This is a genomic window from Thalassolituus maritimus (assembly GCF_900156675.1).
Taxonomy (GTDB): Bacteria; Pseudomonadota; Gammaproteobacteria; order Pseudomonadales; family Oceanobacteraceae; genus Thalassolituus; species Thalassolituus maritimus.
Window position 1 is genome coordinate 1 of the sequence record NZ_FTOH01000012.1, and the last position, 57671, is coordinate 57671.

55 protein-coding genes, 4 tRNA genes and 2 pseudogenes (1 of these 61 running past the window's edge) are annotated in these 57671 nt (G+C 51.4%); 22 read left to right on the top strand and 39 right to left on the bottom strand.

Annotated features, from left to right (window positions below; translation table 11 throughout):
- Positions 1-490: 490 nt before the first annotated feature.
- Entirely contained in the window at positions 491-757 is a 267-nt protein-coding gene (locus BW941_RS15650) for a helix-turn-helix transcriptional regulator (RefSeq protein WP_076517661.1), read from the bottom strand.
- Between the two features lie 559 nt (positions 758-1316).
- Here BW941_RS15650 and rapA point away from each other — a divergent pair.
- Positions 1317-4046: an RNA polymerase-associated protein RapA gene (gene rapA, locus BW941_RS15660; protein WP_076517663.1), complete on the top strand. Its 2730-nt coding sequence runs from the start codon at positions 1317-1319 to the stop codon at positions 4044-4046.
- A 113-nt stretch (positions 4047-4159) separates the two neighbouring features.
- Here rapA and gorA read toward each other — a convergent pair whose 3' ends face one another.
- The 13 genes from gorA to BW941_RS15725 all read right to left on the bottom strand — a co-directional run bounded on the left by gorA (position 4160) and on the right by BW941_RS15725 (position 16358).
- Positions 4160-5518 carry a glutathione-disulfide reductase gene (gene gorA, locus BW941_RS15665; protein ID WP_076517665.1) on the bottom strand — a complete coding sequence of 453 codons (1359 nt, stop codon included), beginning with the start codon at positions 5516-5518 and terminating at the stop codon, positions 4160-4162.
- Between the two features lie 122 nt (positions 5519-5640).
- Complete coding sequence (locus BW941_RS15670) at positions 5641-6159, bottom strand: type II secretion system protein M (protein WP_076517667.1); 519 nt, start codon at positions 6157-6159, stop codon at positions 5641-5643.
- On the bottom strand, positions 6156-7340 hold the full coding sequence (gene gspL / locus BW941_RS15675; RefSeq protein WP_076517669.1) for a type II secretion system protein GspL: 1185 nt from the start codon (positions 7338-7340) through the stop codon (positions 6156-6158). Before gspL ends, BW941_RS15670 begins: the two co-directional genes overlap by 4 nt.
- A gap of 22 nt (positions 7341-7362) precedes the next feature.
- Positions 7363-8352 carry a type II secretion system minor pseudopilin GspK gene (gene gspK / locus BW941_RS15680; protein WP_076517671.1) on the bottom strand — a complete coding sequence of 330 codons (990 nt, stop codon included), beginning with the start codon at positions 8350-8352 and terminating at the stop codon, positions 7363-7365.
- Positions 8345-9049, bottom strand: a complete 705-nt coding sequence (gene gspJ / locus BW941_RS15685; protein WP_076517673.1) for a type II secretion system minor pseudopilin GspJ — start codon at positions 9047-9049, stop codon at positions 8345-8347. The genes gspK and gspJ overlap by 8 nt, the downstream gene beginning before the upstream one ends.
- A complete protein-coding gene (gene gspI / locus BW941_RS15690) occupies positions 9049-9435 on the bottom strand; it encodes a type II secretion system minor pseudopilin GspI (protein WP_076517675.1) in 387 nt (128 codons plus the stop codon). Before gspI ends, gspJ begins: the two co-directional genes overlap by 1 nt.
- The gene (gene gspH / locus BW941_RS15695) at positions 9428-9997 is read right to left on the bottom strand and encodes a type II secretion system minor pseudopilin GspH (RefSeq protein ID WP_076517677.1); all 570 of its coding nucleotides are present in this window, start codon (positions 9995-9997) and stop codon (positions 9428-9430) included. Before gspH ends, gspI begins: the two co-directional genes overlap by 8 nt.
- A 5-nt stretch (positions 9998-10002) precedes the next feature.
- A complete protein-coding gene (gene gspG / locus BW941_RS15700; RefSeq protein ID WP_068438701.1) occupies positions 10003-10446 on the bottom strand; it encodes a type II secretion system major pseudopilin GspG in 444 nt (147 codons plus the stop codon).
- Positions 10447-10456: 10 nt separating this feature from the next.
- The gene (gene gspF / locus BW941_RS15705; RefSeq protein WP_076517679.1) at positions 10457-11674 is read right to left on the bottom strand and encodes a type II secretion system inner membrane protein GspF; all 1218 of its coding nucleotides are present in this window, start codon (positions 11672-11674) and stop codon (positions 10457-10459) included.
- A 3-nt stretch (positions 11675-11677) separates the two neighbouring features.
- On the bottom strand, positions 11678-13201 hold the full coding sequence (gene gspE, locus BW941_RS15710; RefSeq protein ID WP_076517681.1) for a type II secretion system ATPase GspE: 1524 nt from the start codon (positions 13199-13201) through the stop codon (positions 11678-11680).
- A gap of 8 nt (positions 13202-13209) precedes the next feature.
- On the bottom strand, positions 13210-14490 hold the full coding sequence (locus tag BW941_RS15715; RefSeq protein ID WP_076517683.1) for a UDP-glucose dehydrogenase family protein: 1281 nt from the start codon (positions 14488-14490) through the stop codon (positions 13210-13212).
- A gap of 174 nt (positions 14491-14664) precedes the next feature.
- Positions 14665-15594: an electron transfer flavoprotein subunit alpha/FixB family protein gene (locus tag BW941_RS15720; RefSeq protein ID WP_076517685.1), complete on the bottom strand. Its 930-nt coding sequence runs from the start codon at positions 15592-15594 to the stop codon at positions 14665-14667.
- A gap of 14 nt (positions 15595-15608) precedes the next feature.
- Entirely contained in the window at positions 15609-16358 is a 750-nt protein-coding gene (locus BW941_RS15725; protein ID WP_076517687.1) for an electron transfer flavoprotein subunit beta/FixA family protein, read from the bottom strand.
- A gap of 284 nt (positions 16359-16642) precedes the next feature.
- Here BW941_RS15725 and BW941_RS15730 point away from each other — a divergent pair, with 284 nt between their 5' ends.
- Positions 16643-18283, top strand: coding sequence for an electron transfer flavoprotein-ubiquinone oxidoreductase (locus tag BW941_RS15730; protein ID WP_076517689.1), 1641 nt, complete (start codon positions 16643-16645; stop codon positions 18281-18283).
- Positions 18284-18382: 99 nt separating this feature from the next.
- On the opposite strand, the gene BW941_RS15735 is transcribed toward BW941_RS15730, so the two are convergent.
- The 10 genes from BW941_RS15735 to BW941_RS15780 all read right to left on the bottom strand — a co-directional run bounded on the left by BW941_RS15735 (position 18383) and on the right by BW941_RS15780 (position 27113).
- Positions 18383-19210 carry a DUF6160 family protein gene (locus BW941_RS15735; protein ID WP_076517690.1) on the bottom strand — a complete coding sequence of 276 codons (828 nt, stop codon included), beginning with the start codon at positions 19208-19210 and terminating at the stop codon, positions 18383-18385.
- Between the two features lie 164 nt (positions 19211-19374).
- Positions 19375-19893 carry a DUF1285 domain-containing protein gene (locus BW941_RS15740; protein WP_076517693.1) on the bottom strand — a complete coding sequence of 173 codons (519 nt, stop codon included), beginning with the start codon at positions 19891-19893 and terminating at the stop codon, positions 19375-19377.
- Positions 19894-19902: 9 nt separating this feature from the next.
- Entirely contained in the window at positions 19903-20745 is an 843-nt protein-coding gene (locus tag BW941_RS15745; protein WP_245820120.1) for a radical SAM protein, read from the bottom strand.
- A 101-nt stretch (positions 20746-20846) separates the two neighbouring features.
- A tRNA-Leu gene (locus BW941_RS15750) sits at positions 20847-20933 on the bottom strand.
- 34 nt (positions 20934-20967) lie between these two features.
- Positions 20968-21041 (bottom strand) — tRNA-Cys (locus BW941_RS15755).
- A gap of 107 nt (positions 21042-21148) precedes the next feature.
- Positions 21149-21224, bottom strand: a tRNA-Gly gene (locus BW941_RS15760).
- A gap of 91 nt (positions 21225-21315) precedes the next feature.
- Positions 21316-21858, bottom strand: a complete 543-nt coding sequence (gene pgsA / locus BW941_RS15765) for a CDP-diacylglycerol--glycerol-3-phosphate 3-phosphatidyltransferase (RefSeq protein ID WP_068439446.1) — start codon at positions 21856-21858, stop codon at positions 21316-21318.
- Positions 21859-21866: 8 nt separating this feature from the next.
- Positions 21867-23693, bottom strand: a complete 1827-nt coding sequence (uvrC, locus tag BW941_RS15770; protein ID WP_076517698.1) for an excinuclease ABC subunit UvrC — start codon at positions 23691-23693, stop codon at positions 21867-21869.
- A complete protein-coding gene (uvrY, locus tag BW941_RS15775; protein ID WP_076517700.1) occupies positions 23693-24343 on the bottom strand; it encodes a UvrY/SirA/GacA family response regulator transcription factor in 651 nt (216 codons plus the stop codon). Before uvrY ends, uvrC begins: the two co-directional genes overlap by 1 nt.
- 55 nt (positions 24344-24398) lie before the next feature.
- The gene (locus BW941_RS15780; protein WP_076517702.1) at positions 24399-27113 is read right to left on the bottom strand and encodes a bifunctional acetate--CoA ligase family protein/GNAT family N-acetyltransferase; all 2715 of its coding nucleotides are present in this window, start codon (positions 27111-27113) and stop codon (positions 24399-24401) included.
- A 73-nt stretch (positions 27114-27186) separates the two neighbouring features.
- Between BW941_RS15780 and BW941_RS15785 the strand changes: the two genes are divergently transcribed.
- On the top strand, positions 27187-28110 hold the full coding sequence (locus BW941_RS15785) for a histone deacetylase family protein (protein ID WP_076517704.1): 924 nt from the start codon (positions 27187-27189) through the stop codon (positions 28108-28110).
- A 375-nt stretch (positions 28111-28485) separates the two neighbouring features.
- Here the strand turns inward: BW941_RS15785 and BW941_RS15790 are convergent.
- Positions 28486-28576: transfer RNA gene (locus BW941_RS15790), tRNA-Ser, on the bottom strand.
- Between the two features lie 134 nt (positions 28577-28710).
- Here BW941_RS15790 and tusD point away from each other — a divergent pair.
- From tusD to BW941_RS15815, 5 genes are read left to right on the top strand one after another with little or no spacing between them, the layout of a single operon-like run.
- Entirely contained in the window at positions 28711-29097 is a 387-nt protein-coding gene (tusD, locus tag BW941_RS15795) for a sulfurtransferase complex subunit TusD (protein WP_076517706.1), read from the top strand.
- Positions 29097-29441: a DsrE family protein gene (locus BW941_RS15800; RefSeq protein ID WP_076517708.1), complete on the top strand. Its 345-nt coding sequence runs from the start codon at positions 29097-29099 to the stop codon at positions 29439-29441. The genes tusD and BW941_RS15800 overlap by 1 nt, the downstream gene beginning before the upstream one ends.
- A gap of 2 nt (positions 29442-29443) precedes the next feature.
- On the top strand, positions 29444-29710 hold the full coding sequence (locus tag BW941_RS15805; protein WP_076517709.1) for a DsrH/TusB family sulfur relay protein: 267 nt from the start codon (positions 29444-29446) through the stop codon (positions 29708-29710).
- Position 29711: 1 nt separating this feature from the next.
- A complete protein-coding gene (locus BW941_RS15810; RefSeq protein ID WP_076517711.1) occupies positions 29712-30035 on the top strand; it encodes a TusE/DsrC/DsvC family sulfur relay protein in 324 nt (107 codons plus the stop codon).
- Positions 30032-31000: a glycosyl transferase family protein gene (locus BW941_RS15815; RefSeq protein WP_076517712.1), complete on the top strand. Its 969-nt coding sequence runs from the start codon at positions 30032-30034 to the stop codon at positions 30998-31000. The genes BW941_RS15810 and BW941_RS15815 overlap by 4 nt, the downstream gene beginning before the upstream one ends.
- Here the strand turns inward: BW941_RS15815 and cysG are convergent.
- The 7 genes and pseudogenes from cysG to BW941_RS18135 all read right to left on the bottom strand — a co-directional run.
- On the bottom strand, positions 30992-32368 hold the full coding sequence (gene cysG, locus BW941_RS15820; RefSeq protein ID WP_084189076.1) for a siroheme synthase CysG: 1377 nt from the start codon (positions 32366-32368) through the stop codon (positions 30992-30994). The genes BW941_RS15815 and cysG overlap by 9 nt on opposite strands.
- Complete coding sequence (gene serS, locus BW941_RS15825; protein ID WP_076517714.1) at positions 32365-33678, bottom strand: serine--tRNA ligase; 1314 nt, start codon at positions 33676-33678, stop codon at positions 32365-32367. The genes cysG and serS overlap by 4 nt, the downstream gene beginning before the upstream one ends.
- An 8-nt stretch (positions 33679-33686) precedes the next feature.
- The gene (gene crcB / locus BW941_RS15830) at positions 33687-34061 is read right to left on the bottom strand and encodes a fluoride efflux transporter CrcB (RefSeq protein ID WP_076517717.1); all 375 of its coding nucleotides are present in this window, start codon (positions 34059-34061) and stop codon (positions 33687-33689) included.
- 2 nt (positions 34062-34063) lie between these two features.
- Positions 34064-35383, bottom strand: a complete 1320-nt coding sequence (locus tag BW941_RS15835; protein WP_076517719.1) for a replication-associated recombination protein A — start codon at positions 35381-35383, stop codon at positions 34064-34066.
- A complete protein-coding gene (lolA, locus tag BW941_RS15840) occupies positions 35373-36011 on the bottom strand; it encodes an outer membrane lipoprotein periplasmic chaperone LolA (RefSeq protein WP_076517721.1) in 639 nt (212 codons plus the stop codon). The genes BW941_RS15835 and lolA overlap by 11 nt, the downstream gene beginning before the upstream one ends.
- Positions 36012-36035: 24 nt before the next feature.
- Positions 36036-37514: pseudogene (locus BW941_RS18130) on the bottom strand (DNA translocase FtsK); the annotation flags it as partial.
- 687 nt (positions 37515-38201) lie between these two features.
- Positions 38202-38669: pseudogene (locus tag BW941_RS18135) on the bottom strand (DNA translocase FtsK 4TM domain-containing protein); the annotation flags it as partial.
- Between the two features lie 107 nt (positions 38670-38776).
- Between BW941_RS18135 and aat the strand changes: the two are divergent.
- The 3 genes from aat (at position 38777) to infA (ending at position 40462) form a co-directional block, all read left to right on the top strand.
- Positions 38777-39472, top strand: coding sequence for a leucyl/phenylalanyl-tRNA--protein transferase (aat, locus tag BW941_RS15850; protein ID WP_076517723.1), 696 nt, complete (start codon positions 38777-38779; stop codon positions 39470-39472).
- Positions 39469-40176 (top strand): arginyltransferase, encoded by a 708-nt coding sequence (locus BW941_RS15855; protein WP_076517725.1) that lies wholly within the window; start codon positions 39469-39471, stop codon positions 40174-40176. Before aat ends, BW941_RS15855 begins: the two co-directional genes overlap by 4 nt.
- 67 nt (positions 40177-40243) lie before the next feature.
- A complete protein-coding gene (gene infA, locus BW941_RS15860) occupies positions 40244-40462 on the top strand; it encodes a translation initiation factor IF-1 (RefSeq protein ID WP_028292799.1) in 219 nt (72 codons plus the stop codon).
- Positions 40463-40489: 27 nt separating this feature from the next.
- Here infA and clpA read toward each other — a convergent pair whose 3' ends face one another.
- Both clpA and clpS read right to left on the bottom strand, forming a co-directional pair.
- Positions 40490-42748, bottom strand: coding sequence for an ATP-dependent Clp protease ATP-binding subunit ClpA (clpA, locus tag BW941_RS15865; protein ID WP_076517727.1), 2259 nt, complete (start codon positions 42746-42748; stop codon positions 40490-40492).
- A gap of 14 nt (positions 42749-42762) precedes the next feature.
- A complete protein-coding gene (gene clpS / locus BW941_RS15870) occupies positions 42763-43113 on the bottom strand; it encodes an ATP-dependent Clp protease adapter ClpS (RefSeq protein WP_076517729.1) in 351 nt (116 codons plus the stop codon).
- Positions 43114-43334: 221 nt separating this feature from the next.
- Here clpS and cspD point away from each other — a divergent pair, with 221 nt between their 5' ends.
- Positions 43335-43595 carry a cold shock domain-containing protein CspD gene (cspD, locus tag BW941_RS15875; RefSeq protein WP_076517731.1) on the top strand — a complete coding sequence of 87 codons (261 nt, stop codon included), beginning with the start codon at positions 43335-43337 and terminating at the stop codon, positions 43593-43595.
- Between the two features lie 66 nt (positions 43596-43661).
- On the opposite strand, the gene BW941_RS15880 is transcribed toward cspD, so the two are convergent.
- On the bottom strand, positions 43662-45890 hold the full coding sequence (locus BW941_RS15880; protein WP_076517733.1) for an NADP-dependent isocitrate dehydrogenase: 2229 nt from the start codon (positions 45888-45890) through the stop codon (positions 43662-43664).
- Positions 45891-46105: 215 nt separating this feature from the next.
- On the opposite strand from BW941_RS15880, the gene BW941_RS15885 reads away from it, so the two are divergent.
- The 7 genes from BW941_RS15885 (at position 46106) to dusA (ending at position 52212) form a co-directional block, all read left to right on the top strand.
- Positions 46106-46735, top strand: a complete 630-nt coding sequence (locus BW941_RS15885) for a pseudouridine synthase (protein WP_076517735.1) — start codon at positions 46106-46108, stop codon at positions 46733-46735.
- Between the two features lie 93 nt (positions 46736-46828).
- Positions 46829-47281, top strand: a complete 453-nt coding sequence (locus BW941_RS15890) for an NUDIX hydrolase (protein WP_076517737.1) — start codon at positions 46829-46831, stop codon at positions 47279-47281.
- The gene (mnmA, locus tag BW941_RS15895) at positions 47282-48376 is read left to right on the top strand and encodes a tRNA 2-thiouridine(34) synthase MnmA (RefSeq protein WP_076517739.1); all 1095 of its coding nucleotides are present in this window, start codon (positions 47282-47284) and stop codon (positions 48374-48376) included.
- Positions 48376-48999 (top strand): high frequency lysogenization protein HflD, encoded by a 624-nt coding sequence (gene hflD, locus BW941_RS15900; protein WP_076517741.1) that lies wholly within the window; start codon positions 48376-48378, stop codon positions 48997-48999. Before mnmA ends, hflD begins: the two co-directional genes overlap by 1 nt.
- Before the next feature lie 183 nt (positions 49000-49182).
- Complete coding sequence (locus BW941_RS15905) at positions 49183-49953, top strand: hypothetical protein (protein WP_139325872.1); 771 nt, start codon at positions 49183-49185, stop codon at positions 49951-49953.
- Entirely contained in the window at positions 49937-50269 is a 333-nt protein-coding gene (locus BW941_RS15910; protein ID WP_076517743.1) for an STAS-like domain-containing protein, read from the top strand. Before BW941_RS15905 ends, BW941_RS15910 begins: the two co-directional genes overlap by 17 nt.
- 914 nt (positions 50270-51183) lie before the next feature.
- Entirely contained in the window at positions 51184-52212 is a 1029-nt protein-coding gene (gene dusA, locus BW941_RS15920; protein ID WP_076517747.1) for a tRNA dihydrouridine(20/20a) synthase DusA, read from the top strand.
- A 1-nt stretch (position 52213) separates the two neighbouring features.
- On the opposite strand, the gene BW941_RS15925 is transcribed toward dusA, so the two are convergent.
- The gene (locus BW941_RS15925) at positions 52214-52534 is read right to left on the bottom strand and encodes a rhodanese-like domain-containing protein (RefSeq protein ID WP_076517749.1); all 321 of its coding nucleotides are present in this window, start codon (positions 52532-52534) and stop codon (positions 52214-52216) included.
- 131 nt (positions 52535-52665) lie between these two features.
- Between BW941_RS15925 and tal the strand changes: the two genes are divergently transcribed.
- The 3 genes from tal to BW941_RS15940 are packed head-to-tail and all read left to right on the top strand — an operon-like array spanning position 52666 to position 54882.
- On the top strand, positions 52666-53613 hold the full coding sequence (gene tal, locus BW941_RS15930; protein WP_076517751.1) for a transaldolase: 948 nt from the start codon (positions 52666-52668) through the stop codon (positions 53611-53613).
- Complete coding sequence (locus BW941_RS15935) at positions 53610-54038, top strand: tellurite resistance TerB family protein (protein WP_076517752.1); 429 nt, start codon at positions 53610-53612, stop codon at positions 54036-54038. Before tal ends, BW941_RS15935 begins: the two co-directional genes overlap by 4 nt.
- A complete protein-coding gene (locus BW941_RS15940; RefSeq protein ID WP_076517754.1) occupies positions 54028-54882 on the top strand; it encodes a hypothetical protein in 855 nt (284 codons plus the stop codon). Before BW941_RS15935 ends, BW941_RS15940 begins: the two co-directional genes overlap by 11 nt.
- Before the next feature lie 196 nt (positions 54883-55078).
- Here the strand turns inward: BW941_RS15940 and sthA are convergent, their stop codons facing one another.
- The 3 genes from sthA to BW941_RS15955 all read right to left on the bottom strand — a co-directional run.
- Positions 55079-56470 carry a Si-specific NAD(P)(+) transhydrogenase gene (gene sthA, locus BW941_RS15945; RefSeq protein ID WP_076517756.1) on the bottom strand — a complete coding sequence of 464 codons (1392 nt, stop codon included), beginning with the start codon at positions 56468-56470 and terminating at the stop codon, positions 55079-55081.
- Positions 56471-56536: 66 nt separating this feature from the next.
- A complete protein-coding gene (gene nqrM / locus BW941_RS15950) occupies positions 56537-56770 on the bottom strand; it encodes a (Na+)-NQR maturation NqrM (RefSeq protein WP_076517758.1) in 234 nt (77 codons plus the stop codon).
- Between the two features lie 27 nt (positions 56771-56797).
- Positions 56798-57671: the 3' portion of an FAD:protein FMN transferase gene (locus BW941_RS15955; RefSeq protein ID WP_076517841.1), read on the bottom strand. It continues 158 nt past the right edge of the window; only the last 874 of its 1032 coding nucleotides appear in the window; its start codon lies off the right edge, out of view — the gene reads right to left on this strand; its stop codon occupies positions 56798-56800.

Below are 57671 nucleotides of genomic sequence, written 5' to 3' on the forward strand. Positions count from 1 at the left end.
CTCCGCAACAATAAGAAAATTGAGAGTAACCCCCTCTTGGAGGCCAGGAGTGGCGGGGGTTACAAAGGCATTTGTCCGTTTACGAGGGGAAATCCGCAGTACCCCTCTTAGGGGGGCATTGCGGTGCAGTTTCTTATGAGTTTAGTTGTAGAAAATGACTTAGAAGAATGCGCCAACTGATTGAAAGATAAAGGCTTAAGTCCGCAGCTTGTTCGTTTGATGCGCGTATGCTCAAAATCAGGGGACGTTTTTATTTCGGTAAGCACAAGAGACTGGATACGTCCTGAGTTGTGGGTGGAATTAAGGATTGGGGGGTTAGTTCAGGCATAGCTAAGGCCAATCGGTACGGTTTTTTGGTCGAACCGTTCGCGAAAGGCAGCTCAAATTCTCTTGTTGATTCTATTCCGATAATAACAATTATCGGAATTAATGTGGGTGTTGCTATGTTATGTTTCAATCTACTAACGGCCTGCTGTTCTATTAAGATCGACTAACCCCTGCTTTTTAAGCGGTACGAATGTGGCGTTGTTCCATGCCAGCGCTTAAATGCATTAATAAAGCTCGTCGGCTCGGCGTATCCGAGTCTCTCAGCAATCTGAGGGATGCTGAGTTGTGGCCCAGAGAGTAAGTCGTCCGCAAGTGACATCCTCACTTCATCGCGGAGCTCGGTATAGGTCACCCCTTCAACGGAGAGTCGTCTCCGCAAGGTTCGGGGAGTCATATGAAGAGCCGTGCTGACTTCATCTATCGTTGGCATGCAGCCTCCGCTGACCATTATCTGATCTCTTACGGCGGCTGAAAATCCCTCTCGCCCTCGGCGGAGTTCAAGTAGTTGCCGACATTGATCTATGGCCGCACTATGGGCAAGCTCATTGGCTTGCGGTAAGGGGTTATCGAATATAGAGCGATCAAATCGCACACAATTCTCACTGCAGCCGAACTCGGGGCTAGAGCTGATTCTTAACTTGCGCAAGAACGTTCAGGATGAGTTCAATCGCGAGATACAGGAGCGAATGAAATCTACGGTTTGGGCCCAGGGGTGTACCAGTTGGTATCAGACAGATACAGGTAAAAACACTAACAACTGGCCGGGCTCTACACTCGAGTATCGAAAGCGCACCCGTCGCCTGAATCTTGTGCACTATGCCACTTGATTGGTGCGGGCCCTGAATAATCCGGAAGGTACTGGCCTGTCAGTGCCTTTAGTCGGAGCCTTTAGGTAGGAATATAACCGTGTATCGGGTAAAATCCGCGGCCTCTCATTCGCCGCATTTTCCGGCGGCCTATCACGCGATATATCAGGTTATTTATTAGCTATGTTTGCAGTTGGTCAGCGATGGATCAGTGAAGCCGAAACAGATCTGGGGTTGGGACTTATTCAAAGTGTCGATTTCAGAATGGTCACCGTCTACTTCCCTGTCGCGGATGAGTCGAGAACTTACTCTATTCAGGGTGCGCCCCTCACCCGAATCCGGTTTGCACCGGGAGATGAAGTTCCACTTCAGGATGGTAGCTTGTTTACAGTGGCGGAAGTCACTGAAATTGACGACATTCTGTTTTATGGCGATGGCGAAAGGGATATACCTGAAACCATGCTGGCTGCGGCCATTCAGATGAATGCGCCCTCTGATCGACTATTTACCGGGCAGATAGACAATAACAATCTGTTCGAGCTGAGACAGTCTGCACTTGCCCGGATCGCTGAGTTGCGCAGCCGCCCTTACTACGGCTTGCTAGGCGCGCGAACTAACCTGTTGCCACATCAGTTGCATATCGCAGAGCAAACCACTCAGGATGCGCTGCCTCGCGTTCTGCTTGCCGATGAAGTCGGGCTCGGTAAAACCATCGAAGCAGGTTTGATATTGCATCGTCTGGTCCGGCTGCATCGGGTGCAACGAGTCCTGATCCTGGTGCCTGATCACCTTGTGCATCAGTGGCTTGTGGAGATGGTCCGCCGCTTCAATCTTCATTTCAATGTCGCGACAGAAGCCGATTTCATCGAAGGAAATGGTTTTTCCTCGGGGCAGATGTTCATATGCCCACTGTCGCTGGCGACTACTGATATTGGAGCAGCCGAAGCTCTCTCCGAGGATTGGGATGTGGTTGTTGTCGACGAAGCTCATCATCTGCAGTGGTCTGAGGATCATCAGGATGACGGCTATCGGCTGGTGGAACAGCTTTCACATATCGCTCCATCGGTTCTGCTACTGACGGCAACTCCAGAACAGCTCGGCATTGAGGGGCACTATGCCCGGCTTCGCCTGCTGGACCCGGATCGTTATCCTTCTCTGGCGGCCTTCCTCGAACAGCAGGATAAGTATCGGCCATACGCAGAGCTGGCTTCAGCGCTCGACTCTGGTGATGAACTGACAAGCGAGCAGCGAGCGCTTCTGGATAGCAGTATCGCTGACCATGAGAAAGAATCTGATGAGCGCGCTCTCAACGCACTTATTGATCGCTTCGGTCCGGGACGTGCACTTTACCGAAACACCCGCCACGGCGTTGCCGGATTCCCCTCGCGACTTCCTGATATCGTTCGCTTGCCGTTGCCGACAGATTTTGCCGACAGCCCAGATCAGTTGCATCCGCAGCAAGGTCTTTATGACTGGTGTTCAGTGGATAGTCGCGTTGAATGGCTACTTGATGTGCTTGCTCAGAATAAGTCAGAGAAGTTCGTTCTGATAACGCATGATTCAGACACAGTGCTCGATCTTGAAAAGTTTCTGTGGGAGAAGCACGCTGTTCCTTGCTCAGTATTCCATGAGCATATGGATATGGTTGAGCGTGATCGTGCCGCTGCTTACTTTGCTGATCAGGAACAAGGTGCAAGACTTCTTATATGTTCCGAAATTGGTAGCGAGGGGCGTAACTTTCAGTTCGCGTCCCAGTTGATCCTGTTCGACCTGCCTTTTAATTGTGACCTGATTGAACAGCGAATTGGTCGCTTAGACCGCATTGGTCAGAAAAAGGACATCAACATCCACATCCCTGTGTTTGAAGGGCACGCCACTGAGCGCTGGGCCTCGCTGCTGGATCAGGCATTCGACTGCTTCAGTCACCCTAACCCTACCGCCCAGCCTCTTCTGGAAAAATATGAAGGTCAGGTTAAGGCGGTGGTGCTCGCGGATGAATCGGCTGACTCTCTGGCAGAGACAATTTCTGCAGAACGTCAGGCTCTCGAAACTCAGTACGAACAGGGCCGCGACAGGCTGCTCGAGATTCACTCTTGCCCGCCTGGGCGTGCTCGCCAGCAAGCACAGGCTATGGCAATTCAGCACATTGAAGATGAGGCTGAACTGAACGACTTCATCGAATTGTTCGCCGACGCCTTTGGTTTAGAGGTTGCAGACCTTGGCGGTGAGTGTATTTCTATCGCGCCGGGCGATCATATGCTGGTGCCAGACCTGCCGCACTTGCCTGAAGATGGATTTATGGCGACGACTCAGCGTGACGTCGCTCTGAGCCGGGATGATGTTCAGTTCCTGAGTTGGGAGCATCCGTTCGTTGACCAGGCGCTTGAGCTTCTTACAACCAGTCCTGTCGGCAATGCCGCTGTTGGTTATATCGAAAATCACGACTTCACAACCGGTGACTGCTTTATTCAATTGCAGTTTGCTGCGATCTGTCCCGCTGCCCGCGCCCTGCAGATCGAACGATTCCTGCCACCGGATGCTATGCACCTGACTATGACGCCGACCGGTGACCTGAAGGTTAACGAGCCTGATCTAGGGCAGTTTGTCTTGCCTCTGAAACGTGGCACAGCGCGTGGCTTAGTAGAGCAGAAAGAAGCCCAGGTCAGACCACTGATCAGCAAGCTGGAGAAAATGGGCATGGGCCAGCTTGGTAAGATGGTAGATCGAGCGTCAGCAAAGGCAGCGGAGGCGTATGAGATCAGGATTGATCGATTGGAAGCATTGGCAAAAGGGAGTGGTTCAGTGTCACGTTCCGAAGTTGCCTCGATTGAATCAGAGCGAGATGCCGTTCTTGAGGCAATTAAGGGCTCTCAGTTAGTACTCGATAGTGTGCGACTGGTGTTCTGCGGCTGAACGGATAACTGCCCCTCTGTCAGCACTTTAGCCCCCTTAAATCGCTGGGGGGCTCCGTTATGGCAGACGGGACTGGGATGTCCGGGCTTGAGATAACGCAAGCCCGGATACGATCAAAGCTCTCTGGTGACAGACCTCATCGTTACAAACTCTTCCGCTCCGGTTGGATGAATGCCCAGAGTGGCGTCAAACTGAGATTTAGTTGCGCCAGCCTGCATCGCAATTGCGATTCCCTGCATGATTTCACCTGCTTCATCGCCAACCATGTGGGCGCCGAGAATACGGTCTTCAGAACGTTTAACGACAAGCTTCATGAGTGTGCGCTCAGACGAACCGCTCAGAGTATGCTTAAGTGCCCGGAACTCAGACGTGTAAACGTCGATGTCACCAGGATGGCGCTCACCTGCTTCCTCTTCAGAAATACCGACAGTGCCGATATTGGGCTGGCAGAATACCGCCGTTGGAATAAGCTCGTAATTCAGGGTGCGTTTGCCTTCTCCGAACTGCTGGTCAACAAAGACCATGCCCTGCTCAAGAGCAACCGGAGTGAGAGCGGGTGTGTCGATCACATCTCCTAAGGCGAAGATTCCGGGTACGCTGGTTTCAAATCGCTCATTGGCGACGATGCTGCCGTTCTTGCGAAGCTCAACACCGGCTTCCTCAAGGCCAAGATTTGACGTCTTTGCCTTGCGACCGGTTGCCATCATCACCAGGTCGCAACGGAGTGTTGAGCCATCAGAGAGGTGACAGATTTTTTCATCACCATCTTCTTCGATTCTTTCTACATCTGTCTGGGTGCGGATTTTTACGCCAGCCTTGGCGACTTCCTGTGTGACAAAGCGCCTGACCTCATTGTCAAAACCCCGAAGTATCTGGTCACCACGATACAGCAGCTGGGTGTCACAGCCGAGGCCATTGAAAATACCGGCGAACTCGACGGCTATATAGCCACCTCCAACAACGACAATACGCTCTGGCAGAGTATCCATGGCGAAGACGTCGTTTGAATCCATGGCCAGATCGCCGCCCGGAATATCGGGCTTGAATGGCCAGCCGCCGGTAGCGATCAGAATTCTCTTTGTTTCGAGTATTTTACCGTTAACTTCGACCTTTCCAGGGCCGGCAATTGTGCCTCTCCCGCGAATAATTTCAACGCCAGGGCCTTCAAGAATACTTTCATATATTCCATTTAAGCGATTGATTTCATTGTCTTTATTGGATTTCAGTGTCGACCAGTCAAAACCGTTAAAACTGGCATCGACACCGAAGCCGCTCGCATGCTCAATATGCCCTTTGAATTGACTCGCATAGACAAACAGCTTCTTAGGCACACACCCGACATTGACGCAGGTGCCGCCAAGGAACATATCTTCAATGACCGCGACTTTTGCTCCTGTTGCAGCAGCCATCCGGCTTGCCCGAACGCCTCCAGAACCCGCCCCAATAACCACCAGGTCATATTGTTCAGACATGATATATACCCTTATTTAAATACCTTGGTTGCTCTTACTTCGAGCGGTTCATTCTGTGTGCTTTTACTCTGAGTAGTAATTACTCAGAGCAAGAAGGCCGAAAGGCAGCTGTTCTGACGCATCTACTTAGAAAAGGTTGCACGAATATTCACGCGACCAGCATCGCCTATCCGATCAATGTTGACCTGTGTCGCCCTGACGCCGAACTGACGTCCAAGTTCTTCCATCCAGGTTATCGCCTCATCGAAAGCCGCACCGTCGACCCAGACACGCAGAGAATCCCCGTCCTGCTCGTATCGGGTCAGCGTTACGCCGCTTTTACGAGCCTGCTGGCTGACGAGGGCAAGAAGTGGCGTGTTCGAAGCCGCAGCACTGGCACCTCGCCCCTGCGCAAACCGCCCCGCATTATCAGCCATGGTATTGTAAAAACTCATTTTGGCATTCAGTGTCGTCGAGAGCTGAGTATTCTGCTGTATGAGGGGCAGCACCAGAATCAGGAATGCCAGGCTGAGGGTAAGCAGGATCGCCACGCCTCGAACAATAAGCTGGTCACGAGGTGTCTGGGCGTGATACCAGTCCCTTGCCTGCTGAATCCGCGGGTCGCTTTCGAATGATGAACGTAATTTGTCGAGTGCTTTCATGCGGCACCTCCCACTTTAACGCGTCCTTTGACGATGTCCTTGTCTGCTTTCGCTGAAGAAATTTCAGCCGTTAGCCCGCGTGCCTCGATAGCCGCCTTAAATGCCTGTAGGTCAGACTGCTGCTGTGCATCTATATCGATTAAAAACTCGCCAATCCGCTCAGAGTAACGAATGCTCTGAATGGATATGCTGCCCTTGCTCTGATCCAGGCCTGCCCATGCGGCTGCGACATTACCCATCAAACTATCAAAACCCGCACTGTCCGATGTGTCACCTTCACTGCGTAATTTTCGTCTGAAGCGTGATTCGTAATTGCTGGTGGACTCTCCCGGGAACCATTGCTTGTAAAGTTTCTGACTGCTGTTTGAAACCATATCAATCTGTTCAGCGGTACGGTGGTTGTCGACAATAAGAAAACCACACGCGAATACAGCGAAGATCGCTGCGAAACTGGCAATGCCAGTCCACCACGGCGCAGGCTTCTTCTCGCGCCCGGCCGTGGCTGCCTTACCCTGAAGAAGGGATATCGCATTTTCTTTGGTTTCTGGTCTGGATGTGCTGACAGAGATGCTATCAAAGGAATCCGGGTAACCGCTTGATATGGTGGTCTTCAGCAGATTACCTTCATCCATAGAGGATGCGCTGATCGTCAGCTCTTCACCCTGGACTTTATCGCTGACGCCCTCCAGTACGGCTGGCAGTGCGGCGTCTGGAACCCAACCTTCGAACACACCCTCGAGACTAACGATCCAGCCTGACTTTGAGCGTACGATCTGGCTTCCGGCATATCCTGCGGTTTCAGGATACAGAACACTTAAACGCAAATGGTGAATTGCCAGCAATTCGATCAATCGATCGACCAGATCAGATTCCACAACATAAGCTTTATGCTTGCCACCCAGGCTACCACCAGGCACGACGGTGTAGTCGCTGACGTCTCTGATCAGTACTTCCTCAAGTGCGAAGGGCAGCGCGCGATTCAGGTGGCGACCCTTGACTCCCGGCAATGACACCCAGTGAGTCGCATAGTTGGTCGCAGAAAGCACCAGCGAGACGCTACTCATCTCCGTCTGCTCTTCCGCCCAGTCTTCAAGGTTACGTGGTGGGTTGCCTGCGGTTTCTGTGATTAGCCAGACACCTTGATCTGCGGCCCACTCAACCCGGTTATTTTTGCTATTCATCGGTCACTCTTACGCGTGCATATCACCAGGCTTCGCGTGCAGCCCGGCGTGAAAAATCTCTTCTGATGGTATCCATCTTACCATCGGCTATATTTCGCCGTATTAAGGCCTCTACAGTACCTATGCGACCGTTAAGATCAATACGTGCGAACATCTCAAAATACTCCGTGGTGACAGAGAAATCCGTTTCAACTAACGGAGTCACCGCATCCGGCCTGCCTGTGCCATCATCAGTTGGCGATTCTGTACGAAGATTACTGATCGGCGCAGATCCCAGAAAATCCTGGACGCTTCCGTAACCTTCGCCGCCTCGCCCTGCAATGATCTGCTCCGCATCAGTTAACGTCAGGCGACTGTCCAGTGCAGCAAGAACAAAGTCAGGCGCTGTATTTACGTTGAGCTGAACCGCTGCTGGCAAACACGTTATAAAGGGCTCAAGCTTGGCGTAGACATCCAGATCAACGCCCTCAATAAGCATTAGCTCACTGCTATGGCTGCAGGCCTGGTAAGCAGGCCTGTAGCCGGGGTCCATCGACAGGTACTTGCTGTCGACGTTGCTTTCCTGATTCAGCCACTTAGCCCAGTCGCTGGCGATGTTTACCTCGAGCCCCAGGAGGCTCAGCAGGTTGCGGAAGCGCTGTTCGTAAACGGTGGCATTGCCGCCCGGCAGAAGACTATTGAGGTTAAACCTCCCTTGCGCATCCTGTATTCGGATGGTGATCACGCCTGGATCAAGCGGAAACGTCCTTTCGACGTTCCACTCTTCGGCTGCGTGGTCAATTCCGCTATCGGCCTCCCAGTCCATAAACAGGCCGGTGCGCATTGCCGACTCCGCACCCAGTGCGTACAGACGTGCCTGTTGCTGAGTAAAAAGAGTCTGGGAGCGTTCAATATCAATCGCCTGGCGCTCAATCATTGAGGTCGCGAGGATGGCGACAACCGAGAATATAAGGAGCACCATCAGCAGTACCATACCGCCCTGGCCGGATCGCAGACTAGGATAACTATTCATTACTGACCGGCCATTGTCGCATTATTTCTCCATACCCGGGCGCCGTGTAGAACACTTTGATCGCTGCGATGCGAGCGTCTTCTACCTCTGTGGCCGGGGGCCAGTAGTCGACGGAGTTGAGTTCTGGAATGTCGGTAGTGGACGGTGTCGACACAACGGCTTCAAACCGAACGTCTTCGATCAGGTCATAAACGACTTGAGACAGTGGATCTGACACATCCCCCCGGTCGAGGACTTTCCAGTAATAACGAACCAAACACTCGCCTTCAACGTCAGCATCATCCGGGTCCAGGCCCTGCTCGTACGCAATTCGCTCCAGTGCGGGTTCGCAGGGCTCAGAAAAAATGTCTTCGCTCCGATAAGCTATGCGCTGCAGAGTGGCTCTCGGATCTTCTGTCACCGGGTTGTTTCTCCAGCCTGCAATCGTAAGCTCTATTGGGTAATCGCCTGAACCGATCATAAGTGCCGGGATAGCATCTCCGTACTCGTCCCGTACCGAGCGGTTGATGTACTGGCCCATATCGCGCCCCATTACCTGGTTCAATCGCTGAAGAGCGGCCAGATCATCGGCTTTCTCAATAGATGCTTTATTCACACCTGATATGTTGCTCAGAAGCTGGACAGCTGCAATGCCGACGGTCGCAGATATAGCGACAGCAACCAATACCTCAAGGAGCGTAAAACCGCGGGAAATCATCAGTTCGGCCCCATGATCGTCGACAGCGTAATGACGGGATTGTCCGGAGTGATCTCTGGTGCGACCGCAACATCAATGCGCACCAGACCGGGGAACTGGGTCTTTGTAACGTCAGTAAAGAGGTGCCACTCCTGACCGGCCATCTCAACGATATCGTTGGTTTCCCCAGGCTGTGGTGGTACACCCGCAAGGCGTATATCGGTCAGGCGGTTTTCGGCAACGAACGAAGCCAGTGTCATGGTTCGCATGCTCAACAGGTTGTTTACACGCATGCTTGCTGTATCGGAAATCGTAATCGCGATACCAGCGAAGATGGCGACCGCAACCATAACTTCGAGCAGCGTGAACCCGGATTGACGTGACCCTGAACGATGAAAATCAGACATCCAGACGCTCCATCCGGCGCCTGACGGGGCCGATCCCGTCTCCGATGAGCCGTATTACAAAACTTTCATCATCAGGGTGCGTGAGCTCAACAACGAAGGGAATGTACTCGTCTGAAGACAGAAAAATCAGAGCGGGAATTGCTCCGTTCTCATCGGGCTCTTCTGGCGGATCAAGCTCTTCATCGTTAACCAGAATGCGGATGTCTATTGTTTCAGGGATGCTCATGGATTGAGCCAGAGCGGCATCAATCGGGGTCCATGGATTTTCCGAGAGTCTTGATAGCTCTTCTTCGGTCAGGCCTTCTGCAACACTCTTCTGTCGGAGGTCGTAAAAACCCACCAGATTGAACTCGCCGGGAATCCAGGCAACGCCGAGATCCAGATTCTGAAAGACAGCTTCTTCTCTGTATCTATTGAAAGCGACATCCAGCTTCTGGGCAAATTGTTCGGTTTCCTGCTGAGCAGCGCGGTCACTGAAATTAAGGTTCACCATGGAAAGGAGCAGGCCAACAATGACCAGCACCACCATAACCTCAACCAGTGTAAAACCGCGCTGCCTCATGCCAATCAGATATCCAGATTGCTGATGTCAGCAGCATCGCCTTCGCCGCCTTCAGCCTGGTCCGAACCCAATGAAATGATTTCGTACTTGCCTTTGTCCTCGAAGTACAGGAATTCGTTATCCCACGCATCGACAGGCATTTTACCACCTTTCAGGTAGCCGCCATTCTGGTAATTCTTTGGTTCTGGCGATGAGGACGGCTTCTGCACAAGTGCTTCAAGCCCCTGTTCTGTGGTTGGGTAGCGGAAGTTATGTAGCTTGTACATATCCAGCGCACCTTCTATGAGCTTGATCTGGTTCTTGGTGGTATCCACACGAGCCTGATCAGCCGAGCCGATAATGTTGGTGGCAACCATGGCAAGGATGCCGCCGATGATGGCGATAACGACCATCACCTCAATCAGGGTGAAACCGCCTTGTTTTTGTTTCTTAGCTAGAGACTGACGCATGAATTAACTCCTATTGCACCATTTGTTGTAATTCGAGAATCGGTAACATGATCGCAGCGACGATAAGCGCCACGACACCACCCATAAATAAAAGCATGACAGGTTCAAAGATCGATACCAGTCCTGAGACTGTGCTTTCCAGGGCCTTTTCCTGCTGTTCTGCGGTACGGGCCAGCATGCTATCCAGTTCACCACTGCTTTCGCCGCTGGCAATCATGTGCAGCATGATGGGTGAAAAGTACCGTGTTTCCTGAAGCGACTTATGCAAGCTCCCCCCTTCGCTAACGCGAACCGTAGCCTCGCTCAGTGAACGGTTAATAGGGAGATTCAGCACGACGTCACTGGCTATCCGCATCGCTTCAACAAGAGGCAAACCACTACTGGTAAGAATGGCGAGAGTGTTGCCAAAACGCGCTGTATTCACATCACGCACAAAGCGCCCGATGAAGGGAGTTTTCAGAATAAGGTGATGTACTTTGCTTCTGAAATTCTCTTGTCGCATCAGTTGCGCAAACGTAACTAATGCCAGCACGATAGCTGCAGCGAGATAGATGCCGTAGTTGCTGAGGAAATAACTGGCGTCCAGCATGGCCTGCGTCAGGCCGGGTAGTTCCTGTCCATTCTTCACGAAGACTTCGACAATATCGGGTACAACATAGGTAAGCAGGCCAATAACCAATGCGGTGGCTACGAACGTAAGCAGTACTGGATAGATCGCCGCATTGCGGATGTTCTGGGCAGACTCATGTGAGCGCTCGGAATAATCCGCAAGACGAATCAGTACAGGCGCAAGATTGCCTGAATGCTCACCGGCACTGACCGTTGAACGGAACAGTAATGGAAAAGCACGAGGATATTCCTCAAGCGCCTTCGCAAGTGTGTAGCCTTCCAGAACCTTTGCGCGAATGGCCAATACCATGGCTTTGGTTTTCTGGCGTTCGGTCTGATCGGCAAGCGCTTTCAGCGACTCATCGATCGGCAAGCCTGCGCCAATGAGGGTGGCCAGCTGTCGGGTAAGCAATGCACGATCCGAAACAGATAACGAAGGCCCCCGATTGAACAGGCTGAAGCCCGTACTTGCCTGCTTCGCTGTGGAGGGTGACACTTCGAGCGGCATCCACCCTTTTTCGCGTAACTGCTGGCGGATCTGACGTGCACTATCGCCCTCCAGAACGCCCTTTTTCTGGCGACCCTTAAGGTCCAGAGCCTGATATTCAAACGCTGCCATGCATTAACCTTTTGCTACCCGCAGAAGTTCTTCAATCGTGGTGTGACCACCCAGAACTTTGCGTATGCCATCCTGGCGAATGCTTGGCCCAAGCCGTCGAGCATGGGCTTCGAGTTCCTGCTCGCCGACCTGGTCGTGAATTCGGGTCTTCATACCTTCATCCACTTCAATGATCTCGTAGATCCCCTGACGACCGCGATAACCGAGTTGATTGCACTTGTCGCAGCCCTTTGCGTGATAAATCACGGGAGCTTCGGATTCCGGTATGCCGAGCAGTTCACACTCTGCACTATCCGCGACTGCAGGTACTTTGCAGTCGTCACACAGAACGCGAACGAGGCGCTGAGCAATAACACCAATCACAGATGATGAGAGCAGGAATGGTTCCACGCCCATGTCCTGTAGTCGGGTGATGGCACCTACAGCGGTGTTTGTGTGTAGCGTCGACAGTACAAGGTGACCAGTAAGAGAAGCCTGAATGGCGATCTCAACCGTTTCCAGGTCACGGATCTCACCAATCATTACAACATCAGGGTCCTGGCGCAGTATCGCTCGCAGCCCCTTCGCAAAGGTCATGTCGGCCTTGAGGTTTACCTGAGTCTGGCCAATGCCCGGAAGACTGTACTCAACCGGATCCTCGACGGTCAGGATGTTGCGACTGGTATCGTTAAGGTCGCTGAGTGCTCCGTACAGCGTCGTGGTCTTACCTGAGCCAGTAGGGCCGGTCACCAGAATGATACCGTGAGGCTTACTGATGATGTTGCGCATTGTCTGAAGATCACGGGAAGACATGCCGAGCTGACCAAGACTCAGTCGCCCTGCCTGTTTATCCAATAGACGCATAACCACACGTTCGCCATGACTCGAAGGCATGGTAGAAACACGAACATCGACTTCCCGTCCGCCAATGCGAAGCGCTATTCGACCGTCCTGAGGGACACGTTTCTCGGCGATATCGAGTTTCGCCATGACTTTAATCCGGGAGACGAGCAAGGCGGCCAGTGCTCTCTTCGGTTGAACCACTTCACGCAATACGCCATCCACACGGAAGCGCACAACAAGGCGTTTTTCGTAGGTTTCAACGTGTATATCTGAGGCGCTCTCTTTGACGGCTTCAGTAAGCAAAGCATTAATCAGGCGCTTGATCGGCGCGTCGCCTTCCTGCTCAAGCAGGTCTTCCGTTTCGGGAACTGAGTCTGCAAGGCTGGCGAGGTCCATATCATCACCGAGGCCTTCAACCATCTCCATCGCTTCGGAGGAATCGCTCTGATAGGCAAGCCCTAGCCTGCGATCGAATTCGTCGTCTGGAATTGCTTCAAGGTTGTACGGACGGCCCAGATGCCGCTGAACTTCCATTAACGCCTGAGGATTCAGCCCCTCTTTGTGAAGTACGTGCAAAGTATCGCTGCTGGCGTCGACCAGAACGCCATAACGTTTTGCAAAACTGAAAGGCAGGCGCACTGCCAGGCTGCCGCCTGATACAGTCTGACTCTGTTCCGGTTGTGTTTCTTCTGGTACTGCAGTCATGTCTCTAATTATTCTCTGTTACCACGGCCAACGCCGCGGTAAGTAAAGCCAGCTTGTCTTAGTGCGGCAGAATCATATTGATTGCGGCCATCAATAATAACCGGTTGTTTCAGAAGCTTTCCGATGGCATTGAAATCAGGTTGGCGGAACGGTTTCCACTCTGTCATCAGTACCAGCGCATCGGAATCTGTCAGCGCATCGTATTGGTGGCTGCAGAAGGTCACGCCAGCTTGCTCTCCGAGAGCCTTATTTGCAGCCTCTATTGCCATAGGATCATACGCCGCGACAGTCGCGCCAGCATCAAGCAGTTGACGAATCAATACAATGGCAGCCGATCCTGACACATCTGCGGTTTCCGGACGGAATGCGAGCCCCCAGATAGCAATCTGTTTGCCGCGTAGTTCGCCGAGGCAACCTCTCAGAGCGGATGCGGCCCATTCCTGCTGCATGCTGTTCCGCTGCAACACGGCATTTAGCAAAACGGGTTGTATGTCCTTGCTGGTCGCTTCATTGACGAGCTCTTTAATGTCTCCAGGCAGGCAAACCCCACCATAGCCAACACCAGGATAAAGATAAGAATAGCCGATTCGTGAATCTGCCCCTATGCCACTGCGAACAGCCTCAATATCTGCCCCGAATGATTCAGCGATCGCAGCAATCTCGTTCATCAATGAAATTCTGGTCGCAAGCATTGCACTGGCTGCAAGGCGGGTCAGTTCCGCATCACGGACACTCATTGGTGTGACCCGGTCCTTTTGTCGGCTGAATGGTCTCAGAAGTGAGACCATGACAGATCGAGCCTCGTAGCTCTCAGTACCAAGAACGATACGGTCAGGTCTCATAAAATCTTCGATCCCTTCCCCTTCTTTCAGAAAGACGGGGTAACAGACGATATTCACCGAGTTTCCTGAAGACTGAGCAGCTTCGAGCATTTTTTCCGTTACTCCAAGCGACGTCGGGCTGGAATTTACCAAAATTGTTTCACTGTTAAGTGCAGCCCCAAACTCAGTAGCAAAGGCTAACGCTTGTTCGTCAACGGTGTCGGCGTGCCCTAGGGCAAGAATGCATAGGTCGCAGTCACTTGCGAGGGAAATGTCATCGGAGAACGAAAGCCGTCGAGCAGATACGTTACTTTTGAGCATGGCCGGCAAACCTGGCTCATGAAAACTCAGGTCATGCACGTTATTCGGGGGAGTCTGAGAGTAATGGGTGATGACATTGCCCATTTCAGCGAGACAGGCGCTGATGACAAATGACTCGTAACCGGAGCCAGCAACGGTGACTTTCAAAGGGACATCCTATGTAATTGCCAGTAAAACACGACCAACTCTCTCCGAGCGGTTGTGTAAAGTACCCTATTACAGATAAATGACAAGAGCATGACAAGACACTTGTTCAGCTGAATATGGCCAAAACGAAAAAGCCCGGCAATAGCCGGGCTTTTTTCTAAGGCTTAATAAACCTTAGAGAGCAGATTCCAGTTCAGGAACCGCGTCGAACAGGTCAGCAACCAGACCGTAGTCTGCAACCTGGAAGATAGGAGCCTCTTCGTCTTTGTTGATAGCAACAATGACTTTAGAGTCCTTCATACCTGCAAGGTGCTGGATAGCACCAGAGATACCGACTGCAACGTACAGATCTGGAGCAACGATTTTACCCGTCTGACCAACCTGCATGTCGTTTGGAACGAAGCCAGCATCAACTGCAGCACGAGATGCACCAACAGCAGCGCCGATCTTGTCTGCAACTTTGTACAGCATTTCGAAGTTGTCGCCATTGCCCATGCCGCGACCACCAGAAATAACCACGCTTGCCGCAGTCAGTTCAGGACGGTCAGACTTGGCCAGCTCTTCGCTTGCGAAAGCAGACACGCCTGCGTCTTTTGCAATATCAACAGACTCAGTCGCAGCTGAACCACCTTCTGCAGCCGCTGCATCAAACGCAGTACCACGAACAGTCATCACCTTGATGCTGTCAGAAGACTTAACAGTTGCAATCGCGTTGCCAGCGTAGATTGGGCGAACGAATGTATCTTCACCTTCAACGCCGATCACTTCAGAGATCATGTTGACGTCCAGCAGTGCCGCTGCACGTGGCAGGAAGTCTTTGCCAGTCGTGGTAGCAGCTGCCAGGATGTGGCTGTAGCCTTTACCAAGCTCAGCAACCAGTTCGCCCATATTTTCAGCAAGCTGGTATTCGTAAGCAGCGTTGTCCGCTACCAGTACTTTTGAAACACCAGCTACTTTTGCAGCAGCTTCTGCAGCAGCACCACAACCGGAGCCTGCAACCAGAACTTCAACATCGCCACCGATTTTGGCAGCAGCAGTGATAGTGTTCAGGGTAGCGCCTTTCAGAGTGGCGTTATCGTGTTCTGCGATTACTAAAATTGCCATTACACCAACCTCTCTCAGAGCACTTTCGCGTCGTTTTTCAGTTTATCAACCAGCGTTGCAACGCTGTCGACCTTGATACCAGCAGAGCGTTCGGCTGGCGGAGTCACTTTAACCAGAGACAGGGTTGATTTAACTTCAACACCGAGGTCTGCAGGCGTAGTGGTATCCAGCGGCTTGCGCTTAGCTTTCATGATGTTAGGCAGCGATGCGTAACGTGGTTCGTTCAGGCGCAGGTCAGTCGTAACGATTGCTGGCAGGTTCAGAGCTACAGTACGCAGACCACCGTCAATCTCACGAGTAACGTTTACTTTGTCGCCATCTACAGCAACTTCTGAAGCGAACGTGCCCTGCGGCATGCCAGTCAGAGCGCCTAGCATCTGGCCAGTCTGGTTGTTGTCGCTGTCGATGGTCTGTTTACCCATCAGAACGATCTGTGGCTGTTCTTTCTCTACAACGCCTTTCAGCAGTTTGGCAACTGTCAGCGGCTCGAGCTTCTCTTCTGTTTCGATCAGAATGCCGCGATCAGCACCCAGCGCCAGAGCAGTGCGGATTTGCTCCTGAGCTACTTTAGGGCCGATAGATACAACAACGATCTCAGAAGCAATGCCCTTTTCTTTCAGGCGAACTGCTTCTTCTACGGCAATTTCACAAAATGGGTTCATAGCCATTTTGACGTTAGTCAGATCAACATCAGAGTTGTCTGCTTTTACGCGTACTTTGACGTTGTAGTCGATAACGCGTTTTACAGCGACAAGAACCTTCATAGATTCCTCGTATTCTCTAGTGGATGATTAAAGGGTGATTTGCAGCTAAAACATTGCCAGATACCCTTTCCAGCGGGCCACATTATTGGGATTGTGACACTTGAGGTCAAGTGTGAGCTATTCTCAACACTGATTCAGGCCAGTAAATACGGCACTTCTGCCTTTAAATAAGTTGCCTGACAGTCTTCTCGCCGTATAATGGCCACCATTTTTTCGAACCGGGCAAACCGGTGAAGCAACGACCGCGAATGCGGCACTCCCATCGTGATTTGAGGAGATCATCTATGCAACGTGACGTAATGGAATACGATGTAGTCATCGTCGGCGGCGGCCCTTCAGGCCTGTCGGCAGCTTGTCGTATCAAACAACTGGCAGAAGAAGCAGGCCAGGAAATCTCAGTATGCCTGGTTGAAAAAGGGTCTGAGATTGGTGCACACATCCTTTCTGGTGCGGTCATCGAAGATCGTGCACTGACAGAACTCTTTCCTGACTGGAAAGAGATGGGTGCTCCGCTGAATACGCCAGTCAAAGGTGATGAAGTTTACTTCCTTACTTCCGATGAGAAATCTGTCAAAACTCCACACTGGGCGATCCCTAAGCCGATGCACAACGATGGAAACTACATTGTTTCCCTTGGCAATGTGTGCCGCTGGCTGGGTGAACAAGCCGAAGCTCTGGGTGTAGAAATCTATCCGGGCTTCCCTGCAGCATCCCTGATCATTGAAGATGATACTGTTAAGGGTGTTGTCACTGGTGATATGGGTGTTGCCGAAGACGGCTCAGAGAAAGACAGCTATATGCCTGGAATGGAGCTGCGTGCGAAATATACCGTTTTTGCAGAAGGTTGCCGCGGACACCTTGGCAAGGAACTAATTGCCAGATTCAACCTGGATGCTGGCAAAGATCCTCAGCACTACGGCATTGGTATCAAAGAACTGTGGGATATTGATCCTGCTAAGCACGAAGAAGGCCTCGTTCTTCACGGTGCTGGTTGGCCGCTCAGTGAGTCCGGCTCAACCGGTGGCTTCTTCCTGTATCACACTGAAAACAACCAGGTTGTTGTTGGCCTGATTACGGATCTGTCGTACAGCAACCCACACGTCAGCCCGTTTGATGAATTCCAGCGCATGAAGCACCACCCAGTACTGAAGCAGTACCTTGAAGGTGGTAAGCGCGTATCTTATGGCGCACGCGCGATCGCCAAAGGCGGCCTGAACTGCCTGCCGAAAATGACCTTCCCAGGCGGCCTGGTGATTGGTTGTGACGCGGGCACGCTGAACTTCGCTAAGATCAAGGGTACTCACACCGCGATGAAGAGTGGCCTTGTGGCAGCAGAAGAGATGTTCAAGGCGCTTCAGGCTGATCGTGCCAATGACGAGATCAACGAATACACTGCAGCCTTTGAGGCGTCATGGGCATGGGAAGAGCTGCATCGCAGCCGCAACTTTGGCCCTGCGATGCACAAATTCGGTATATTCGGTGGTGCAGCCTTCAACTTTATCGATCAGAACATTTTCCCGATGCCTGTCACACTGCACGACAAGACAGCGGATCATGAAACGCTCAAGCCAGCAGCGGATTGCAAGAAGATCGATTACCCGAAACCAGACGGTAAGCTTAGCTTCGACAAGCTTGGCTCTGTCTTCGTGGGTAACGTAAACCATGCTGAAGACCAGCCTTGCCATCTGAAATTGACGGACGCGTCGATCCCTTTAACTCAGAACCTGCCTAAATATAATGAACCTGCACAGCGCTACTGCCCTGCTGGTGTTTATGAAGTGGTAGAAGATGAGAATGGTCAGCGCTTCCAGATCAACTCTCAGAACTGCGTGCACTGCAAGACTTGTGATATCAAAGATCCTGCCCAGAATATCACCTGGGTTACGCCAGAAGGCGGTGGCGGTCCTAACTATCCAAATATGTAAGACAATAAAAAAGGGCCGAAAGGCCCTTTTTTATTGCTTTGGTGCTAGCTTGATACGCCAAAAGAGCCCCTCGGGGTTCTTTTGGCGGCTTGACAACTATTAGTTGTGGCCCTTAACAAAAAGACTCACATCGTTGAGTGCAAAGTCATCAATGCGCAAGGCGCCAACGTGGTCGCCACCAACGGACAATTTTTCCACCTGAATATCCATTACACTAGGTAGGAGTTCAATATCTACGCCGGTATTCTCAGGAGTGATAATCATCCCAACAGGAAAGGCCCAGCTAAGTGGCTTCGCCTTTCCAAACACATCAACTTCCTGAAGATAGTTCTCGCCTGCCACAGTCACGTTCTCTAACTGAAAACCAATAGAAGATGCATCAATATCCATATCCTCAATCGCGATATCCGCCGCAAGAATAACCTTATTGCCCGTGGACTCCACCTTCATTAGAAGTCCTGCAGCCAAGCCAACCATGCTTACGCTGTCAACCAGCCTGGCTGCCTCGTCGCCATTGGAGTCCAGAGTGGCGATCGCGCCGGTTGTCAGGCTGAAGTCGATAAAGTTACCGTTCTTCGGGTTGCCAGAAATCACCAAGTCGCCATCAGAGGCAATATCAATACTGAAAATTACTTCATCCAGGGAATTGCTAGCGTTCGGAACGATGTTTGGCGTTTGGAAGAATGACGATTTGTTAGCACCACCAATAGTGATGTTTTTAACGGAAAGGGAGCCACCGTCACCATCCCCTTCAAACTCTGTATCGGTGTAGCGTATCTCTTCGATGGATAGACCTACATCCAGTTCGATATCGACACCAGCCTGGCCAGTAACGTTGTGCAGTTCAAACTCAGACATAGGCGAGAGTTCAGCCTGAGCACCTGCAGTTGCGAGTGCTATGCAACCCGCGAGTAGTGATTTTTTCATGATAGGCGATCCATCAAGTTTTTATTGTAGTTACATCAGTTTACGTCCGGCACCATACTTGTGCAACTGACACTCAGTAGCAAATTACCTTGTTACAGCCAATACACAAGGGTTTATGAGGCCCTCAATAGCAACGTGGCACAATATGACGCATTTACCTTCACTTACAAAGCAAAGGTAATCAAATTCTGACCCGAGCGTATCGAAAACCCGCTCTCGGTAAGCTCGCCCATTTCCAGCAGCTGATAGTAGGCTGACCTCAAAAAACGTGCAGCCAGCCCTTGCGCTGTCGCTATAACAGGGATGTCATTCTCATCCAGCTTAGTCAATGTAATTTCCCTATTGCCACCGAGAGGCTCCACCTGGCCATTTGATAAAACCGCACTAACCCCGGTATCAGGCTCCCCTATCAGTGAAATTACATGAAGAGGTGTGTCTTCTACTTGTATGCGCCACTTCTCAACCGGCGTAACGAGGAAAAATTCATTGCCTTCTTGTTTTACAATAGATGCAAAGAGCCTTAACAAAGGTTTACGGCGGACTTCGCCACCCTCATGAAACCATCTGCCATCTTTCGTTACCCGGATATCTATATCCCCAGACAGGTCGGGAGTCCATTTGTCTAATGGGTATACCTGCACCTTGTCGAGATCGAAAGCCTTGCTTATATCTTCTAAGTTCATCGGCCTGCCTTAAAGTCCTCTTTGCCACTCCTGTCGCAACCTGATGGAGTCTGGTTTATTGATCGCTGTATCAAGCTGGGCGAGCAATGCCTGTTTGTCTGCCCCAAGATTCCCCTTGAGAGGAAGATAGTTGGAGGCATGGTCGCTACGGAATACCGTGTCTTTTAATTCCAGACTGTCAATAAAGGTACGGAGTTCAACAAAAAGTTCGTGCTGATCCGGTAATTCGTAGTCGAAACCCGCATCTTCGAAGCCCTGTTCGACACGTTTCTGGCCTAGCGGATAGCTCACTACCAGGGTTGAAAGAAACTCCGGCTGAGCCTCGGTCATCAGTTTTGCTGTGTTGACTGCATGCTGATGACTCAGTGAGCGCCCTCCCATACCATTCAGCACCATGACTGATGAGCTGATGCCGGCTGCCTTCAGCTTAAGGAGTGCCTCCAGGGTGGACTGATATGTCTCGCCCTTTGAGATAGCCTTAAGAACGTCGTCGTCTCCGCTCTCAGCTCCAACGTAGGCGATGCCGAGTCCCAGTTCTCTTAGGCACTGCAAATCCTCTAAAGACTTCTTTCTGATGTTTCGTGGCAGGCAATAGGCACCTACACGCTTAACCCAGGGGAGACTCTCCCTGATCTGCAGAAGAATGTTTTCGAGGCGTCGAACAGGGAGGACAAGTGCATCGCCATCTGCCAGAAACACCTTTTCAAATCTCGGGCCGACCGCTGCCGCATTTCTAATTTCTGCGAGCACCTCATCATCGTTGCGGGCTCTAAACTTCTTCTGAGGCTGAGTGTACATATCGCAGAAGGTGCAGTTGTTCCAGGAACACCCGTTGGTAACCTGAAAAATCATAGATCGCCCTTCTGAGGGCGGACGAAAAACCGGCTCGATATAATCTGGGAACATAGTTATTGGATACGATTGCTTTACGTAGAGGGTGTGGGGCTATGATATGGTGCCCGGAGCCGGAATTGAACCGGCACGACCATAAGGTCGGGAGATTTTAAATCTCCTGTGTCTACCAATTCCACCACCCGGGCGAACGGGCTCCTGACATAGCTGCCAGAAAGTAAGTGGAGGCGCGAGCCGGAGTCGAACCGGCCTACGTGGATTTGCAATCCAGTGCATAACCGCTTTGCTATCGCGCCATATTTTTACCAAACAGGAGTCTGGCTGTTGCACTGGGATCAGTGCACTTACATCAATAGCGCTCTGGTAACGCGCTTTGATATTCATTTCTTAGGGTAAGAAAGAATGGAGCGGGAAAGGAGGCTCGAACTCCCGACCCCAACCTTGGCAAGGTTGTGCTCTACCAACTGAGCTATTCCCGCTTAAGTGCTGCGCATTTTAAATAATACGTGTAACCAGTCAAGCCTTTTTTCTTACTTTTTAACAACTTAGAGAATTATTTTCCCGAAGTTGTTAGCGTCTCAGCTCAGGCCACGCGGCCTTAAGATAGATCAGCATGGACCATAGAGTCAGGATCGCCGCTCCGTAAAGTGCATAAATCCCAAGAACCTCGAGCAGGCTTCCCTCTGATGCACCCAGCAGCACGGTTATAGAGACCATCTGGAGTGCAGTTTTTATCTTGCCCAACTGACTGACAGCGACATTGGCCCGCTTACCAAGCTCTGCCATCCATTCACGAAGTGCCGAAATTACGATTTCCCTGCCAACGATCACCATTGCCGGAATCGTCAACCAAGGGTGTGCAAAATGTTCTACGAGCAGTACCAGAGCGACGGAAACGATCAGTTTGTCAGCAACCGGATCAAGAAACGCACCTAGCGCCGAGGTCTGGTCAAGCTTTCGTGCGAGATAGCCATCCAGCCAGTCAGTGACCGCAGCCGCCGCAAATAACAGGGATGCCCAGACCCGGCCACTCTCCCCTAACCAGTAAAAACATACCACCATCAGCGGAATCACCAATATCCGCCCCATAGTCAGTATATTAGGTATGTTCATTGCCGGTACTACTCCTGTTCTTCACCATGGAGGGCAGCGAAAATCTGCCCTGCCAATGCTTTACTGATACCCGGGACTTTTTCGAACTCAGCCCGCGGCGCACCGCGCATATTACGCAGACTGCCGAAGTGAAGCAAAAGCTCTCTTCGCCTTTTTGGTCCTACCCCGGGTAATTTCTCAAGATCGGACTGCCCCCGTTTCTTAGCCCGCTCTTTTCTATGGCCGGTTATAGCAAAGCGGTGTGCCTCGTCGCGAACGTACTGCAGAAGCCGAAAGCCTGCGTCATGAGCATCGGGAAGAATAGGCTTCGCGGTCTGCGGTCGCCACAAGTATTCCCACCCTGACTTTCGGGTTGTCCCCTTTGATATGCCAAGTAAGTACACATCGGTAATCTGTAGTTCATCCAGGACCTGATCAATTCTTGAGACCTGTCCTTTGCCGCCATCAATCAAAAGAATATCCGGGAGGTCATTCTGCTCAAGCATGCGCGTGAGATGCCTGCGGACGGAATCTTCAAGTGCTGCGTAGTCATCCCCTGCGGTGACGTTTTTCACCGAGAAGCGCCGGTAGCGTGACTTATCCAATCCTTCTTTGCCATAGACAACACAGGATGCGTACGCAGCCTCACCCTGAGCGTGACTGATATCGAAACACTCTATCCGGGCCGGAACAAAATTCAGTTTCAGAAGATCAGCGACTGCATCGAGCTTGCTTTGCGCTGCCTGGCGCCCCGACATGACAGACTGGATGCCCGCTCTGGCGTTCTCTTCAGCCATTGCCAGCCATTGGCGACCGTCGCCTCGCACCCCTCTCTGGTGCTGCAGCGAGAGGCCTCGTTCTTTAAGTACTGACAGCATAGGTGCAAGCACATCGGATTCTATGTCAGCAATGAGGACTTCAGGCAGGGTGTCACTTGCATGACCACCCAGATAGAACTGCTCAATATAGGAAACAAACAACTCTTCGAGCGGCACACCAATTTTATCTCCCGGAAAAAAACTCTGGGAGTTGGTGAGGCGCCCTTTACGAAAGGTGAGGCGTTGAACGCAGATCATTGCCTGCCACTCAATTGCGACCCAGACATCCGCATTTTTCTCTCCAGACTCCGCCATCTGGCGCTCCTGGATGCGTCTCAGTAGCTCTACTCTATCTCTGAACTCAGCTGCCTTCTCAAATTGAAGATCTTCTGCTGCTTGCTCCATGCCAGCCTGAAGATCAGAGATAAGTTCGCGTGATTTACCCTCGAGAAACATTCTTGCGCGCCGAATGTCCCGTTCATACTCTTCTTTCGATATATGACCGACACACGGAGCCGAGCAGCGATGAATCTCATACTGTAAACAAGGACGGCTACGGTGATTAAAGTAGCTATCTTCACAGTTGCGGAGAAGAAACAGTCGCTGCAGATAGTTCTGCGCCTCACGGGCAGCACCGGGGTTCGGGTAAGGACCAAAATACAGGCCCTTTTTCCTGCGTCGCCCCCGGGCGTATGACAGAAGCGGATACGAGTGATCTGAGATGTGCAGGTAAGGATATGATTTATCATCCTTGAGCAGGATGTTGTACGGCGGGTGATGCTTCTTGATCAGTGTCTGCTCAAGAATAAGCGCTTCGACTTCACTACCCGTGACCGTGACATCGATATGATCAATCCGACTGACCAAGGCGACGGTCTTTGCGTTAAGACCGCGGGCACGGAAGTAACTCGAAACCCGGTTCTTCAGGTTTTTTGCCTTTCCTACGTAGAGTAGCGACTTGTCTTTGTCGTACATCCTGTAGACGCCTGCCCTCTGAGTGAGCGACTTCAGGAATGCCTTAATATCGAAGTCAGGCATTAATTCACTTCGTTGGCGTCAATCAGTCCGTGCCGCAAGGCAAGATGGGTTAGCTGCACGTCACTCTTTTCTATGCCGAGCTTTTCAAAGATGCGATAGCGATAACTATTGACCGTTTTAGGACTCAGAAACAGTGCTTCACCAATTAATGGGACACGTTGACCTTTCGCAATCATGATGGAGATCTGGAGCTCTCTTTCAGACAAGGTCTCGAAGGGTGATCCGGCATCATCCTGAAATGGGCGTAATGCCAACTTCTGAGCAATTTCAGGACTGATATATTTCTGGCCGGAATTCACTTTGACGATCGCTCTCAGCATTTCATCAAAATGTGCACCTTTGGTCAGGTAACCAGAGGCACCAATCTTCAGGAGTCGCGATGTGTAGGGGTCGCCGTCGTAAACAGTCAGCGCAATAATCTGAACCTCGGGCTGACGCTGAAGAATCTTCTGAGTAGCCTCAAGGCCACCGATGCCCGGCATGTTAATATCCATAAGGACAACATCAGGCTCCAGGTCGCGCGCTTTCTGCACTGCCTCTTCGCCACTGGCAGCATCGCCGACAACCTCAACCTGCTCAGCATCGGCAAGCAAGCGACAAATACCTGATCGAACCAGATCCTGATCATCAACTACTAGGACTCGAATCAAAAAAACATCTCCAGAATTGGCCGGCTGCGATAAGGTGTGAAATATACCAAAGCAACTACACCGGGTACATGCGCTTCGATTGCCACGCGTACTTTTCACTGTTCAACATCATTGCCACCTCAACAACACCGTCGGCAGTATTCAACCGATTCGAGAAACCGAGACGCTGAGCAAGTTTCAGCATTGGCCCGTTCTCGGGCAGAACTGATCCGTAGATCTGCAGAACGCCGCGATCTTTCAGGTACTCGATAATACGGCTCATCAGGTGAAACCCAAGACGCTCGCCTCTGGAATTATCATCAACGATTACAGAGAACTCAGCGGTTACGTCGTCAGGATCGATCCAGACTCTCACGACGCCAAATATTTTACCGTCACGCCAGGCTACAAAAGCCATTTCCCGGTCGTAATCTATCTGCGTAAGGCGAGCCAGCTCGGTATGATCAAAACGCCGGCGTGCAGAGAAAAAACGCAACCTGAGACTCTCAGCGCTCAGTCGATGATAAAAGGCGTCAAGCTGCGGCTCATCCTCTCCGCGGATAGGCCGAACAAGATATTCGACGTTATTCGGCGAGGTATAGCTGCCCGACAGTTCTGTTGGATAAGGAAGGATTGCACATTTTACTGGTTCTCCGACTTCAGCAGCCACACCAATGACACGATACCGACCAATCTGCTGACGGATTGCGTTCACTTCCAGCCCCGAAAGCCATGGGTGATTCAGCGCGAGGTGAGACAATGCGACCAACCAGCGCTCGAGTGTGAGTAAGTCTTTTTCAGGGTATTCCGAGCGTTCCTGGAGAACCTCATAAAAATGGGATTTGCGGATCAACTTTTCGGCAAGGTTTGCATTCAGAGGTGGGAGCGCCACCTGGCGATCGACGAGAATATCGGCCGTACTGCCCCCGCCACCAAAGAAGATAAACGGGCCAACCTCGTTGTCACGACCAATGCCGAACGAAAACTGAAGGTTATCCAGTGCCCGGTGCATGGTCTGTACCGTGTATCCCAGTATCGGACTCTCCGGGAATCGCTCAGTAATGACCTCAGAAAGCGAGTCTATCGCTGGCAGCAGCTCTTTCTCGTTGTGCAGATCACGAACCACGCTGCGAACACGCTCGCGAGGATTCGTGCCGTAGGCGAAAGGATAAAGGTAATCTTTGTGATGAACTCGCAGAACCCAGGGTTTAGGGATTGCCTGAGCGTCCTTGATCAGCTCATTGGGGGTATTCCTGAAAATGCTATCAGCACAGGAGTAGCCGTACGCTTTAAGTAATTTGTAGGCATCCGGTGGCGATAGATAGTCTCCTGCTTTGTATGAGTTTCGAATTTCCTCGTCCAATCCGGCGTGCTGCGCAGACACAGGAATTTCAATACTTTCCGGGGTTTCACGTAACAGGTCCTGCGTCCTTTGGTGTTGAACCATGTACATGTAGGACTTAATGGCATTGTCCGGAGTATCAAATGTCGGGATTTTTGCGCGGTCGAAGCTCGCCCTTGCGCCCTCCACCGAATATTCACCGACCCAGCTCGTCAGCACCATCTTCTGAGTATGCGCAGCAACTTCTATCAAAGCGTCAGCATTTGCTTGGGCGTCTGTCCCCAATCCAGGCGTAAATATAACCAGTAACGCGTCGACGTTACGGTCAGTAAGAACGGTTTTAGCGACAGAGCTTAACTGCTCTGGCTTTAACTCCGGGTTAAGGAGTAGCGGATTTTCTGCTTTAACATAGTCTGGCAGCTGGCTCTTCAGTGCCTGCGATCCATCCTGCGTGAAGGTCGCAAGCTCACCACCGTCGTGCAGAAGTCGATCCATTGCGATAATCGCAGGGCCTCGACCGTTCGCAATAACGGCAAGTCGGGGGCCAAAGCGTTCGCGGCGATTGCTGAGAGCATCAACGCAATCAAATAACTCGTCCGTCGCATTTACCCTGAGAACCCCTGCCCTGGCTAAAACCTCATCAATCAAGTCGTCCCGGCGAGACAACCCTTTAGGAGAAGACACTGGATTGAGAGGGCTGTCAGAAAAGCGGTTGTTCTTTACTGCGAGAACGAGTCTGTGCCTGGAGGCAGCACGTAGAGACCGAACCAATGCACGGCCTGAGCGAATTTCGTCAAGCTGGATGAGTAACGTCCGCGCCTTAGGCTCCTGAGATATGTAATCGATCAGATCCGGGAGAGTCACGTCCTCGCTGCGACCCAGTGTCGCGACATGAGAGAATCCAATGCCCCTGCTGTAAGCCCAGTCCATTACGCCAGAGGCGAGCGTGCCCGACTGCCCTATGTAGGCAATATTTCCCTGCCTGACAGGGACATGAAGGAAGCTTGCATTGAGCTTTCTGTGTGGAATAACGATACCAAGACAGTCAGGGCCCAGAATCCGCATCCGGGTCTGCTTGACGATGCGGTCGATTTTTTCTGAGTTAGGCCGGAACTGCCAAGAACGTGTACGGGCCATCCCGCCTGTGAGTACCATGGCTGCCTCGACACCAATGGCGTGGAGCTGCTTTATTACGCGTGCAACGGAGTCCGCAGGAGTGCAGATAATGGCCAGATCGGGAGGGCTCTTCAGTTGACTTATTTTTGCTACCGCCGGCAAACCATAAATCTCTTTGTAGCCCTTGCTGTTAACGGGCTGGATTTTGCCTTCGTACCCTGCCTCCAGGAGGTTTCTGACAATTGCACCACCAAGACTGCCCTGCCTGTCAGATGCACCAATTACAGCGATCGACTCGGGCTGCACAAAGCGTTCAAGAGATCGGGTACCCATCAAACCTCCATTGGTTTTTTGTGTTTGTGCCAGTCGAGAGTACACTGAGCAAAAACAAGACGGTCAGGAACAGATGCCATTAGCGTATTACACGTCGGAAGAGCACTTCTCGCACTTTACGGATGAAGACCATCCCGAACACGCCATGCGAATCATGGCTATAGAGCAGGAGCTTAAATCTCAGGGCATCTGGGAGCAACTGATTCATGTCAATGGTCGGTCGGCTGATATGCCAGACATCCTCCGGGCGCACAGCAAAGGCTATGTTGAACAGCTCCACCTGATTCAACCTAAGCATGGCCACATCTACGTTGACGAAGATACCGCCATGTCACCCGGATCACTCAATGCCGCTTTATGGTCGGCGGGATCCTGTACAGCAGCATTAGATGACCTTGCAAAGGGCGAACAGTCGCGCGCCTTTGTTGCAACGCGCCCGCCGGGTCATCATGCAGAACACCGCAAGGCCATGGGGTTCTGCTTTTTAAATAACGTTGCCATATCAGCGCTCAGAGCTGCCGATATCCACCACTTTCAGCGGATAGCCCTTCTCGATTTCGATGCCCATCAGGGCAACGGCACTATAGACATTCTTGGGAATGATCAGCGTTTTCTCATCTGCTCCAGCTTTCAACACCCTTTTTACCCATACACTCACTACGAGCAGTCAAAGTTCAACAACCTGATCAATGTTCCGCTTGAGTCCGGCACTGGCAGTGCGACATTCAGAGCTATGATCGAAGAGCACTGGCAGCCAGCCCTCAAGTCATATGCACCTGAGCTTATTATTGTTTCAGCAGGTTTTGATGGCCACAAAGATGACCCGATGGCGGAATTGAATCTATTGGATTCAGACTATAATTGGCTCGGCCGCATGATTGATGGCATTGCAGCAGCAAGAAACACTCCCGTGCTGAGTATTCTGGAAGGTGGATACGACCTCAACGCCCTGGGACGTTCAGTCGCTGCATACCTGACAGGTCTGAAATCAAACTAGCGCGCTTTATTTTCCCAACCCTTGTCACACTCTGAGTGCAAAACTTACCGTCTGTCACAGAAAGCCACAGAGGTACGCACGATTTCTCCGATTACAGATGGCATGATTTCAGCAGTTCACAAAAACAGGGCACTGCTATGAGACCAAAGCAAGAGACTGGAGTTATATACGCAATTGTTGCAACACCAGAATCGCTGTCACGCGTAACGAAGGCAGAGATGGCGCTGATTGCATTGACGGCGTGCGTGAGCGCATCCGTTCTGATCGCTGCAGCCCGATCTTTGTTTTAGAGCGGTACCTGTCCAGATCAATATGAAATCATGAATTCAGAAACAAAAAAGCCCAGCATATTGCTGGGCTTTTTCGTGAAATAAGTGGCGGAGGGATAGGGATTCGAACCCTAGATAGGCTATTAACCTATGCCGGTTTTCAAGACCGGTGCTTTCAACCGCTCAGCCATCCCTCCGAACGGCGCTTATATTACCTCTCTCATTTTCCACGTCAACTTCTTTTTTAAAATCAATTCGTTACCGCCTTACCTTTAGAGCTGACAGTACCCAACCACAGGGCTATCATGGGTGATAAATCTTGGGGGCTTCAGTGAACTACACCATACTCATATCCAGCTCACCCTTTCAGGGAAGCCAGCATCAATTGGCCATGCGTTTTATACGTGCGACTCTGGAAAGTGATCATTCGATCAAGAGGATATTTTTCTACGGCGATGCTGTGCTCGCCGCAAATCGCTTCCAGACCCCACCGCAGGGGCAGAAATCGATTGCGCAAAGCTGGGCGGAGCTTGCAGAAGAAATATCTATCCCCTTACATGCCTGCATTGCTAACAGCGTACGCAGAGGGATTGTTGATGAGCGGGAAGCGGAGCGCTATAACCTTGGCGTATCATCGATACATCCTTCATTCACGCTCACCGGGCTTGGAGAAATGACCGAGGTTGTTCATGACAGTGAGAAAATGGTGCAATTCTGATGAGCTCTTCCATTCTGATTAACATCACTCGTCCACCGACGCCTGACTGCGAGGCGCTGGAGTATGCATTGGCTATGGCGGCTTTTGACATCGAAGTGAAAATTCTTTTCTCAGGGCGCGGCATTGATTGGCTTAACGCGCGCCAGGCTTCGCGCAAGCCCGGGGGAAAGTCCCCGGCTAAGCTACTTGCGGCACTCCCGATGTACGGTATAGATGACATTGCTGTAGTTGGCGGGCCGGCAATCTCAGACGAAAGCCCGAAAACTTTCGGCACCTGCCAGACTATTTCGCAGCAGGAAGCGGCAAACTGGGCCAGAGATGCCCATCATGTGGTATCTTTCTGATCATGATTGTTCACACCCTATTTTCAGATTTGCCTGACACTCTGGGCCAGGTCCTGGCCGCACTATCACCAGGGGACGTAATTCTGCTCGCAGGAGACGGCTGCTACCAGAACGCGAGAGTAAAGCAGATCAGCTCAGACGCTGATCTTTTTATGCTGGCAGAGGACGCTCAAGTCCGCGGAATCAATGAAACCAGTGCTCGTCTGATCAGCGATCCCGAGTGGGTGACCCTGACGGCAGAGAGCCACCAAGTAATAAGTTGGTTCTGAGATGGCGACCCTCAATGACCTGACACTGGATAAAGACGGCTTTCTGGTTGAACTCAACGACTGGAATGCTGATGTAGCTGCAGCACTTGCGCAAGATGAAGGCATCACCCTTACAGAAGATCACTGGGAAATCATTAATGCCATTCGCGCCTTCTACGCAGAGTTTGATCTCGCGCCAGCGATGAGACCGCTCTCTCGCTATATTAAGCAGACACTCGGCGCTGAAAAAGCAGGGAGTATTTACCTGATGACATTATTTCCTGAGAGCCCGGCGAAAAAAGCCGCGAGAATAGCTGGCCTTCCAAGACCGGAGAATTGCCTGTGACACAACACGCCCTGGCCGATTACGTGCGCATCCTTGCCAGAGGAAAGAACGCCAGCCGAAATATGACGTTCGAAGAAGCGCGATTCACGATGAGTGAGATGCTCGCCGGACGTTATGAAGATGTTCAACTCGGCGCAATATTTATGCTGCTACGGGTACTTGAAGAAACCCCTGATGAAATAGCTGGGTTTGCGTCTGCAGTTAATGAGTACTGGCCTGAGCCAGCTGGACATTTTGACCTAGTCTGGTCGAGTTATGCAGGCAAACGGCGCCAGCCGATGTGGTGGGTACTATCTGCATTGCTGCTTGGTCAGATGGGGCATCGCATCCTTGTTCACGGCACTTTGGCTCACACTCCGGGTCGGGTTTATGCCCATGAAGTTTTTCAGGAGCTTGGCTTACCTGCCGCGACCAGAGATTCCCTTGGTACGATTGTCGCGCCGCTGGTCTACCTGCCCTGCTCCGAGGTGCACCCATCGCTACAACAGTGGCTTAGTCTTAAGTCAGTCCTGGGCGTGCGCTCACCGATCAACACAGTGCTTAAAACGATCGCTCCGGCAGGAGTGCCTTCTGTGCAGGGCATATTCCACCCGGATTACCGGACGACTCACTCTATGGCGGCAGGTATTAATCAGGATACGGCTGCCATCATCAAGGGTGAAGGCGGGGAATTTGAGGTGAATCCTGAGCGCCCCTGTCAGGCAACAGTGGTTGTTGAGGGTGAAGAGGCCCAGTTTCGGATTGCGAATGATTCATCCCACTATGATGATAAAGCCGCAAGTCCGAATGCCGAGCATCTCGTCAAGCTCTGGCAAGGCCAGGATCACTCGCAATATGGCCACGATGCTGTGCTACGCACCGCTGCCCTGGCCCTGTGTGCCATGCTTAAAACAACAGACTACGTGTCCGCTCTATCGCAATGCAGCAAAGCCTGGGCAGAGCGGGATAAAAGCTTACTAGCCTGAGCGCCAATTAAGCGTAGAGTGAAGACTGACGACGCTCCCCACAATCGTGAGCGTAGGCGCCTGAATCTTCCGGCCAGCGACGTATTCAGGCATGGTCGCGAGCGTACCCGTGTGCACTTGCTGGTCCGGTAAGGTGCCCTTTTCGATCAACGCAATCGGTGTTTCTGCAGGCATACCATGAGCGATCAGCTGACTGCAAATCTCTGGCAAACCAACCAATCCCATGTAGATTACAAGTGTCTGCTGTGGATGAATCAATTCACTCCACGGCAGGTTGCAGGTGCCGTCCTTCATGTGCCCGGTTACGAAACGTACGCTCTGTGCATGATCCCGATGAGTAAGGGGGATGCCAGCATACGATGAGCAGCCGCTTGCAGCGGTAATTCCGGGCACAACCTGAAATGGAATGCCTGCTTCTGCCAGCTGTTGAATTTCTTCGCCACCACGACCAAAAATAAAGGGGTCTCCACCTTTGAGTCGCAGCACTCTTCGACCTTTCAGAGCTTCATCAACCAGACGTTGATTGATTTCATCCTGAGGGACAGCATGATCGCTTCTCGCCTTGCCAACGTAATGCCGCTCGCAGTCATCGGGTAATAGACTGAGTATGGATGGACTGACCAAGCGATCGTAGAAGACGACATCTGACATCTGAATCAAACGTAGGGCCCGAAAGGTCAGCAAGTCAGGATCACCGGGCCCCGCACCTACAAGAAATGCTTCTCCGGCCGAGATATCCTCACCAGAGAGTAATCCCTCGACTATCTTGTCGGCTGATGCTTCTTGTCTTGCCAGCACCTGATCGGGGGCCTGAGACTGCATCAATCTTCGCCAGAAAACTCCCCGCTCCTTAGATGTGCCCTCGCTGCGCAACCTCAGTCTCAGCGACTCCAGCCACTGACCAAGTCGTGAATAATCCGTGGGGATAAACGCTTCGATGCGGTCTCTGACGAGTCGTGTCAGTGCAGGGGTTGCCCCACCGGTTGAGATTGCAACCTTCAACGGTGAACGATCGACAACCGCAGGAAAAGAAAAATCGTTATCTTCAGGCTCATCAGTACGGCAAACCCACGCGCCAGAATTTCTAGCGAGGCGAGCCTGATGTTCGTTCGTCGCCTTGTCATCCGTCGCCAGAACAACATAGTCGCCGGCTCGGTAATTTTCTTCTCCGGCGACACGCTCGTGGCACGTCAGTCTGTCACCTGCCAGATCAAGGATCGCATTATCGATATTGGGCGCGATGACATAAATCATCGCGCCAGTATCGATCAGGGTTTTTACTTTTCTCGCAGCAACCGCTCCCCCGCCGATGATATAAAAGCGGGCTCGCGATGCATTAATTACGAGGGGCAGATGACTATTGCTCACACACCTTTCCGTTCAGTGCCAACCTTCGCAGTACTGATCCGCTCAGTACCACCCATGTACGGACGAAGCGCCACAGGTACAGAAACCGAGCCATCTTCTTCCTGATAGTTTTCAAGAATAGCGACTAGCGTCCGGCCGACGGCCAGGCCCGAGCCGTTCAGTGTGTGAAGCAGTTCGGGTTTGCCTGTCTGAGGGTTACGCCAGCGCGCCTGCATCCGACGAGCCTGATAATCGCCAAAAGTACTGCAACTGGAGATTTCACGGTACTTCTGCTGACCGGGGAGCCAGACTTCAAGATCGTAGGTTTTGGCTGCTGAAAAGCCCAGATCACCACCACACAGAATCACCTTGCGGTATGGGAGATTCAGTTTCTGAAGGATTGCTTCAGCATGGCCGGTCAACTCTTCAAGAGTCTTCTCTGAGTCTTCCGCCTTAACAAACTGAACCAGCTCGACTTTGTCGAACTGATGCTGGCGAATCATGCCTCGGGTGTCACGACCGTAACTACCCGCTTCACTGCGGAAGCATGGGGTATGGGCGACTTTTTTCACCGGCAGCTCGACATCATTCACTGTGTCACGCAGCAGATTAGTTACAGGAACCTCAGCGGTAGGGATCATATACAGATCCTTATCACCCTGAGCCTGCGGAATTTTAAAGAGATCTTCTTCAAACTTAGGTAGCTGGCCTGTGCCCTCGAGTGCCTGACGGTTAACCAGGTACGGCACGTAAGTTTCTTCGTAGCCATGCTCCAGTGTGTGCATATCAAGCATAAACTGGGTCAGCGCTCTGTGCATTCTGGCGATAGGACCGCTCATGACGGCAAAGCGAGAGCCCGCAACCACAGCACCGGCATCGAAATTGAGGCCATGCGGTTCGCCCACATCTACGTGATCTTTCGGCTCAAATGAAAACTCGCGCGGCTCACCCCATTTCAGGACTTCAACATTGTCGTCCTCATCGTTACCCGCAGGCACTTCCGCCAAGGGCACATTCGGAATCGCCATCAGCATTTCACGAAGATCAGACTCAACCTGCTTGGCAGCTTGCTCTGCGCGAGTAATATCGGCATCCAGACCACTCATCACCTGAGCTTTCGCCTCTTCTGGCGACATACCCTGTCCGATCAGCTGGCCAATCTGTTTGGATGCTTTCTTCTTTTCTGCCTGCAGCGACTGAGCTTCAGTCAGTGCTTTTTTACGTGCATCGTCAAGTCGACCGAATTCCACATCATTAAATGAAAAGCCCTTCTTGGCTAGAGCATCTTTAACATCATCTATGTTGTCGCGAATGTACTTAATATCGAGCATTGTTCTTCTTAAACCAGAGATTTTGAGAGCCACATTCCTGCGGCCGTAGCAGCAAGACACCCCAGCAGACTGACACCAATGTAGGCCAGAAACGCTTCATATCGCGCCTGCTGAAGTAGAGAAATACTTTCTAATGAGAAGGTAGAAAAGGTAGTAAATGCACCTAAAAAACCCACCATCGCCAATTGACGATGATGATCGCCACCAAACCCATTTTCGACGAGCCAGATATAGGCGACGCCAATGGCGAAGGAGCCTAACAGGTTCACTGAAAGCGTGCCATAGGGGAAAGGCCGGTCAAACCACTTAAATACCGCCGTCGCCATGCTGAATCTCGCGACCGCGCCCAGCGCTCCTCCCAGAGCGATCCATAAATACGCCAAAGTTAACTACCGCCGTCTGTATATCGTTTCTTATCGCTGAGGCGATTGAGTTCACGAAGGTGATCCAGCTTGGCACCAATCTTCTGCTCAAGGCCGCGAGCTACCGGAGAGTAAAAACGCTCATCTGCCAGAGCTTCAGGGAAATAGTTTTCACCCGCTGCAAATGCTTCAGGCTCGTCATGCGCATAACGGTACTCGGCACCGTAGTTCATGTCAGACATCATCTGAGTGGGAGCGTTTCTGAGATGTAATGGTACCTCATAGCCCGGTGTTGACTGCACCAGTTTCCTCGCCGCTTTGTACGCTGTGTAAACCGCATTACTCTTTGGGGCGCATGCTAAGTAAACAACGGCCTGAGCCAGGTTGAGTTCTCCCTCAGGGCTACCCAGGCGCTCCTGAGCCTCCCACGCGGCAGTACAGACAGAGAGTGCGCGGGGATCGGCATTGCCAATATCTTCACTGGCCATACGCACGAGACGCCTTGCTATGTAGAGCGGATCGCAACCCCCGTCGAGCATACGACTGAACCAATAGAGGGAGGCATCCGGGTCAGAACCCCGGACCGATTTGTGTAAGGCGGATATCTGTTCATAAAAGGCATCACCACCTTTGTCGAACCTGCGCAGACTGCTAACTAATACCGCGCGAACATCATCGTCACAGAGAGAAGATCCGCCATTCAGCTGTAGCGCTTGCTCTAACAGATTCAGGGCACGGCGGGCATCGCCATCCGCGGCAGCTGCAAGAACAGAAAGCGGAGATTGATCTTTCTGCTCAACTCCTTCCGACTCAAGTCCACGTTGAATGACCTTAACAAGATCATCGTCCGTAAGAGACTTAAGGATATATACCTGCGCTCGCGAGAGAAGTGCATTGTTCAACTCAAACGACGGATTTTCTGTCGTAGCCCCAACAAAGATAAAGGTTCCGTCCTCAACGTATGGCAGGAAGGCGTCTTGTTGAGACTTATTGAAACGATGAACCTCGTCGATAAAAAGCAGTGACTTGCGGCCACTCCCCGCTGCCTGTCGCGCCTGCTCAACCGCAGCCCGGATCTCTTTGACCCCAGCCATGACCGCACTCAGTGACAAAAACTGAGCATCGACGTAGCTGGCGATAAGACGGGCTAGCGTGGTTTTGCCTACGCCCGGAGGCCCCCACAGAATAAGAGAGTGAATCTGTCCTGCGTTCAAAGCATTACGAAGAGGAGCCTCTTCTCCGACGACATGTTCCTGCCCGATGTAATCGTCGAGCGAGCCAGGCCTAAGGCGCGAAGCCAGCGGCTCGTATGGTTTACCCTGCGAAAATAAATCAGCTGCCATGGCGCCCGTCGATTACGTCAACATCATCCGGCGCAACAAAGGTGAATGCAGCTGGATCAAGCTCAGGATTTACTTGCTGATCAGTAAAACGAATTTCGGTGATTTGCCCAGCAGCGTCGAATATACGCATAAATTCAACTTCATCATTTACGTAGTCGAACTCAAGCGCTTCAAACAACTGACTGGCATCCTGAGGCTTCAACCTGTAACGCACGGCTTTACCAGCCTCTTCTCTCGTTGCTGTGTAGCTGTCAGAGATATTGCTGACATCACCACTCAGAAGCAGCGCGGGGGTTTCCTGAAGTTTTGATTCAAGGTTGCGAATGGTCACTTGCTCCAGGTCCATATCGTAAACCCAGACACACTCGCCATCGGAGACAACCAGCTGCTCATACGGTGGATTTGTTTGCCAGCGCATTTTTCCTGGTCGCTGAACAGAGAGCGTCCCTGATAAGCTCTGCAACACTTCCCCATTCTGATCCATGGTCACCTGCGAGAACTCGGTTTCCATCGAGTTGAGGGATGTCAGCCTTGAAGTAAATTCCTCCAGCGCCTCACCTGCGTGGATACCCAATGACACTACAGAAAAAACAATCCCGCCTGCGAATGCGGTCAGCTTTGAAATCATAAAAAGACTCTACTTTTACTTGAGTTAAGCAGGAGGTGGTGCAATAACTTCACGACTACCGTTGTGAGCTGGTGGTGAAACGACACCCGCTGCCTCCATGGTCTCGACGAGCCTTGCGGCCCGGTTGTAGCCAATACGTAATTTACGCTGCACTGATGAAATCGAGCATTTACCGGATTCGGTCACAAAGGCAACCGCCTGATCGTACAGGTCGTCTTTTTCACCGTCGGCGTCATCGCCGCCCATTCCCGGCACCGAACCATCCTCACCCACTTGTGTGATTTCTTCGATGTAGTCAGGTTCCCCGCGTTGCTTCCATTCTGCAACGACGCGATGCACTTCGTCATCGTCAACGAAGGCTCCATGAACCCTTTCAGGCAAAGCGTTCCCTGGAGGCATAAACAACATGTCGCCATGCCCCAGCAGCTGCTCAGCCCCGCCCTGATCAAGAATGGTCCGCGAGTCGATTTTTGATGACACCTGGAATGCAATCCTCGTCGGGACGTTTGCTTTGATCAAGCCGGTAATAACGTCCACAGAGGGGCGCTGAGTCGCCAGAATCATATGAATGCCTGCCGCACGTGCTTTCTGGGCGATTCGAGCGATGAGTTCTTCTACTTTCTTACCAACCATCATCATCATGTCGGCAAACTCGTCCACGACAATCACAATGTACGGCAAGGGTTCAAGCGTGGGTGGAGTCGTATCGAATGATTGATCAATCTGCCAGAGCGGATCAGCCAGTGGCGTACCCGCCTCAATGGCATCCTTAACTTTCTTGTTATAGCCGGCAATGTTACGTACACCCATTGCAGCCATTAATTGATAGCGACGCTCCATTTCAGCGACCGACCAGCGAAGGCCACTTGCGGCCTCTTTCATATCAGTAATAACAGGTGTCAGCAGATGAGGAATCCCCTCATAGACGGATAATTCCAGCATCTTCGGATCGACCAGAATCAACCTTAGCTCTTCGGGCGTAGACTTGAATAGCAGTGAAAGCAGCATCGCATTCACACCTACAGACTTACCCGACCCTGTCGTACCCGCAACAAGGAGGTGGGGCATTTTGGCAAGGTCAGTAATCACAGGGTTACCCGCAATATCATGACCCAGCGCGAGCGTAAGCGGTGATTTCGACTTGTCGTAATCTTCAGACGACAAAACCTCACCCAGTGTAACCATGGCGCGATTTTCGTTAGGGACTTCAATCCCCATGACCGATTTGCCCGGTATGACCTCTACAACACGTACCGCAACCATGGCCATCGAGCGTGCGAGATCCTTCGCTAGGTTCGATATCTTGCTGGCTTTGACACCCGGTGCCGGCTGGATCTCAAAACGCGTAATAACCGGGCCCGGCGCCACAGCAGTCACTTCAATTTTCACACCAAAGTCGGCAAGTTTCTGCACCAGAAGCTCTGATAAATCGTGCAGGCGTTCTTCCGAAAAGCCGGCCTTGCCATCACTTTTAGGCGGGTCCAGCAAAGCAATTGAAGGCAACGGGTCGTTACCTTTGAATAATTTGCCCTGTAAATCTCGTTTAGCCCGGTCGCTTGGGCGCGACTCGCGCTTTTCGAGCGGCTCAATTTTCAAAGATTTAACATCGGCAACAGTGTTTTCGATGATGTCATTATTTGGGGCCGTCTTGGGCACTTCGCGGGCGGCGACAGCCTGTGTCGGGATAGCACCTTCGTTTCTTGCCTCTTCGTTTCTTGCCTGGGCGGCAGGTGCGGGTTTGGGCTCGGCTTCAGGGCCAGGTTCAGGCTTAGAAACATCCCAGGGCAGATCACTCACGAGCGAATCGTCACCGTGGTCATCCAATGCACTGAAGCCTTCGAAGCTGTCGAGCGGATCCTTGCCTGCATCGGATGCCGCAACGACTGATTGCGCATCGAGCCGGCTATTCTTAGGTAAACCTGAATTCGAGGCGGTGACTTCAGGCTTACTAGCAGAGCCAGGCTCTTGGGTGCCAGTCGCGCGTTTCTTCGCGACAAAGGCGAATGCCTTGCGAAAGATGCTGTCACCGGTCGTCTTTTGGTCGTGGGCAGTAGCGCCCGCTTTCTCCACGCTTCGAGAGTCAGTGTTCTTGTTTCCAGAAATACACCCAACAAAAGAAAGAGCGACACCACCGACCCGCTCGAAAAACATCAGCCAGGAGAACTCGAGAAACAAAACAAGGCCGAGTGCCAGTGCAATAATCAGAATTGAGACGGACCCGATAAAGCCGAACAACGGCGCCATTAGCGCTATAGCGCCCTCACCTATGATACCTCCAGCACCTGCTGGCAGGAGCTCGCCCCGCCAGATGCTGACATCTGCCAGAGCGGCAAGTGAGATAAGAATGAGCAGCAGGCCGCTGGCTCTGAGCACCCAGACCCGCCCTTCTACGGCTGGCGCCTTGCGGAACAACAACCAGGTCTTAGCCATGATCAGAGCAGGAAAAGCGAATGCGAGATATCCCAGACCGTGAAGTAAAAAGTCGGCCAGGTAGGCTCCGACGCGCCCGATGGAGTTATCTGCCGTACCGCTGCCGACGACTGACCATGCGACATCTTCCGGATCATAGGAAATGAGAGCCAGAAACAGCAATACACAGCCAAGCGTAAGCAGAAGAAACCCTATGTCGTGGCGTTTACGCCAGCCGTCGTCCGACATATTTTTCTGTTTATTGTCGATTTCAGAGTGCTGCGATGACAAAATATCGTCCTGCTAATGGTCAAACGTCCACAGTCTAACACGGCTAAACGAGCCTGTTCATAACTATGATTGATTGGTTAGATGAGTTCCGCCCGCCGGAATTCCCAGATACAAGTAGAGCACTCGAAGAGCCCGAAGGACTTCTTGCCGCAGGCGGCCATCTGAGCCCTGCGTGGCTGGATTGCGCCTATCGGAAAGGAATCTTTCCATGGAATGATCCTGATGAGGCGCGGCTCTGGTGGACTCCTATGCCTCGGGCAGTCATTCTTCCGGAAACCTTCAGAGTTCCTAAGAGGATTGCTCGCGAGGTTCGTAATACCGATCTTCGCGTCACAGCGAACCTTGACTTCAAAGGGGTAATGAAGGGCTGCATGGCTCCCCGGGCCGACAGCGAAGGTACCTGGATAGACGATGAGATTATTGATAACTATCCCAGGCTCCATGATGCAGGTCGGGCGATATCAATAGAGTGCTGGGATGAATCCGGCGCCTTGTGTGGCGGTTTCTATGGGCTATCCATAGGACGTATTCTCTTTGGCGAAAGTATGTTTACCCAACACAGCGGAGCATCAAAGGTGGCCTTTGCTTCCGCCGCTCCACTCCTGTTTGAACTTGGTTTTGAGATGATTGATTGCCAGATGAGAACATCACATCTGGAGCGATTCGGTATTATTGAGCTGGATCGCCCTGAATTTGAGAGCCGACTTCTCGCGGGAGTAAACAAGCCTGCGCCTCCATCACTCCCCGGCGTTCTGATATGAGATCAATCCCCTTATTTACACCTGCCGAGACACACGACTGTCCATACCTTGAAGACAGACAAGCGCAGAGTCAGTACGTCGACCCCAGGATAGTACCGGACATGGATACCATGAGCGCACTGAGTCGGCTGGGCTTCCGGCGCAGCGGAAAGCTCATTTACCGGCCCTCCTGCCCATCGTGCCGCGAATGCCAGTCCATCAGAATCCCAACCGCACAGTTTGCCCCGAGCAGAAACATGAAACGCGTACTTAATCGCACTCGCCACTGGCGAGTGTCGGTGCGCGCTTTGTCGGATAGCCCTGAATTCTTCGATCTCTACTGCAGGTATATTAATGCGAGGCATCAGGATGGTGACATGTACCCCCCATCCCGACAGACCTACGATGAGTTTATTGGCGAAAGCCTCGGCAACACACAGTTTCTCGTGGCCGAGGATAGCGAGGGGGTCATTGGTGTTCTGGTTTTCGATAGATTCAATGATGGGCTCTCGGCTGTGTATTGCTTCTACGAGCCGGACCGGGAAAACGAATCAGTAGGCACATCCATGATTATCCGCCTGACACTGTTAGCGAGAAGCGTCGGACTTCCCTACAACTATCTCGGGTATTACGTCGAGAACTGTCGGAAAATGAGCTACAAAGCACGCTTCACTCCTCTGGAAGTTCTTAGCGATAACGACTGGATACGCCTAAATCCCGCCTAAGCTTTGCTATAGCGAGTGTTTTAGGGCAGAATGCGCGCGCATTGAACAAGTTTCAGACAGGTGACGAATGGCAAAAGACGATCACATTGAAATGGAAGGCGAAGTCATCGACACGCTTCCTAATACAATGTTCCGGGTTAAACTGGAAAACGGTCACGTAGTGACCGCTCATATTTCCGGCAAAATGCGTAAGAACTACATCCGTATTCTTACTGGCGACAAAGTTAAAGTGGAACTGACACCTTACGACCTCAGTAAGGGACGCATCACTTACCGCGCTCGCTGATCCTCGCCTTCGGCAATCTGCCGGCCATCAGGCCGGCATTGCCTCAGGTAATTCCAACGAAAGCTCGCCGTCGACGACGGTAATCTCAATCTCACCACCCTTCGAAAGATCACCAAACAGGATCTTCTCAGCCAGCGGTTTCTTGATCTTATCCTGAACCAAACGAGCCATTGGGCGTGCGCCCATCTTCTCGTCATAGCCGTGCTCAGCAAGCCAGCTACGGGCCTCATCATCAACGTTCAGCAGCACACCCTTGTCGTCCAGCTGACCCTGAAGTTCAGCCAGGAACTTATCGACAACATGTAGCGTGGTATCCGGCGTAAGAGGCGCGAACTGAATAACACTGTCAAGACGGTTACGAAACTCAGGTGTGAACAGCTTCTTAAGCTCCTCGGCACCATCCGTTGTATGATCCTGCTGGGTAAAGCCAATACTCGCACGACTCATCTGAGCAGCACCGGCATTGGTCGTCATAACCAGAATCACGTTGCGGAAGTCCGTCTTGCGACCGTTGTTATCCGTCAGCGTACCGTGGTCCATAACCTGAAGCAGAATATTGAACACCTCAGGGTGAGCCTTCTCGATTTCATCCAGAAGCAGAACGCAATGAGGCGTTTTATTTACCGCTTCTGTCAGTAAGCCGCCCTGGTCATAACCCACATAACCTGGAGGCGCACCAATCAGGCGAGATACTGTGTGGCGCTCCATGTACTCAGACATATCGAAGCGGACAAGCTCCATGCCCATGACAGACGCCAGCTGCTTCGTAACCTCTGTTTTACCAACACCGGTTGGGCCAGCGAAGAGGAATGAGCCGATCGGCTTTTGCGGACTGTTCAACCCGGCACGAGACATTTTAATGGCTGTTGAGAGTGTCTGAATCGCTTCATTCTGACCAAATACCACCATCTCGAGCTTATCTTCGAGACCAAAGAGCAGTTCTTTGTCAGACGCTGATACAGACTTCGGTGGAATGCGTGCTATCGCTGCCACCACCTCTTCTACTTCACCCACATTAATGGTCTTCTTACGTTTGCTTGGTGGGACCATCTGCTGTAAAGCACCTACTTCATCAATCACATCAATTGCCTTGTCGGGCATGTTGCGGTCATTGATGTAGCGATCGGCCAACTCTGCAGCGGCTTTAAGGGCTTTGTCCGTGTACTTGACCTTGTGGTGTTCCTCGAAGCGAGACTTGAGACCCTTGAGGATTTTATAAGTATCCTCAACAGACGGCTCTGCAACATCGATCTTCTGGAAACGACGGGTCAGAGCACTGTCTTTCTCGAAAATCCCACGGAATTCCGTAAATGTGGTTGAGCCTATGCAGCGCACCTCACCTGAACTCAGAAGCGGCTTCAGCAGATTGCTTGCATCCATAACGCCACCAGAGGCGGCACCAGCACCGATAATGGTGTGAATTTCATCGATAAACAGTATGCCGTGAGGTTGACGCTTCAACTCTGCCAGCAATGCTTTGAAACGTTTTTCGAAGTCACCCCGGTATTTAGTGCCAGCCAGAAGTGCGCCCATATCGAGACTGTAGACAACAGCATCGCTGATCACATCGGGTACTTCTTCGTCGACAATGCGCTTAGCCAGGCCTTCAATAATGGCCGTTTTACCGACGCCAGAGTCACCGACAAGAAGCGGATTGTTCTTACGTCGACGCGCCAGAATCTGCACAAGACGATTAACTTCAAACTCGCGTCCGATCAATGGGTCGATTTTACCCTCGCGCGCCAGGCGATTGAGGTTAGTCGCATACCCTTCAAGAGCAGACTTAGACCCTGCTTCCGCTTCTTCATCGAGATTGTCTGCCGCCTGATCAGCGCCTTCTTCCGGACCGCTGACTTTCGAAATGCCATGAGAGATGTAATTAACCACATCAATACGGGCAATATTCTGTTGTTTCAGGAAATAAACAGCCTGGCTTTCCTGCTCACTGAATATAGCGACAAGAACATTCGCGCCGGAGACTTCGGTCTTACCCGATGACTGAACGTGGAATACGGCGCGCTGCAGGACGCGCTGAAAACCCAACGTTGGTTGAGTCTCCTGCTCGCCATTAGATTCAGGAATAAGGGGCGTTGTGGAATCGACAAAGTCATCCAGATCTTTGCGAAGTTTAACAATATCGGCTCCACAAGCCTGGAGTACGGTCGAAGCCGCATCATTATCCAGAAGCGCCAACAGCAGATGTTCGACTGTCATAAATTCGTGACGCTTGGAACGAGCCTCCTTGAATGCTTCATTCAGGGTTTGCTCGAGTTCTCTATTCAGCATAAAGCCTCCTGGTTTCAGTCGTCTGCCGGGGCTATCTCACACATCAACGGATGTTGGCAGTCCTTGGAGTATTGATTCACAATTTCTGCTTTAGTTTCAGCAATGTCTTTAGTATAGACGCCACACACAGCACTGCCTTTCATGTGGACCGCGAGCATGATTTCTGTTGCCTGCTCCGGTGTCTTGCTGAAAAACTGTTGTAAAACCTCTACAACAAACTCCATTGGGGTGTAGTCATCATTCATCATCACCACACTATACATCGACGGACGCTTCAGCTCCGGCAGGGATTCCTGAAGCGCAATATTTCCGTCGTCCTCGTGATGAGGATCCTGACCACTTAAGCTTAGTTGATATTTATACATGACGCGTCGATGGGATTCTGTGTTTGCCAAATTAGTCACATGATAACGCTGTCAGGCCAACCCGACCACTCAGGCATACCACCTTAGTCGAATATGTAATTAATTAGGTCAATTAGTGTCTTGACGGGCCACAATGGGCGGCGTAGGTTTTATACGACTAGGGTATACAAGCCCTATCCACGAAAAACGCACCTATATCTGTAGTTATAAGGAGATTTGCGATGAAAACAGGGACTGTAAAGTGGTTCAATAACGCCAAAGGTTACGGTTTCATCCTAAGTGACGAAACCAACGAAGATCTGTTTGCTCATTACTCAGTCATTGATATGGACGGATACCGCACACTGAAAGCAGGTCAATCTGTCCAATTCGACATCAAACCCAGCGATAAAGGACTGCACGCGATCAATATCCGTGCCCTTGACGGTGCAGAGGCTTCGGCACCAACAGCAGCAAAGGCCGAGCAAGCAGAGCCTGCCTGAGGCGCAATCTGTTTCAGAAGCGCATAAAAAAACCGCCGGAAGGCGGTTTTTTCTTTTAACCCAGCATTACTGCTGATCAATCAGAGTATTAAGGGTCTTGCTCGGACGCATGACTTCAGTCGCCTTCTCTGGGTTTGGCCAGTAGTACCCACCGATATCTACCGATGAGCCCTGAACAGATTTCAGTTCTTCCAGGATCTGGGATTCATTGTCATTGAGAGCGCTTGCCAGCGGCTTAAAGTGCTCAGACAGCTCCACATCATCAGTCTGAGCGACCAGAGCCTCGGCCCAGAACTTCGCGAGGTAGAAATGACTACCACGGTTATCCAGACTACCCAGCTCGCGCCCTGGAGATTTCTGCTCCTGCAGAATTCGCCCTGTCGCGATATCCAATGTTTTGCCAAGTACTGCAGCCTTAGCATTGCCAGTCTTCTCTGCGAGGTGCTCCAGTGACGCAGAAAGCGCCATAAACTCGCCCAGAGAATCCCAGCGCAGGAAGTTTTCTTCAAGCAGCTGTTGAACATGCTTTGGTGCAGAGCCCCCTGCCCCTGTTTCAAACAGACCGCCGCCGTTCATCAGAGGTACGATTGAGAGCATCTTAGCGCTGGTGCCCAATTCAAGAATTGGAAAAAGGTCAGTCAGGTAGTCACGAAGCACGTTACCAGTGACTGATATCGTATCCTTGCCGTCTTTCATGCGAGCAAGCGTGAATCGAGTTGCCGCTTCCGGCGCCATGATGCTGATATCCAGTCCGTCAGTATCTGCTTCTGAAAGATACGCCTCGACCTTTTTAACCAGCTCAGCGTCATGGGAGCGATTTTCGTCAAGCCAGAATACGGCTGGAGTGGAAGTCGCACGAGCGCGGTTAACAGCAAGGTTTACCCAGTCACGAATAGGAGCATCCTTAGCCTGGCACATGCGCCAGATGTCGCCCTTGGCAACCTCGTGCTCAATTAACTGCTCGCCGGATTCGGTAATAACGCGCACTTTGCCGTCAGCTGGAATCTCAAAGGTTTTGTTATGCGAGCCGTACTCTTCTGCTTTCTGCGCCATCAGACCAACGTTAGGTACTGTGCCCATGGTGCGCGGGTCGAAAGCACCGTACTCTTTACAGAAGTCGATGGTTTCCTGATAAACACCGGCGTAACAACGATCCGGAATGACTGCAATTGTGTCATGCAGATCACCATCCGAACCCCACATCTTGCCAGATGAGCGGATCATCGCAGGCATAGACGCATCTACGATTACGTCATTTGGTACATGAAGGTTGGTGATACCCTTGTCCGAGTTGACCATCGCCAGATGCGGGCGCTCCTCGTAACAGGCTGCGATATCAGCTTCGATAGCTTCGCGCTCATCATCTGGCAGCTTAGCTATCTTCGCGTAGACGTCGCCGAGGCCGTTATTAACATCAACGCCCAGACGCTCGAAGGTTTCTGAATATTTTTCAAAAACAGGGGCAAAGAAGACTGACACCACGTGACCAAAGATGATTGGGTCTGAAACTTTCATCATGGTTGCTTTCAGGTGAACTGAGAACAGCACACCCTTCTCTTTTGCTTCCTGAATTGTCTTATCAAGGAAAGCCCGAAGAGAAGCAGCGCGCATCACAGATGCATCGATCACTTCACCATCAAGCAGCTTCAGGCCTTCTTTAAGTGGCGTTACGTTTCCTTCAGCATCGATAAACTCGATATCAACGACGTCGGCATTGGCCATTGTGAGTGACTTTTCACTGCCGTAAAAATCGCCGTCATCCATGTGTGCTACAGAGCTCTGTGAATCCGAAGACCACTCGCCCATTGCGTGAGGGTAGCTACGTGCATACTCTTTTACGGACGCTGGTGCGCGACGGTCAGAGTTACCCTCTCGCAGAACCGGGTTCACGGCACTGCCTTTTATACGGTCGTAGCGAGCCTGTACGTCACGGTCTTCGTCGGTTGCAGGATTGGACGGATAAAGAGGGACGTCAAAGCCCATGCTGCGCAGCTCTTTAATTGCTTCGCGTAGCTGCGGCAGTGATGCACTGATATTCGGTAGTTTGATAATGTTGGCTTCTGGCTGCCCTGCAAGAGTGCCCAGCTCTGCCAGTGCATCAGGGATGCGTTGTTCTTTTTGGAGAAATTCCGGAAAGTTGGCCAGAATACGGCCTGCCAGAGAAATGTCACGGGTCTCAACATCAACGCCGGCAGAGCGGGCAAACGCCTGAATGATCGGCAGAAGTGAGTGAGTTGCCAGTGCTGGCGCCTCATCGGTTTCAGTGTAAATAATCCTGGATTCGTTCGCGGACATTGTGTCTCCTGTTGCGTTACGCTATTGCTGTGTCGCATGAACCGGCTTCACTAACTTGTGGTAAGTGAAGGACTCCGATCCGGTATGGCTGCAAGCTGGTGATGCCAGATTGCATCTAAACCGATGCTGAGTAGCTTCTTAAGTGCCGCTAATTTGTAGTTTTTCTACAAAAAATGCAAGCTAGACAAAAGAATAAGTAATTTTCTTACAAAACCATGGCTCGCCTGATACTTCTTAACAAACCATTCAACGTTCTTTGTCAGTTCACTGATAAAAAAGGGCGGCCCACGCTGGCCGACTTTGTAACCACACCCGGGGTATATCCGGCCGGGCGGCTCGACTACGACTCCGAAGGCCTGGTTCTGCTTACCGATTCTGGACCACTACAAGCAAGGATAGCTGACCCTCAGCATAAGATGACAAAAACCTATTGGGTGCAGGTTGAAGGACGTCCCGATGATAGCGAAATTGATGCGCTTCGGAGTGGGGTCACGCTGAAAGATGGCCCAACCCGCCCTGCCAAAGTTGCCATTATTGAGCCACCCAACGTTTGGGAGCGAAACCCTCCGATTCGCTACAGGGAAAACGACGTTACTACCTGGCTACAAATCGAAATTTCAGAGGGGCGCAACCGGCAGGTCAGGCGCATGACGGCCCATATCGGCCACCCTACTCTTCGTTTGATTCGAGCATCTGTTGGTCCGTGGTCGCTGAGTGACATAGGCACGCCCGGCGAGTTCACGTCCGTCGAAGTTCATATGCCAAAGAACTCCGGATCTCGCCGAAAGCCAACGAAACATACCGGCAAGCCGACTCGACGCAACAGCACTCAACGTAAACGCTGAATTTCCAGTGCGGTAGCCATTCGAGCAACCGCCAAAGATGCCTCATACGAGCATTTAAGGTAAACTTCGCAGCTTGATTTTACCGGAGGCCTCATGACTGCCGAACGCTGGACACCGCACGCTACCGTAGCCACTATCGTCACCCGCGGGGACGACTTTCTCATGGTGGAGGAAATGAGCAATGGAGCGCGCGTCATCAATCAGCCAGCCGGACACATCGAGAAAGATGAAGCTGTTATTGATGCGGCCGTGCGTGAGACCCTTGAAGAAACCGGGTGGGAAGTGAAACCTACAGCCCTGCTCGGGTTTTACACCTACACAGCGCCCGCTAACGGTGTTACTTACCATCGGTATTGTCTTATTGCTGAAGCTATCCGGGAAGTACCAGACGCAGAGCTGGATGAAGGGATTATCGGCCCATCATGGATGTCTATTGAAGAACTGAGGGGCGCCACCAATCTGCGCAGCCCCATGGTACTGACCTGCGCTGAAGACTACCTCTCGCGTAAACATTATCCGTTAGACCTGATTATTGAGCATCCCTGAATGACAGACATCTCCAATACCAAAGTCATCGTCGGCATGTCTGGCGGTGTTGATTCTTCCGTCTCCGCCTACCTGCTGATTGAACAAGGCTACCAGGTGGAAGGCCTGTTCATGAAGAACTGGGACGAAGATGATGGGACGGAATACTGCACGGCCAAAGAAGATCTGGCAGACGCCCAGCAGGTCTGCGACACGCTTGGCATTAAGCTTCATCAAGCTAACTTTGCTGCAGAGTACTGGGATAACGTATTCGAACACTTCCTCCATGAATACAAGGCTGGCCGCACGCCCAATCCGGATATCCTGTGCAATCGCGAGATCAAATTCAAAGCCTTTCTTGAGTACGCAAAAGTGCTGGGCGCTGACCTTATTGCGACCGGACATTATGTGCGCCGGGGGCAGCGTGGCGACGATACGGTGTTATTAAAGGGGCTCGATGGCAACAAGGACCAGAGCTACTTCCTGCATGCCGTCGGCGGAAAAGAGATCGCCATGACCCTATTCCCTGTTGGCGAGTTGGAAAAGCCTGAGGTTCGCAGGATAGCCGAAGAGAACAACCTGGTAACGGCCTCCAAGAAAGACTCGACTGGCATTTGCTTCATCGGCGAGCGTCGTTTTAAAGACTTCCTCAAGCAGTACCTTCCTGCACAGCCTGGTCGCATAGAAACACCAGAAGGTGAAGACATTGGCCAGCACAGCGGCTTGATGTATCACACTCTCGGCCAGCGTCAGGGGCTTGGTATTGGCGGTTTGAAGAATCACCCGGACGCTCCCTGGTTTGTTGCTGGCAAGGACCTTGAGCGGAACGTATTGATTGCCGTACAGGGGAAAAACCACCCGCTGCTATTTACCGACTGGTTAACGACAACTGAGGTGTTCTGGGTGAATGCCGCTCCGGAGACACCATTGCGCTGCAAAGCAAAAGTGAGATACCGCCAGGACGATCAGGACTGTGTCATTGAAGCAAGCGGCACAGGATTTCGGGTAACGTTCGATAAACCACAGCGCGCCGTCACACCCGGTCAGTCGGTCGTGTTTTATCTTGAAGATCTGTGTCTGGGCGGAGGCATAATCGAGGCAACGGGAAACAACTGATGACGACACAACAAAAACAACAAGCAATCGCCCTTGCTGCCGTATTTCAGGCTGCGTCACTTGTAGAAGAGCTCGCCCGCACCGGCGACGTCCCCAGCGAAGCCACCCAACCTATGATCGATAGTCTTTTCGTTCAGAATCCAGACAACTTCGACAGTATTTATGGAGACCCCGCCGAAAGCCTTGGCCGGGGGTTGGAGACATTACTGACCGTCAGTGATCGTGACGCGGGTCAAGTCGGTCCGGATGTCACCCGCTACGCATTGAGCCTGCTCCACCTCGAGAGAAAGCTAAGCAAGGCACCAGGGATGCTGGACGCCCTCGGGCAAGGCATCCAGCAGGCATCCCGTCAGGCTGAGCATTTTTCGAATGCGCACCCGAATACAATTGCGGCACTCGCTGATCTGTACAAGCAGACACTCAGCCAGCTGAGCTTCAGGATTCGGGTAACAGGCAACCCAACTTACCTGCAGAATGCGGGCACAGCCGACAAGGTAAGGGCCATTCTCTTGTCTGGTATTCGCGCTGCAATTCTGTGGCGTCAGGTTGGGGGGCGACGCTGGCAACTGCTTTTCAGCCGTCGTCGTTACTCAGAAATATGTCGCGACCTCCTGACTGAGTAAAACCACCAAGCAAAAGGACTTGCATTGATTATTCATCATGAAAAACACGTACAGGAAAGGGGTAATCGCCTTTTACTTCGTTTCCCCAGTAAGCTTTGTATATACTCAAGTGATTGCAGAGAAGAGTGTTTATATCTGCTACATATTTTGAGATCTCGAGCTGTGTCCCAAGAGATAATTATCTTGGATTTCAGCTCACTTGAAGAGATATCTGCTGCCGGCGCAGTAGCCCTTTTCGCAAGAGTAACATCTGCCCAAATTTCTAGTGGTAACGATCAGCTGTTCCAAATAATTCAGCCTAAGAAGCATAATGTCAGGAAACAGTTTAGAGGAAGCGGTCTTTTCAATGCTTTGAGGCCGGGGGGACGCAGGAAGCTCGACAAGCTCTGGGATGAAAAGAGCAAGTTTCTGAGCGGTTACGACCAGGAAAAGCACCTAGACCCAACCCTTGATTTAATTGGGGATACGCTTGACGATGGCACGCCTAACCATCTAAAAGAAGCTATAAACGAGGCCATCTTAAATATACAACAACATGCGTATAGAGACCCAGCAAATGGCCTAAGCTCTGGTTTGAGGAGAAGATGGTGGCAGTACTGTTACTTGGATCGCGATTCAAATCGATTCATTTTTGTGATTTCAGACCTGGGGCAGTCTATACCATCAAGTTTTAGTCAATCACATAGGAGTCACGAGGAGCTTATAGCACATGCAATGAAAAAAGGAGTCAGCTCAACCGGTGATCCTTGGAGAGGAAAAGGATCTCAAAACATCAAAGACCCGGTTGAACTTGAAGTCTCTGACAAACTAATTGTAATAAGTGGAAATGGACTGTATGTCTATAATAGTTCTAACATAAAGGAAGAACTAGCCGGACTTAGCTACCCCTATTACGGCACTCTCATTGCTTGGAGCTTTGATCTTCTGGGAGGCAAAAATGACAATCGAAATTGATATTGCTAGGGATTTCTCTAAAAAGCCATTTGGTAGAAATGAGCTAGATGGAAAGTACAGTGGAAAAAGGTTTAGAGATGAACACTTACTACCGGCATTAACCGCCAGCGACGACGAGATCCTTACTGTAAACCTGGATGGAGTAGAGCGCGGCTTTGGCTCGAGCTTTCTAGAGGAGGCTTTTGCTGGCCTTCTGCGCCAAAACATTGGGTACGACACTCTCAAGAATCGCTTAAGAATTATGACAAGCAATCGAGATTACGAGAGTGAAATATGGGAGTACATTGACGAGCAAAACGAACGGGATAGTGCTTAAAATTGGAAACCTTAGTCGTAACATCATTACTCAATCTGATGCTCTTTTTGGGGTCAACGGCGGTTGTATTCTTTGGATGGTCTGTTATATATCGCAACGGGGGAAGGCTGGCATCCCGTGCGGAATATTTTTCCAAGATTACGAGCCTGACAAGTGACATACGCTCTTTATCACAAGAAGCCATTTATTATTGGTGTGAGGAACGTAAAGATGAGCCCGCCCCAATTCAACATCTAAAATTGACCCTTTTTATTGCCCAGATCAGGTCTATCCAGGAGAGGATGGCCTTCTGCGGGGTCGACGATAGAGAAGCAAGTCAATCCCTAGCCTGCCTCAGGAAGAGCATCACTTTAGACGCCGAAAGGCCTAATAGTATCTCTGACTCGGAGAAAAAAGATAAGGTTGCATCTATAGTAGAATCATGTAATTCACTTGTCAGCGCCTTAGAAAGACACCATGATAAACTCACGAAAATTGACAGGCATGGCATCGGTGCCCAGTAATAGCCATCTAGCCCATAGCTCCAACATAGCTGCGGAGCTTCAGTGAACTACATGTAGGCCGTTGCAGTATCACACGACCTAGCGCTAAACAACGAATGTGCCGGTTATCGGCTCTACTGAAAAGCACCACCTCAATCCGGTAAGATTCAGATTTGAATACGTTCAAGTTCAAAGCTGCGCCAAACTGTTAGCGAGCTTAACCTCAACACTTAGATGTTATTTTGTAACTTAAAACTCAAGTCCAGCCAAACCATCTTCACGTTTAATGCCGATATTAAAACCATATGCGACAATAATCTCTCTGCGCTTTGAGATCTATGCCACGTTTGTCCGCCCAAGACGGAGTTTAAAATAGCTTATGGCGCACTTTTGACGCACCGACAATACAAAAAAGACCGAGAAAACGCAAAAATGTCACAAGAAGGCACAAGTCCGAACCAGCCACAAAGCCCCGCTATCGCTGGAAAAGCCCGCAAAACCCCATCACGTCGTTTTTGCACCGCCCCAATGATGGACTGGTCTGACAAACATTGCCGCTATTTCTGGCGCCAGCTGACCAAAGATACACTGCTCTACACAGAGATGGTGACGACTGGCGCACTGATTCATGGCAATCGTGACCGTTTTCTCGAATACAACGAAATTGAACACCCGGTCGCGCTCCAGCTAGGCGGCAGCAACCCTTCAGAGCTCGCCACCTGCTCCAGGTACGCTGAGGAATGGGGCTACGATGAGGTGAACCTTAACGTGGGCTGCCCGAGCGATCGCGTTCAGAACAACATGATAGGCGCATGTCTGATGGCTCATCCGCAGCTGGTCGCGGACTGCATTAAGGCTATGCAGGACAGCACCAGTATTGATGTAACCATTAAACACCGGATCGGCATTGATGATCAGGACAGCTACGAGCACATGCGTGATTTTGTCGCCATCGTTGCTGAAACCGGATGCAAAACCTTTATCGTGCATGCAAGAAAAGCCATCCTTCAGGGGCTTTCCCCAAAAGAAAACCGGGAAGTACCCCCTCTGCGCTACGATGATGTATACCGGCTGAAGCAGGAATTTCCAGAGCTCGAGATCATCATAAACGGTGGCATAAAAACTCATGATCAGATCGCTGAGATCATGCCAAATATCGACGGGGTTATGTTGGGTCGTGAGGCTTACCAGAACCCGTCAGTATTGATTGACGCAGACGAGCTTTACTTTGGTAAACCCGCTAATACAGAGTCGGCGAAGGACGCTGTCCGGGCACTCTATCCTTACATCGAGACTCTTCTGGCGAAAGGAGCCCCACTCCATTACGTCAGTCGACACATTCTGGGGCTCTTTAATGGTCAACGAGGCGCAAGGTTATTTCGTCGCTACCTGAGCGAGCGTGCCCACCTTCGTGAGTCCGGCATTCAGGTTTTAGAGGAGGCACTGCAGCTGATTGACTGAATTACTCAGTCATCGCTGCATATTTCTCCCTGGCGTCACTCAGGCCGCCAACATTTGTGATGTTGGTGTACCCTTCAGCCTCCAGCGCCCTCTGAGCAATACCGGCGCGATTACCCGAACGACAGTAAAGATAGATAGGTGTGTCCTTATCTTCGACAAGAGAAGCGATTCTATCGGTAATCTCGCCATGAGGAACATTGGTCGCAGCATCCAGGTGACCTGAGTTGAACTCCCCTTCGCTTCTGACATCCAACCATACGGGATCGGAAGCGAAAACAAGCGCCGAAGCAAACAGCAGCACGAGTGCAGTAATTACCTTCATAACTAACTCCAATCACCTGTTTTGTATCGTCTTTTACTTTTCTCAACGTTGTTGTCAATTGACCTTAACCTTGAGTTCCTACACTCTAAGATAAGTCAGACACATTTACATTACCAGCCTGGAATATAGAAATGAGCAAACTGGAAGCGCTACGTGGAATGACCGTAGTGGTCGCCGACACAGGTGACATTGAGGCAATAAAAACTCACAAGCCGGAAGACGCCACCACAAATCCGTCGCTCATTCTGAAAGCTGCAGCGATACCTGCGTACCGCCCACTCCTCGAAAAAGCAGCGCAATGGGCGTCATCTGCAAACAATAATGACTCCATGATTGCCAACGCCTGCGACTATCTGGCCGTTGCGATCGGAAAAGAAATTCTGGGTATTATTCCCGGCCTGATCTCGACTGAGGTCGACGCTCGCCTCTCTTTCGATACAGAAGCAACCATTGCCAAGGCAAAGAAACTTATTTCTATGTACGAGGCCGAAGGCGTTCCGCGCGAACGCGTTCTGATCAAAATAGCCTCTACATGGGAAGGCATTCAGGCAGCCCGTAAGCTTGAAGCGGAAGGCATTCCCTGCAACCTCACACTGCTGTTTAATTTTCACCAGGCAATTGCTTGTGCTGAAGCGGGTGCAACGCTGATTTCACCCTTTGTTGGCCGCATCCTCGACTGGCACAAATCTAAGCTCCCCGATGCTGATTTTTCCGGCGACAATGATCCTGGCGTTCAGTCGGTCGCCAGAATCTACCGCTATTACAAAACCTACGGGCACAAGACCGTCGTCATGGGGGCCAGCTTCCGTAACATCGGCGAAATTGAAGCCCTGGCAGGCTGTGACAAGCTAACAATCAGTCCTGACCTGTTAGCAGAGCTGGCATCTGACGCGACGCCCTTGGTTCGCCGTCTTGAGCCACAGCTGAGCAGCGCAGACGAGGAAATCAAGGTCGACGAGGCAACATTCCGTTGGGCCATGAATGAAGACGCCATGGCTACTGAAAAATTGGCTGACGGTATTCGTCGCTTTGCTGCAGACCAGCAATTACTAGAGCAACAACTGACAGAACTTCTATGATTCGCAAGTTTTTCGAAAAACTCACCGGTGAGCAGTATGTGCCCGAGCCTCAGGACTCGGCTATCGCTGCCGCGGTTCTTATGACAGAAATCATTCGTGCTGATCATGATGTGGACGACACAGAAAAAGACGCGATGCGAGCCGCCCTTAAGAGCCTGATTCCCGAACGGGACGTCGAAGCGTTACTTACAGAGGCTTTTGATACGGTCGACGTTTCAAATGATTTACAGCGTTTCACATCTGCGATTCACGATCAGTGGGAAGTGGAGCAAAAGATGGAGCTTCTGGTCTCGCTATGGAGAATCGCCTACGCCGACAACGACCTGGATAAATACGAGGAACATATGATTCGCAGAATTGCCGATCTTTTGTATATTCCTCATTCCGATTTTATCAAGGCAAAGATTACCGCACGTGATCACTGAACTGAAGACGTGCTTTGACGACCTCAAAGCACGCCTTTCTGAATTGAACAGACACATCGAATCAGAACGCCCACACCACTTCTACCCCTTGCGTGATACCGAGCAGGCGATAAACCCCGACCCAATCCATTGGGCAAACGACCATCTCGCTGATCTCTGGTATATGTCCCATGAGCAGGACGGAAGAACAACGCGCAGCCGCCATGGGCTTATTCTCGCAAGCCCGGAAACCCAGTTGCTAATCAAAGAGGTAAATGACTGCAAAGAGGCTTTTGCACGGGTATCGAGAACACTCCGGGGCACCTCTGAAGCGAATCTGAAGAGCGCCCTCACTGCGCTCGATGCGCGCGGCTCGTCATTTCGGAATCTCATCGGCAACGCAAGCGGACTTCGGCGCATTCACCTGAAACAATGCACAAGAACCCTTCCTCTCCTGAATGAGTATCCGGTGAGCTGCCGTTTTACCTGGTATGCCCATGGTCGGAGTATCAAGCGCATTTCAGTCAAAGAAGCCGAGCAGGCTTTGCTGGATATAGGTGAAGAGAAAGCACATATACAAGCTCAGCTAAAAATACTTGGCAATCTCCCCCCAAGCTCAAAACTTGCCCAGGTCCAGACACTTGCACCGACAGTCAGAGCCAACGTTGTATTTCAGAGCGGGCGAAAATCGCTTAACTGTCCCGTGCCGATTTTTGTTGCTACCGACAATCCGCATAGTGAGCTACCGAAGATAAAGGACGTTCCTCTGATGCCGCCCGAGGGGCGTAGCAGGAAAAGTAGAGAAGATAATCTGATCAGCGAGGCACCGATTCTGCCCAGCTTGAGAGTTCATACCTACGAATAAGTCCCGCAAGGATTAAGCCCCGCAAGGAAGAGGAAGAGGAAGAGGAAGAGGAAGAGGAAGAGGAAGAGGAAGAGGAAGAGGAAGAGGAAGAGGAAGAGGAAGAGGAAGAGGAAGAGGCAGCGCAAGGTGCAAGTTTCGAAAGACTGAGTACCAAAAGAGTTAGCTGACTCCGCTTAGCAGAGCCAGCCTTGTCGCATCAGAGCCTGTTCAGGCCATTGAGCGCTGCAACCCGGTAAGCTTCTGCCATTGTCGGGTAGTTGAACGTCGTATTGACGAAGTAGCGAAGAGTATTCCCCTCACCCTTCTGATTCATAATGGCCTGGCCGATGTGCACAATCTCAGCTGCCTGGTCACCAAAGCAATGAATACCTAAGAGCTCCAGCGTCTGACGATGGAACAGTATCTTGAGCATGCCCACACCTTCGCCAGTAATCTGTGCACGAGCGATGTTCTTAAAGAAGGCCTGCCCGACCTCGTACGGAATCTTCTCTTCCGTCAGCTGCCGCTCGTTCTTACCGACCGACGAAATCTCGGGAATCGTATAAATGCCCGTAGGTACTTCATCGACAAAACGGAACTCCTCTGGCGACGAAATAATTGCCGCCGCTGCCCGGCCCTGATCATAGGCTGCAGATGCAAGTGCCGGCCAGCCAATCACATCACCAATAGCATACACATGAGGCACTGCCGTACGGTATTCACCATCGACATCAACCTGACCTCGGCTATTCGTTTCAAGTCCGACGTTCTCAAGGCCGAGACCGCCTGTATTACCTGAACGACCTGCAGCCCAAAGGAAAGCATCCGCCTTCACTTTTTTACCAGAAACCATAGTCATAGTGACATGGCGCTCATTGGCCTCGACCGATGAAAATTGCTCGCTGTGACGAATCAGCGCACCCTTGTCCCGTAGGTGGTAACTGAGTGCATCCGAGATTTCATCATCGAGGAAGTTCAGCAGTCGATCACCTGGGTGAATCAGGTCAACCTTAACGCCCAGCCCAGAAAAAATGGAGGCGTACTCACACCCGATAACACCGGCGCCGTAGATAATGATCGTACGGGGAGTATGTTCAAGATTAAGAATGGTATCCGAGTCGTAAATGCGCGGATGGTTGAAATCAATACTTTTAGGGCGCCACGGACTTGATCCGGTCGCAATAACGAATTCATCCGCCGTCAGTCGGGTATTGGCCTGCACGCCCTGCATAACGTCCAGCGTGTGTTCATCAACAAACTGTGCTTTGCCTGTGTACACGCTTACACGATTTCGACCGTAAAATTCAGTACGCAGCTTGACCTGTTTGGCAATAACCTTTTCAGCGCTTTTCAATACTTGAGGGAATGAGAACCAGCGCGGTTCCCCGATCTCTCTGAACATAGGATTGGTATTGAATTGAATAATCTGCTTAACCGCATGACGGAGGGCTTTGGATGGAATCGTCCCCCAGTGGGTACAGTTACCACCAACCATCTTCTTGTCTTCTACGACAGCGACTTTCTTGCCCTTTTTGGCTGCATTCATCGCAGCCCCTTCACCCGCAGGACCTGCACCTATAATGACGACGTCGTAATGGTATTCCGCCATGAATCTGAAACTCCGTTATAGCAATCAGTTATGTCTATTGTAGGCAATAATCAATGAACTGCTGGATTAGCGCTTAGTCGCATCATAAAAATCGGCATCATCGGATGCCTTGGCTGCCTCTTTGCTCTCTTTTTCGCAACGCGACTTATCGCCACCACAGACATCACAGGCCTGTTCCATGCCGATAGCGCTCATGCCGCCGCACGAACCTGATATAGGTTTACGCCCCATAATCACACCAATAGCCATAGCAGCAACAATGGTGAGCATAACACCGAAGGCAACAAGAATTGTCGACATAATCAAACTCCAGAATGATATGGCTGATCAGTGGCCCGCAGAGCCAAACATCCGCTCAAATGCTGATGAAGAGGCTTCTTTGAAACCATCGCCATCACGAATAATAAAATAAGCCGGCAGGTCATTCGCTTCCGCCAGCGCCATGGCAGCCTCAGGCCCAGCCACGTTGAGTGCTGTAGCCCAGGCGTCTGCCAGAGAACAGGTTGGAAGAATCACACTGACCGACGCCAAAGCGTGACGAATCGGATAACCCGTCAGTGGATCAATTGTGTGAGAGTACCGTTGACCATTCTCTTCAAAATAGTTCCGGTAATCTCCCGATGTAGCGACCGCGTGATTTCCGGGTGCGATGATTCTCTGGGCTGAGTGACCGACTTCCATTACGGGCCGCTCAATTGCGATACGCCAGTCACCCGAGGGCTTGGCACCTCGGATACGGACCTCTCCACCGATTTCAACAAGATAGTCGCTTATCTCCATGGCTTCCAGAAGGAGGCCTATGTCATCAACAGCCCAGCCTTTAGCAACCGCAGACAGATCGATGTACAGCGGCACGTCCATCAGAATCTCGTTTTTCTCCTTATCGAGAGCAAGCTTATTCATACCTGTCATCTCAAGAAGCTGATCTACCTCTGCCTGGCTTGGTACACCCTCTCGCTCTTCTGGCCCGAACCCCCACAGATTCACCAAAGGCCCTACAGTTACATCAAGACGCCCCATACTGTATCGGTTGATGTAGCTGGCATCCTGAAGCACCGACATTAATTCGGGGCTTACTTGCACGGGCTTTCCCGCCAGCGTCTCAGAATTGGAATTCAGGCGCGACAGTTCAGAGTTCTTTTCATACGTAGAGAAGACTGAAATCAAGTGGGCGAGCCTGTCCTCAACCTGCTCGTGTACC

Bases quoted from the DNA above. Each gene is read 5' to 3' on its own strand.
- BW941_RS15650 (WP_076517661.1), bottom strand. From the start codon at position 757: ATGCCAACGATAGATGAAGTCAGCACGGCTCTTCATATGACTCCCCGA.
- rapA (WP_076517663.1), top strand. From the start codon at position 1,317: ATGTTTGCAGTTGGTCAGCGATGGATCAGTGAAGCCGAAACAGATCTG.
- gorA (WP_076517665.1), bottom strand. From the start codon at position 5,518: ATGTCTGAACAATATGACCTGGTGGTTATTGGGGCGGGTTCTGGAGGC.
- BW941_RS15670 (WP_076517667.1), bottom strand. From the start codon at position 6,159: ATGAAAGCACTCGACAAATTACGTTCATCATTCGAAAGCGACCCGCGG.
- gspL (WP_076517669.1), bottom strand. From the start codon at position 7,340: ATGAATAGCAAAAATAACCGGGTTGAGTGGGCCGCAGATCAAGGTGTC.
- gspK (WP_076517671.1), bottom strand. From the start codon at position 8,352: ATGAATAGTTATCCTAGTCTGCGATCCGGCCAGGGCGGTATGGTACTG.
- gspJ (WP_076517673.1), bottom strand. From the start codon at position 9,049: ATGATTTCCCGCGGTTTTACGCTCCTTGAGGTATTGGTTGCTGTCGCT.
- gspI (WP_076517675.1), bottom strand. From the start codon at position 9,435: ATGTCTGATTTTCATCGTTCAGGGTCACGTCAATCCGGGTTCACGCTG.
- gspH (WP_076517677.1), bottom strand. From the start codon at position 9,997: ATGAGGCAGCGCGGTTTTACACTGGTTGAGGTTATGGTGGTGCTGGTC.
- gspG (WP_068438701.1), bottom strand. From the start codon at position 10,446: ATGCGTCAGTCTCTAGCTAAGAAACAAAAACAAGGCGGTTTCACCCTG.
- gspF (WP_076517679.1), bottom strand. From the start codon at position 11,674: ATGGCAGCGTTTGAATATCAGGCTCTGGACCTTAAGGGTCGCCAGAAA.
- gspE (WP_076517681.1), bottom strand. From the start codon at position 13,201: ATGACTGCAGTACCAGAAGAAACACAACCGGAACAGAGTCAGACTGTA.
- BW941_RS15720 (WP_076517685.1), bottom strand. From the start codon at position 15,594: ATGGCAATTTTAGTAATCGCAGAACACGATAACGCCACTCTGAAAGGC.
- BW941_RS15725 (WP_076517687.1), bottom strand. From the start codon at position 16,358: ATGAAGGTTCTTGTCGCTGTAAAACGCGTTATCGACTACAACGTCAAA.
- BW941_RS15730 (WP_076517689.1), top strand. From the start codon at position 16,643: ATGCAACGTGACGTAATGGAATACGATGTAGTCATCGTCGGCGGCGGC.
- BW941_RS15735 (WP_076517690.1), bottom strand. From the start codon at position 19,210: ATGAAAAAATCACTACTCGCGGGTTGCATAGCACTCGCAACTGCAGGT.
- BW941_RS15740 (WP_076517693.1), bottom strand. From the start codon at position 19,893: ATGAACTTAGAAGATATAAGCAAGGCTTTCGATCTCGACAAGGTGCAG.
- BW941_RS15745 (WP_245820120.1), bottom strand. From the start codon at position 20,745: ATGATTTTTCAGGTTACCAACGGGTGTTCCTGGAACAACTGCACCTTC.
- pgsA (WP_068439446.1), bottom strand. From the start codon at position 21,858: ATGAACATACCTAATATACTGACTATGGGGCGGATATTGGTGATTCCG.
- uvrC (WP_076517698.1), bottom strand. From the start codon at position 23,693: ATGCCTGACTTCGATATTAAGGCATTCCTGAAGTCGCTCACTCAGAGG.
- BW941_RS15780 (WP_076517702.1), bottom strand. From the start codon at position 27,113: ATGGGTACCCGATCTCTTGAACGCTTTGTGCAGCCCGAGTCGATCGCT.
- BW941_RS15785 (WP_076517704.1), top strand. From the start codon at position 27,187: ATGCCATTAGCGTATTACACGTCGGAAGAGCACTTCTCGCACTTTACG.
- BW941_RS15800 (WP_076517708.1), top strand. From the start codon at position 29,097: ATGAGCTCTTCCATTCTGATTAACATCACTCGTCCACCGACGCCTGAC.
- BW941_RS15805 (WP_076517709.1), top strand. From the start codon at position 29,444: ATGATTGTTCACACCCTATTTTCAGATTTGCCTGACACTCTGGGCCAG.
- BW941_RS15810 (WP_076517711.1), top strand. From the start codon at position 29,712: ATGGCGACCCTCAATGACCTGACACTGGATAAAGACGGCTTTCTGGTT.
- serS (WP_076517714.1), bottom strand. From the start codon at position 33,678: ATGCTCGATATTAAGTACATTCGCGACAACATAGATGATGTTAAAGAT.
- BW941_RS15835 (WP_076517719.1), bottom strand. From the start codon at position 35,383: ATGGCAGCTGATTTATTTTCGCAGGGTAAACCATACGAGCCGCTGGCT.
- lolA (WP_076517721.1), bottom strand. From the start codon at position 36,011: ATGATTTCAAAGCTGACCGCATTCGCAGGCGGGATTGTTTTTTCTGTA.
- aat (WP_076517723.1), top strand. From the start codon at position 38,777: ATGATTGATTGGTTAGATGAGTTCCGCCCGCCGGAATTCCCAGATACA.
- BW941_RS15855 (WP_076517725.1), top strand. From the start codon at position 39,469: ATGAGATCAATCCCCTTATTTACACCTGCCGAGACACACGACTGTCCA.
- infA (WP_028292799.1), top strand. From the start codon at position 40,244: ATGGCAAAAGACGATCACATTGAAATGGAAGGCGAAGTCATCGACACG.
- clpA (WP_076517727.1), bottom strand. From the start codon at position 42,748: ATGCTGAATAGAGAACTCGAGCAAACCCTGAATGAAGCATTCAAGGAG.
- clpS (WP_076517729.1), bottom strand. From the start codon at position 43,113: ATGTATAAATATCAACTAAGCTTAAGTGGTCAGGATCCTCATCACGAG.
- cspD (WP_076517731.1), top strand. From the start codon at position 43,335: ATGAAAACAGGGACTGTAAAGTGGTTCAATAACGCCAAAGGTTACGGT.
- BW941_RS15880 (WP_076517733.1), bottom strand. From the start codon at position 45,890: ATGTCCGCGAACGAATCCAGGATTATTTACACTGAAACCGATGAGGCG.
- BW941_RS15885 (WP_076517735.1), top strand. From the start codon at position 46,106: ATGGCTCGCCTGATACTTCTTAACAAACCATTCAACGTTCTTTGTCAG.
- BW941_RS15890 (WP_076517737.1), top strand. From the start codon at position 46,829: ATGACTGCCGAACGCTGGACACCGCACGCTACCGTAGCCACTATCGTC.
- mnmA (WP_076517739.1), top strand. From the start codon at position 47,282: ATGACAGACATCTCCAATACCAAAGTCATCGTCGGCATGTCTGGCGGT.
- hflD (WP_076517741.1), top strand. From the start codon at position 48,376: ATGACGACACAACAAAAACAACAAGCAATCGCCCTTGCTGCCGTATTT.
- BW941_RS15910 (WP_076517743.1), top strand. From the start codon at position 49,937: ATGACAATCGAAATTGATATTGCTAGGGATTTCTCTAAAAAGCCATTT.
- dusA (WP_076517747.1), top strand. From the start codon at position 51,184: ATGTCACAAGAAGGCACAAGTCCGAACCAGCCACAAAGCCCCGCTATC.
- BW941_RS15925 (WP_076517749.1), bottom strand. From the start codon at position 52,534: ATGAAGGTAATTACTGCACTCGTGCTGCTGTTTGCTTCGGCGCTTGTT.
- tal (WP_076517751.1), top strand. From the start codon at position 52,666: ATGAGCAAACTGGAAGCGCTACGTGGAATGACCGTAGTGGTCGCCGAC.
- BW941_RS15935 (WP_076517752.1), top strand. From the start codon at position 53,610: ATGATTCGCAAGTTTTTCGAAAAACTCACCGGTGAGCAGTATGTGCCC.
- sthA (WP_076517756.1), bottom strand. From the start codon at position 56,470: ATGGCGGAATACCATTACGACGTCGTCATTATAGGTGCAGGTCCTGCG.
- nqrM (WP_076517758.1), bottom strand. From the start codon at position 56,770: ATGTCGACAATTCTTGTTGCCTTCGGTGTTATGCTCACCATTGTTGCT.